Below are 57,671 nucleotides of genomic sequence, written 5' to 3'. Positions count from 1 at the left end.
ATGTTAGCAATAGTCATATATGTTTTACCCTGAAGTAAACCACCAGAGCCATATTTCTTGCTAACATCATATCTAGATCGACCATCATTAGCATACATAACACCATGACCTGTGGTGAATACTTCATCGATATATTTTTTAACAATCCAAGGTGGATCCATCCACCAACCTGGCATTTGATAAATTACTGTATCAGCCCAAAGCCACTTTTGAATTTCCTCATCTATATCATAACCATAATCAATAACAGTAACTTTAATATCATGACCAAGGCTCTTAAGATGACTCTCCACAATATCATTTAAATATTGATTAAAGCACCTTTTGAGTGCTAAATTCTTTTTTACCATTAATTAATAATATTTTTTTCATATGTTTTGCCAGTAATAATTAAATAATAGCCAAGTTAATCAATTGGCCTCCTTGACAGACTACACCGGTATTATGAATACTAATTACAACACCGCCATAAGGTAAAACTAAGTCTTTCTTTTGCATAGTAGATGTCTGAATATATTGACCAATTACATCTCCAGCTTTGAAAATATCGCCAGGCTTAATAAACCACTCATACAAACCACCCTCTATTGCTTTTAAGTGCTTATAGTTAGCTCCATAGACATGATATCTAATACCAGTATTTAATAAATTAGTATTAAAAGGTGAATCAATAATATCTTTATATTTCAGATAATTAAGGATACCTTGAGTCTGCATTTTAGCATTTGTGAAATTTATATACTCTTCAGAGCCTAATTCAAGTGTGTAACCTTCTTTTAGTACTTTTTCATCTCTACCTTGTTTTCTGAACTCTTGAGACAAGTACCACCATGGACAAAATATAGCCTAATCAAGAGCCCCACCAGCTTTATCATTATCAATAATTAGCATATCTTTATAGCCAAATTTTCTGCTGTTTGTCTAGCAAAATCTGCAGTATATAAATATGTAGTCGCATCTGTATCTGTATGTAAATCAAGGACACAATCTGTCTTTTGAGCTTCTCTTTGGACTAGAAGATTTAATCTTTTTGCTCTAGATAGCTCCCATTCATTAGATAGCTCTTTATCTAACTCTTGCTGTAAAAGCTTTTCAAAAGCTTGCTTATATTCTGCTGTAGTAGAGTTGATATGTTCTTTGACAAATGTAAAATAATCAATAGATGGATAGAAGTAATATCTATTAAAATTATCTCCTGTTGCAGAATCAAATCTACCTTGATGCCCTGCTCCTATAAATACATCTTTACCGATAGGGTTACATTGAGGGATTAGATAAACATCACCTTTTGGTTGATACTTTTTGAAATACTCCAAAAGTTCTATCATTACAGCATTTCCCTGTAATTCTGAAGCGTGCATACTTGCTTGCATATATACGCTTGACGCTGATGAGTCAGAACCTTTGATAGCTATTTTCTCTATATGAATATCTTCACCTGTTGATGATTGACTTACTTTGATTTTTTGTTTGGAAATATAGTTAGACATAATGCTAATTCAATTTTTTATGATTACATAATTATAGCAACATAATACTTCTAACTATAAGAATATTTACTATTACACCACTAGTTCTAAAATGCTAAAATGTTTTAATAAATCTTAAAACTTAGTAATAATCTAATGATAAAAGTAATGACATTCAATGCTAATGGTATACGCGCAGCGGCTCATAAAGGATTTTGGGAATGGTTTAAAATGCAGGATGTAGATTTTTTGTGCATCCAAGAAACAAAAGCACAATTTCATCAATTAGAAAAAGATGAACAGCATTTCCCAAATGGTTATTACTATGATTTTAAAGATGCTGTAAAAAAAGGCTACAGTGGTACAGCTATTTATGCTAAGAAAAAACCAATAAAAGTTATCAAAGAGCTTGGCTTAGATTGGGCTGATGATGAAGGTAGGTATATCCAATTTGATTATGAAAAATTTAGTATTGCTAGTTTGTACCTACCAAGTGGCTCTAGTGGAGATGTTCGCCAAGAGTATAAAATGCAGTTTCTTGAAAAGTATAAAGAAATATTAAAAGAACAAGCGGAATCTGGTAGAGATTTTATAGTTTGTGGTGATTTTAATATTGTGCATAAAGAAATAGATATCAAAAACTGGAAATCTAATTATGGTAAGACATCTGGAGTACTACCAGAGGAACAAGCTTGGTTAGATCATATTTTTGATGATCTAGGTTGGGTTGATACTTTCCGAGTAATCAATCATGAACCGTTACAATACACTTGGTGGTCAAATCGTGGACAAGCGCGTGCAAACAATGTCGGCTGGAGGATTGATTATCATATTTCAACACCAGCTCTAAAAGATAAGGTTGTGCCAGAGTCTGATTATGTCTACAAAGAAAACTGGTTTTCTGACCATGCGCCACTAACTATTAGTTATGATTTTGAGGTTTAAAATATGAATATGTCAGCAATTTTATTACCAATACTTTTAGCTCTTCTAGAATATTGGTATTTGTGGGTTATTGCTCTATTTATTTTATTTATAAAAACTCCTTTTTTTAAAGGATGGATTGGTGAAAAAATCTTAGCAATGTTAGTAAAAAATATTGTCAAAGATAAAAAAGGTATATTGTTAAATAATTTGTTATTACCTACAGATAAAGATACTACCAAGTAGATCATATACTGCTTTTTCCATCAGGGATATTTGTAATTGAAACTAAAAATATGAAAGGATGGATATTTGGAGATTCTAAAAGTAATAACTGGACATAACAAATATACAAACATAAATCAAAGTTTAAAAATCCAATCCATCAAAACTATAAGCATGTTAAAACTATTAGTACTATGCTAGAGCTAGAAGATGAAACCCTAATTTATAATATTGTAGTTTTTGTTGGTAGTGCAACCTTTAAAACAAATATGCCAGAAAATGTATTTAAAATATTTCGATTAAGAAATTATTTAAAGCAGCAAAATCTTGATAAGCTTAGTTATTCTCAGGTATACCAGGAGTAGACAAAACAACTTTAGCTAAAAAATTAACTCAGGCTCTGACTAATATAACCTACTTATAGAGTAGATACTGTTGAGTATTATCTCAAAAAAGCATATTCACAAGAGCTAACTAAACAAGGTTATGAGCTAGTTTATTATCAAGCTAAGGAAAATCTTGAGCTTGGTAAAAATGTAATTATAGATTGTTGTAACCCTATCTTGGAGTCTTGAGAATTGTGGAACTCATTATCACAGATAAATAATACAAAAGTTATAAATATAGAAATTATCTGTAGTGACAAGCAAATCCATAAAAATAGAATAGAAACTAGATATAAATCAAACCCAAATAAATACCCTACTTGGTAGAATGTCTTAGATAGAGATTACGAATATTGGAAAGATGAGATTGTTAGAATTGATACCGCAAAAACTGATATTATAGAATCGTTTAATATACTTATAAATCAACTCAAGGAATACTAATGAAGCATAAATTATTTTATAGGTTGTTTATTTTAGTTGATTTTCTATTTATCACATTAAATAGCTTTGCAGATAATTTTAAACAATATAATGTCTATTTAATCTCAGATACTACAGCTGATAAATATGTTAAAGAATTTGATGATTCTTTAGCTAAAACAAATGTACTAGAGAAATACAAAACTACTCCTTTTATCAAAAATCATCCTGTACATTTGACATTGTATTTAACAAGTTTTCAAAGCAAATATATTAAAGATATTGAGAGTCAATTAGCTGACCTTGCTAAGAACACAAAATCATTTTATATAAAAACCACTGGTTTTAGTGCTGGTAAAAGTGGCTTTGTAATGCTTGATATCAAAAATTCTCAATCATTACAGCAATTATCAAATTCTGTAATAAGTAACTTAGCAAAATATAGAGATAAAGACTATCCTGCCCCAAGTTGGGTTAAATTCTATCCAAGCAAGTTAGCATCTTTTGAAAAATATGGTTCACCAAATGCTTTTGCTGAATTTAATCCTCATATAAGTATATTGGCTGCTAATTTACAAACAGATCAAGAAAGAGATAACTTTGACAAAGATTTTAATGAGATTATCAAAAATACGAAATTAGAACCAATTAGCTTTAAGATTAAAGCAATCGGTTTTGGTGAAGTTGATGAAAATGGACAAGTAACTAAAACTCTACATATTTACAAACTAAATAAGTAAAATTATAATCATAAAATAAATAGTAAGGAAATAGAATGAGTAATAATCATTTTGATGTAATAAGTTTAGGTGGTGGTTCTAGTGGTATAGCATCTGCTGTACAGGCTGCTAAGTTTGGTAAAAAAGTTGCTATTATTGAAAAATGTGAGCTTGGTGGTACATGTGTAAATAGAGGTTGTGTACCTAAAAAAGCTATGTGGTATGGAGCTAATCTAGCTGAATCACTAAAGCATGATGTCGCAGGATATGGTTTTGAGGTTGAAGTTAAAGGTTTCAACTGGGCAAAGCTTAAAGAAAAAAGAGCCACATACATAGGTAATATTCATAGTTTCTATGACAGACTATTAGATAAATGGAATATTACTCATTTTAATAATTGGGGTAAATTTAAAGATAATAAGACTATAATCCTAGATGATGGTGCTGAGCTGGCAGCAGATCATATCTTTATTTCTCCGGGTGCGTACCCTATTGTACCAAAAAATATCGAAGGTGCTGAACTAGGTATCACGTCTGATGAGTTTTTCGAATTAGAAGAAACTCCAAAAAAAGCTGTAATCGTCGGTGGTGGCTATATAGGTGTTGAGATTGCTGGAGTGCTAAATGCTCACGGTACAGATACAACTGTTATGGTACGTAGAGATAAACCGTTAATGGAGTTTGATAATTGTATTAGTGATGCTCTGGTTGAATGTATGCAAATGACAAATCTAAATATCATGAATCATACAAACATCATTAAAGTTGAAAAAGTTGGTAGTACTCTCAAAATCACTACTGATATAGGTAAGGTTTTAGAAGATGTTGATACTCTAATATGGGCAACTGGTCGTGCGCCAAACACTCACAATCTAGGTATAGAAAACACCGATATAAAAATTACTGATAAAGGCATAATTCCTGCTAATGAGTGGTCTGAAACAAATGTTAAAGGAGTTTACTCTTTAGGTGATGCTTCAGGCGTGCCACAACTTACACCTGTAGCTATCAAAACAGGTAGATATCTGGCTCGTAGACTATTTAATAGTGAAACTAATCTAAAAGCTAATTTAGAATATATCCCAACTGTGATCTTCTCGCATCCGGCTATTGGTACTGTAGGATTGACTGAAAAAGAAGCTAGAAACAAGTATGGTGATGATAATGTGAAAGTATACAAATCTCGCTTTACAGCTCTATATTGCGCTATCTCTGGTCATAAAATGCCAACAGTTTTGAAGCTAGTTGTAACAGGTGATAATGAAAGAGTTGTTGGATGTCATATGATTGGTATAAATGTTGATGAGATGTTACAAGGATTTGCAGTAGCTATCAATATGGGTGCTACTAAACGCGACTTTGATGATACTATAGCTATCCATCCTACTAGCTCAGAAGAGCTTGTAACTATGTAAGGAAATCTTATGATACTGACTACAGCTGATACTCTTGGTAAAAGAGAAATTATAGAATACAAAGGTCTAGTTACAGGGATAATTGTGCGGACTCCAACTATAACTCAAGGAATACTAGGAAGACTAAAAAATATAATAGGTGGAAAAAATACCTCTTATACTAATGTCTGTAAAGAAGCTCGATTACATACTGAACAAGAAATGATAAATCAAGCTCAAGAGTTAGGTGCTAATGCTATAGTAGCTATTCGATATGATTCAAGTAGTTTAGGTGAACTACTAGTGGTACAGAGGTCTTTTGCTATGGCACTGGTGTTGTTATCAGATAATATATTAAACCTATATTAATTCATATTGAATAAAAATATAATCCTTCCTACTATTTATTATTGTTTTTACAGCTTAAATATTCTATGATGAATTTTTGACCTTTTTCAAAGGTTATTTATATTGTTCAAAATAGGAGAATAATTGTGACTATTAATTATGTGAGTCATTCGAAAAAAAGTAATCTTAGCCCTTTCGGGGTTCTATGGACATTAGAGTTATGGGAAAGATTTGGTTATTATGGTCTACAGGCAATATTAGCTATATACTTCGCTAAGAAGTTAGGCTTCAGTGAATCTGAAGCAATGTTGATCTTTGGTTCTTTTTCAGCATTATTATATGGTGGTCCATTAATTGGTGGATGGATTGGAGATAATTATTTAGGTGCTAAGCGTACAATATTTATTGGTGCAGGATTTTTATTTTTATCGTATTTATCTCTTAGTTTTAGTACACTTATAGCTGATTTATTAGGTAGTACAGAAAAAACTATAGTAATGTATTCATTAGCAGGTGTTGCTATTGGGGGCGGGTTATTTAAAGCTAATCCTACTTCTTTGATTTCAAAATTATTTGAAAAAGGTGATCCAGCTCTAGATGGTGCTATGACTTTATACTATATGGCGGTTAATATTGGCTCATTTGTATCTATGCTTATAACACCTGTTTTAGCAGCTAAATATGGCTATCTTCATGCTTTCTTATGCTCAGCATTTGGGATATTTCTTGGTTTGATTAGTTATACTGTTTTCTATCCAAAAATTCAAAGAATTGCTACAGAAGCTGGTAAGCAAAAGATGTCTTGGATGAAAGTTTTTGTAGTCATTATAGGAGCTTGTATAGCAATATTTATTACAGGCAATATTCTAGAAGATACTACTTTGTGTACTAGTATAGTGGTTGTAATCGTGATACTAGCACTAATATACTTCTTTATGCAAATGCTCAAACAGTCTAAGCATGAAAGAAAAAGAATGTTAGTAGCTTTAATATTGATTGTTCAAGGAATTATTTTCTTCGTACTATATCAACAAATGCCTACTTCGCTTAATTTCTTTGCCGTTAATAATGTTAATCCTCACTTCTTAGGTATGACTGTTCATGGTGAACAATGGCAGGTACTTAATCCATTAGTGATTGTATTAATATCACCTTTATTATCTGTAATATATAAGAAAATACCTGGTACTCATGTAACAAAATTCTGTTTTGGTATGACTCTTTGTGCTTTAGCATTCTTGGTATTATATTTCCCTCAATTTACAGCTACTGATGGCGTTGTATCCGGATGGTGGTTAGTTGCTAGTTATTTCTTCCAATCAACTGGTGAACTTCTAATTTCAGCGTTGGGGTTATCTATGGTTGCCGAGTTATTCCCTCGTAAGATGAGTGGATTTGCTCTTGGAATGTGGGCATTGACTACAATGGTAGCTGGTCCAATTGGTGGTTATGTAGGTGCCTTGACTGCTCCTGCAGAGGGTATTGTATTTACAAAAGTAGAAGGTTTAGCCGTTTATGGACACGTATTCTTAACTATAGGAATATTTGTAGCAGTAATCGCAGCTATTATGTGGATTGCTCGTGGCTGGTTAAACTCTATTATTGAAAGTACAAGAGTACATTTCGTATCTGAGAATACTCATGGGATGCATGAAGAAACTGCAGTATTACCTACAAAATAATTAATCTTGAGCCTTTGGCTTTCTTACACTTTTACTCTGATGAATTTTTTTGTTTTATTTTTTTACAAAATCTTTATTATGATTTGAGCTTTTCTTTTGATTAGTATTTTTATTATTTTTATTTGCTCTCTTTGCAGCTATTATTTTAACTTCATCAATTTTTTTAGCCTTAGTTTTGCGTGACATACTTGTAATAGGAACATTATGAGTAGCCTCAAAACCTTCTAACTCTTATCTTGGTAAAAGATGCTCAATTAAATGTTCTATATTTGATAGTGATTCAACTTCATCTGCACTTACTAAAGAAATAGCTAAACCATCTTGCCCTGCTCTACCAGTTCTGCCTATTCTATGGACATAATCTTCAGCTACATTTGGCAAATCAAGATTGATCGCACATGGCAGTTGCGCGATATCAGTTGCAACTAAAACATTTATATCTTTGGATTTAAAATCTGCTAATGCCTTTGTTCTAGCTGTTTGACTTTTATTACCATGTATTGCACTACTTGTTATACCAGCATTATTTAGTTTTGCTGATATCTTATTAGCGCCATGCTTTGTACGTGAAAAAACTAAAACTTGATGTAGATCTTGATCTTTTATTAGTGAAATTAAAGCATTAATCTTAGTTGATTTATCTAGTATATAAATTTTCTGAGTAATCTTTTTGACTGTTGTATTTACAATATCTGCTGATACTGACTGAGGATTATAAAGAAACTCATTTGCAAGATTTTTTATCTTTGGTGAGAATGTAGCAGAGAACATTAGTATTTGTAACTTTTTTGGTAAAAGCTTATGGATTCTTTTTAAATCATTAATAAAACCCATATCTAACATTCTGTCTGCTTCATCTAAAACAAATATATTTAAACTGTCAAATTTAAGAGCATTTTGATTATATAAATCAAGCAATCTACCCGGAGTAACTATTAAAATCTCAACGCCTTTACGTAACTTCATCATTTGAGGATTGATACTAACACCACCAAAAACCACTGCTGAGCGGATATATGTATTTGCTAATTTGTTCTTGTATTTGTATTGCTAACTCACTTGTAGGAGTTAGAATTAAAGTTTTGATTCGATTTGCTTAAGCTTTTGGTTGATCAAGAAGTCTTTGGATAATTGGTAATGTGAAGCCTGATGTCTTGCCTGTTCCTGTTTGTGCAGATGCCATGATATCATTACCTTTTAGAACTAATGGTATTGCTTTGGCTTGAATTAGAGTTGGTTTTGTATAGTCTTTCTTTTCTAAAGCGCTACATATTAAAGGATTTAAACCTAAATCTGAGAATTGCATGAATTTTTTATTTCTGATATTTTTTAGCTTAGCTATATTAAACTAATAGCCTCTATTTACTCTATAAAGATGTGTTATTAAATAATATAATACTTAAAGCCCATTTAATTAAATCTAAAGCTAATAAAATATGAATGATAAATACTATTCTAAGCTAGGAAAAGATGTACAACAACATCTCATAAAATTAGGTCTAGAACAAGCTAGAAATTTTGAGCTTGATAACGATGCCAAAATAGCCAAGATATTAAAAGCATATCGCGAGATATTAGATACTCTAGGTTTACAGACACATGAATTTGAAAAAACACCCTATAGAATAGCTAGAATGTTTACTCAAGAAATATTCAATGGCTTAGATTATGCTAATTTTCCAGCTTGTGCATTATATGAGAATGAATTTAGATATGAAGGAGTACTTACACAAAAAAACATAACTATAATGTCATTTTGTGAGCATCATTTTATGCCATTTGAAGGTGTTGCTGAAGTTTCATTTATTCCTAAAAATAATAATATTATAGGTTTATGTCGTATCAATAGTATTTGCAACTTCTTTGCAAGACGTCCACAAATACAAGAAAGAATGACTGCTCAAATATTTGAAACCCTAAAATTTATCCTCTCAACAGATAATGTTAGTGTAAAAATAAAAGCAAAACACACATGTGTATCATTTAGAGGCACAAATAATCAAAACTCTGAAACATATACTGAAATGCTTGGAGGTGTCTTTGCTAAAAAAGAATGATTCTAGAATGAGTCGTTTATTAGACATTGGGTTTTTATTTTTTATTATCCTAATAATTGTTTGTGTATTCTCGAAAAGCTATCTTAGATATTTTGTTATCATCATAGCAATTATCTACTATATTGTGGGTAATGGCATTATTGGTAATATCTTGGCTAAACCTCTTAGATTAGAATCTACAAATATTAAACAATGTGCAAATACTAAAGCTATAATCTTATTAGAAGCTGGTTTTAATCATGCGTTTGATAAATTAGAACCAAGCATTAGTGCTTATGATCGTATTCTCAAAACTGCTGAAGTCTATAACCAATATCCTCAAGATATCATAATAAGTGGAGGTTACACTTCAGATTATAAGTTATCAGAGGCTGAAGTTTATGCTGATATTATCTATAAGTTAGGAATTCCAAAATCAAAAATAAGATTAAAAAAAACAATCTAAAAATACCTACGAAAATGCTCGATTCACCAAACAAATCTTAAACGATAAGAATGCTAAATATTGTTTAATTACAGGAGGTATTCACTATCAAAGAGCTAAATTAATTTTTGATAGCTTCAATATAAATACAATAAACATTGCTTCATCTAAAGTAACTCCTGAAATAAGTTTTCTCCCTAATGTATATAATTTTTATATAACGCAAACAATAATTCATGAGTATTTAGGAATTGTTAAATTTTACTTATCCGTTAAATAAAGTAATATTCTAATTTCATTAAAACATCAACCCAAGATTGAAGAAAGATTTTAAAACTATATAATGATACAAATGTAGTAATTAAATATTGTGGAATGAGATGTTCAAAGAAATAATACTAAAAGTAGCAGTTATATTTAGTCTTACTATTGGTATGCTTTTTTTGCTTTTAGATACTTCTGATGTATATGCTGTAAGCAATCCATCTATTCTCGAAATAGTTTCGTTTGAAACCTCTAAAGATACTTCTACTCAACAAGTACTAAATTTATCTAGTAAAGTAACTCAAGACTTAAAAAACTACGAAGGATTCATAAAGAGAACACTAACACAAAATACTAAAGATCCAAATCAATGGGTTGATATCATCGAATGGAAATCTATGGATGATGCCCATACAGCTATGAATCAAGCCCTTAAAAATAAAGATGTAGAAGCATTTCTTAAGTTAATGAAGAATGGCTCTAGAATTTATCAAACAAATCAGAATATTTAAGTATTCAATCTCAAACATCTTAAGATCTAAAAAGTTAATTACTTTTCTAGACGGGAGGATAATTAGAATGATTAAACATCTAAAATATCTAATAATAATTATTATATCTATTAGCAGTTATGGATATAGCCAAACAATTAATATTGCTGCTGCGCAGATGCTAATCAAACAACAGTCTTTTGATGAGTTTGCAAATGATATGAATAGACTAACTAAGCAAGCTAAAGATCAAGGTGCTGAAATCGTAGTCTTTCCTGAAGATAACTCGGTAAACTTAATTGATAATCTACCATGGAATAAGCAAAGCATAATTAAACTTAGCAAGTATTATAGTCAAACTAGAAACTTAATAGCTAATCTATCTAAAAAGTACCAGATAATTGTTATAGGTGGAACTATTGCTAAAAATGATAATGGTAAAATCTCTAATACTATTTTGGTAGGTCTACCTAATGGTCAATTAACAGAAAATGACAAAATTTATCTAACTCCAGAAGAAAGAAATGTTGGCTATAATAAGTTTGGTAAAAATATATTAGTACTAGATTATAAAGGAGCTAAGATTGCTGTAGTAATATGCTATACAAGTGAATTTCCGAATGTCTCTGAACAACTTTCAAAAGTTAAGCCAGATATTATAATCGCACCATCTTACACAAATGATTTGTACGGTTTAAATAGAGTTCATACTGCAATGAAAATGCTATCTATCCAAAATTTTGCATATGGTATGGTAGTAGGTATGGCTTCAGGCTTAGATAAACAAAATACCCAAGGATTTGATGGTGTAAGTCAAATAATTTTTACATCTCCTCAGAATAAAGCTTTTAAAATTAATCATCTAAATATTGGTAACTTTAATAAAGAAGATGTAGTTATCGAAAAACTAGATATTACAAAATTACACCAAGCTCGTAAAAATTATGATGCATTTCCTAATGCGGATATTAAACATAATCCGACACTATCGACTAAATTAGTATCTATTACTCAATAAAAAGATTTAAATAGAATAACTTAAGTTTTAGGCTATAATTTCTATACAGATTTAAATTTAAAAATTAGCTATGAAGTATACTAAACTTGATAAAACTGATATTGATGTTAGTAGGATATGTCTCGGTACTATGACTTGGGGACGTCAAAATACTCAAGATGAAGGCTTTGAGCAGATGGATTATGCTCTTGCACAAAGTATTAATTTTTGGGATACAGCAGAAATGTATGCAATCCCACCTACTGCTAAGACTTATGGCAAAACTGAAGAAATAATCGGTAACTGGTTTAAAACAAGGTAGAAACGTAGTGATGTAATATTAGCGACTAAGTTTTCACCTATGACATGGGCTATAAATGAGGAAAATCCTCAGATAAATCGTGAAAATATTATTTCCGCTGTTGATAATAGCCTTAGAAGACTAAAGACAGACTATATCTATTTATATCAATTTCACTGGACTGTAAATAGAGCAAACTATCATTTTGCAGATTGGTGGTCATTTGAACCAGCTCAGGGTGCGACAGCTAAACAACAAATACAAGATAATATTCTTGAAACACTCAAAGCATGTGACGAGCTTATTAAAGCTGGGAAAATTAGACATATTGGATTATCAAATGATTCGGCTTGAGGTATAAATCAGTTTATTAACTTAGCTGAAAAATATAATCTGCCAAGAATAGTTAGTTTACAAAATGAGTACAACTTACTTAGAAGAAGAGATGAAACTGATGTCATGGAAACGTGTGCTATTGAAGATGTATCTTATCTAGCATGTTCACCACTACAAATGGGTATTTTAAGTGGTAAGTATTTAGATGGTAACATTCCAGCTGGAAGTAGAATGTCTGATGAGGTTATGGGATCACCTGAGCAGAAAGCTCAATTTGCAACTAGACAAAATGCTACTGTTGACTTAGCTGTTAAAGAATATCTAGAAATTACTAAGAAACATAATTTAGATGTTTGTCAAATAGTTATAGCTTTCACAGTTAGAAAAGAATATATGAGCTCTAGTATAATTGGGGCAACTACTATGCAACAACTAAAGAACTAATATTGACGCTATAAATCTTGAGTTGTCAGCTGAAGTATTGGCAGATATCGAAAAAGTTAGAAGAAAATATCCAATACCGTTCTAATATAGGTTCAAAACATTGTCCAAAAAAATCTTTCTAATTTTAATATGGTTAAGTGCGGTAGCATTTTATATGTATACTCCCATGACAAATACTTCACTTTCGGCATTTTCTATACCATTGATAAATCAATATGGATTTTCTAGTATTGACATTGCTTTTGCTATATCAATATATAGTATCGCAATGCTAATCATGAAGATACCTGTTGGAATTATAGTCGATAGATATGGTATTGATATCCATGTAATGATTGCAACGACAGTAGTTCTAGTTGGAACTATAATTTTTGCGTTTCCTACTAACTCAGCGATTCTACTGACTTCACGATTTATTATAGGTGTTGGTACAGCTTTTGCTATGATAAGTACTTATAGATTGACAAGCATTATTCTTAGTAAGCGTCTATTTGCAATTGCAACAGGTTTTATTTATTTCTTTGGCTCGTTAGCAGTTTCTATTTCAGGTGCGCCACTAAACTATGCTGTTAAGCAATACAACTATAATTACATAGTTTTAACATTAGCAAGTATTATGCTTGTTATATTAATTCTCTACTCCATTAGCAGATTTAAATATGGTAGGATTCCTAGAAGCGATGATATCAAATCATTTAGTGATTATTTTGCTGGTATTAAAGATATTTTCAAAGATAGACAAATAATCTTTACGATACTTTATGCTAGTCTTTTTACCTGTGTATTTTTTAATACTATTGGCTATTGGGGAAATACTATCTTATTAAATACTAAGCTAGCTAGCCGACAAGCTGGTTTAATAGGTAATAGCATTGCATCACTTGCTTCTGGTATTGCTTCAGTCGTTGTGGTCTAATTATTGCTACTCAATTTCTCAAAAGAAGTCATATCTTTATTTTTACATCACTAGCTAGTATTTCAGTAATTATTATCTTTTATACCAATATCAGTAATATTTATATACTTAGTTTAGCTGCGTTGTTTTTTGGTATTGGTTTTGGCTTTACAGGTATAGTTTTTGATACTGCAAATAAACGTAAGCAAAATTATCTTGTTAGTATATTATCACTACTTTTTTTGGTTAAATATGTCTTAAATAGTATTATTAATCCATTAGCTCCTACATTCAAAAAGCTTTAGTAGATTATAGTTTTGCTACTTTTTTAAGTTATAAAATAGCTTATGGTTTATTCTTAGGATTATTGATTATTGCTAATATTTTAAGCTTTTATATAAAACCTCAAAAAATATAATCAAAGAGCTAAAAAATTCTTTAAAGTTAATAAACCGTATTCAGTCAAATATGCTTCTGGATGATATTGAACACCAAAAATATTTGCATTTTGATGAGCAAAAGCCATAATTTCATCATTCTTGGTTGAGGCTAAATTAATCAAAGGTCCTTTAATATCATTAACAATTAAAGAATGATAACGTGTTACAGCAAATTTTACTGGATGATCTTTGTATAATAAAGATGATTGAAGTTGTTTAATCTCAGAGAGTTTACCATGGTATATTTGTTTAGCTTTTATAATTTTTGCACCATAATATTGAGCAATAAGCTGATGACCTAAACATATTCCCAATAAAGGCAAACTATTTTGCTGACAATACTCAATGATTGGATAGATATTTTTAAGCTCATCTGGATGACCTGGTCCCGGGCCAATAATAATATGTGAGTATTGCTCAACATTATCAATTTGCTCATCAGTTTTTATTATTGATACTTGATAGCCAAGATAAGTTATATAATCAACAATTGTATTACTAAAAGAATCATAATGATCAATATATAAAACCACCTTAAATCTCCAAATACGCTGGTACCAAGCCTCTGACACTATTGATAAGATATATTTTATCAGCGGTTTTTAGATTATCTAAATTTAGGCTTTTAGATTGTAGTTTACCTTGAGAAATTAAAGCTTTTCTTGCGACACCGGCTAAGACACCATCTTCTAATTTTGGTGTATAAAGTTTATCATTTTTCTCAATAACTATATTATGAAATCTAGTTTCTGTAATATTATCTTTTTCATTTAGAAAGATAAGCTCATAATTTTTATCTTGAATATATTTGTGATGCATTTGAGTATAAAAGCCTCGTGTTGAACTATGTGTAGTTTTGTGCTGAAATAATTTATTCGCTGAATTTATTTTCTCAGGGCAAATTTTTAGCTTAATAGCATGTTGGTTTGTAGTATTAATTTCAGTATGCTCGATATTTATAGACTTATCATAATGATATTCTAGACGGATTTTATATTCTTTATCATCAGTTAATTGCTCTACATAGTCATATAGTTGATCTCTAATCTTGCAAATATCAATATCAAAAAATAACTGTCTAGCAGAGTCCTCAAGCCTATCTAAATGTAGCTCTAAATCTCTAAATTGAGTACAGCAATAAAGGCTCTCAATTAAGCAAAAATCTGGTTGATAAGTTTGGCGTATAAAGTTTATCTTGGTATTCATTTCTTGCCATTCTGACTCTACATCTGAATATACCGTGATACCACCACCCACGCCAATTTGTAAACTATCATGATGTCGTTGAATCGTGCGAATAGCAACATTAAAGCACATATCATTATTTGGCATAATATAGCCAATGCTTCCGGTATAAACTCCCCTTTTACCTTTCTCTATTTGTTTGATTAGTTCCATAGTTCGTTTTTTAGGAGCTCCTGTAATCGAACCACAAGGAAATAAGCCATCTAGAATCTTTCTAAAAGATATTTGTTTATCTACTTTTGCTGAGATTTGTGAAGTCATTTGCAATAGATTTTTGTATTTCTCTATTGAGAAAAGCTTATCTACTTTTACAGTATGAGTATTTGTAATAGCAGATAAATCATTACGCAAAAGATCAACAATTATTAAGTTCTCTGCCCTATTCTTATCACATGATGATAATTCTTGATATATCTTTTGATCTTCTAAGTCATTACCAGTCAGCTTTGCTGTACCTTTCATTGGTTTGACAAGTAAATTATCAGCTTCTTTTTTAAAGAAAAGCTCAGGCGAAATTGATATTATATCTGGGTTTAAAAATGGTAAATATGCAGCATATTTAACTAATTGTTGTTGTTTGAGCCTGCTATATAACTCATAGCTAGTGAGCTTTGTATTAGCTAAGATATTTTTAGTTAAATTAATCTGATAGCTCTCACCATTGATAAGTGCTTGTTGAACTTCATCAAAGCTTTTTTGATAATCTGCAAAATTAAGACTATCTATCATTAGATCTATATTTTTATCTGAAATTATATTCTTGGGGATTTCATTTGAATAATTACTAAAAGCGACAAAATGAAGTAACTTAGTATCATCAGAATCGCATAAATCATAAAGATTATTATTAAGATAATAACTGGCTTCATAACTTAAATATCCAACCAGATATAAACCTTGGTGTTGCAGTTCTTCCAATTGCCCCAAAGCTAACTCAAGTGATTCTTTATCGTTAGCTATAACTTCCGCAACCGGATTGTAAAAATAGTAGCTTTGGTTATTTGTTAGAGTATCTTCAAGAATTGCAAATTGTGGTAATTGGGTATTCTCATGATTAATCATTTCTTTTAGTTTTTTTCTATCAGTTTTGCCAGTTGTAGTGGTTGGAATTTCGTCAATATAAATAATTCCATCTAATTTTTTGTATTCAGCTATGTAATTGCACAGCTTATTATTTATAAATTCTAAAGAGTACTGCTGCGATACCACCAAATATGCCCAAACAGTTTCTCCCCATATTTTATCTTTTTTAGAAGTAACTATACAATTATCAATATTTGGTATTTTTAAAATTACAGTTTCTAACTCAATTGGAGATATATTGGAACCACCTTTTATAATTATATCCTTATAACGCCCATAAAAACTAAGCTCATAACTTTGAGCATCGAAACTACCTATATCTCCCGTTTCTAACCACTCAGTTTGAATATTTAGAGGTAACATATTATTTTTGATGAAGATTTTACCATAGTCACTATTTTTGAATTTAACTATTTTTACTTGAGTATCTGCAAAGATTTTAACTTTATTAACCGTATTAGCAGATACATTTTGACCATATCCAAAAATCTCTGTCATACCTAAACCATTTAGTAATGGTATACCAAACTTATTTTCAACTTGATCTGCTAAACTTTCGCTAACTATATCACCAGCTACACCTAGATAGCGTAGATTATGATTGTTGTTGATATTTTGCTCTAACAAAAAATGATACATCGTTGGTAACAATGCTAAAGCAGTTACATTATTTTGGTTAATAATCTCTGCTATTAATCTTGCATCAAATTCACGGATAATCGTTATATTTAAATCCATAGCTAATGCTGGTAAGATTTGATAAGAAAAAGCAAAAGCGTGATTTATTGATAATGCTACTAATAAGTGATCATTTTGTTTAAAGCCTAAATCATTAATTCTATCATTAGCATAATTGATTATTTGATTAATATCGTGAAGATGCTTTTGATAAAATCCTGTTGTTCCAGAGCTTACATGCGCTGTTAGAGATTTAGCATAAATTGTATAGTCTTGTGTATATTCAAGACTTTCAAAAAATGATGTCGGATTTTCTATATATAATTTATTTACTTCAAGGCTAGATATTTTATCCGTGATAAATAGACTATCATCTTCAATTATTACTGCTAGCTCATTATCAACTAATCTTGGATTGATCGGTACAAAAATATCTATATCTACTATCCAACTAGCTATATACAAGCTTACAGATAATGGCGAGTTTTTTAGATTTGAGTATATTTTTCTATAACCAAAAGATTCTAAGAATCTAGCTAAACTATATGACTTTTGTAAAATCTTGTAATGACTATATCTTGTGTCATCAAAATATATATAAGCATTTCTATCGTATTTTTCTATATTTGCTAAAAAATCTCTAAGTTGGTACATATTTGCGGACAATAAATTATCTAAGCATTTGCTAATATGATATATTAAATAACAAAATTTACTATAATTTATCTAACAAAATGAAACAATCTCTGTTTTTATATGATATGGAAATATATGTAAGTCTTGGTTGCTCTGAGGAGGAAAGATCTCACAAACAAATGATAACTCTAGACTTAGAACTTGAATTTAGTCAAAACTATAACGCAAGTAATTCTGATAATCTTAAAGAAACTATTTGTTATTATACTCTGAGAAATAATATTCAACGCTTTTGTGATAACATTAGCTGTAATCTTATAGAGTACTTAGCTAAGCAAATTTATCTATTTATCGGAGAAAAATATAGGGATATAACAATCAAATACTTGAAACTTAATAAAAAGCCACCAGTTTCACAGATAGGTTCTGCTTCTTTTATTATTAGGAATTAATATGCAATATATTATAGGAATTGGAACAAATATTGGTTTCACTATAGATAATATTCATCTTGCGTTAGATGCTCTAGCATCACATCAGAATATAAGAATTATTAGAAAAGCTAGCTTATATAGTAGTAAAGCATTACTTAAAGAAAATGCTCTTAAAGAATGGGATATCACATTTTTGAATACGGCTGTTAAAATTAGTACTCATCTTAAACCTCAAGATTTATTGATATTTTTAAAAGATATAGAAGAAAAAATTGGTAGAGATCTTGATGCTCCGGTTTGGTCTCCCAGACTTATTGATTTAGATATTCTTGCTGCTGAAGATCTGATTTTAGAAACAGATAAACTTACGATTCCACATAAGGAACTACTCAATCGCAACTTTGCTCTAGCACCATTATTAGAATTATCTAAAGGTTGGAATCACCCAATCCGAATAGAAAAGGATCTAAATATTAAACTTAAGGAATTAGAACCAATCGAGAAGCTTAATCAAACACTATCAAATACAATGCGTATGGGTATAGTTAACTTGTCAGATCAGTCTTTTTCAGACGGAGATTTTGATGATACTCAGCGTAAATCAAATTTTATTGAGCTAATAAATAATGGTGCTGAAATTATTGACATTGGTGCTGAATCGACTAAGCCTAATGCTACTGCTACTAGTGTTGATGAAGAGTTTAATAAATTAGATGAGTTCTTAGAATATCTTAAAGAACAACTTAATGATTTGAATTATAGACCTCTTGTAAGTATTGATACACGTAGATTTGAAGTCATAAGCGAAGTGCTAGAGAAACATAATGATATCATCTGGATGATAAATGATGTTGAATGTAATGATATTGAGAAAAAAGCCCAACTTATAGCTAAATATAAAAAGAAATATGTAATAACTCATAATTTAGGCATCACTGATAGAAACCAATATTTAGATAAAGAAGATGCTATAAATAGCGTGTGTGAGTTTATTGAAAACAAAAAACAAATTCTCCTAAACCATGGTGTAGAGCAACAAAATATATATTTTGATGTAGGCTTTGGTTTTGGTAAAAAAGCGGATACTGCAAAATATTTATTAGAAAATATTGTTAATATAAAGCAAAAACTAAATCTAAAAGCACTAGTTGGACATTCACGTAAACCATCGGTATTAGGTGTTCCTAAAGATAGTCACATCATTACTTTAGACAGTGCTACAAGAGAACTTTCGAGAAAATTGGAAAAACTCAATATTGATATTGTAAGAGTACATAAAATTTAGTAAGGAAAAATTATGCCATACCATCCAGCATTAGAGTCACTATTAGATACTCCTGAAATAAGAAGAATAAAGAAATTAGATTTAAGAGATCAGCGTAAGATATTTGTAGATCTTTCATTAGCACAAATTAAACGTCTACCTCGCCCTGATATTATCGAAGAAGATATTAAGTTACAAAACAATACTATATTAAGACACTATAAACCTAAAAAAGCATCTGATAAAGCTGTACTTTTTATTCATGGTGGTGGTTGGTGTTTGAGCTCTATAGATACTTATGATCATGTATGTAGATATTTATGTGACCAAGGAAATTTAAATATTTTCTCGTTAGAGTATGGCTTGGGTCCTGAACACAAGCATCCTGCAGCTGTTAATCATGCACTATATGCTTATGACTGGCTTTATGAAAATATTACTAAGTTTAATTTATCTACTGAAAATATCTTTGTAATGGGTGATAGTGCTGGTGGAAATCTTGTAACTATTATATGTCACGAGCGCCAAGAAAATATGCCAAAAGCACAAATTTTAATTTATCCTGCTGTTGATATGTATACTAAATATGATAGCAATACTAAATTTGATGAATATAAATATCACTTAACTACCGAATGGTGTGAGCTTTTTCTAAAAGGATATATAGGCGAAAATGTCATGTCAAAGCCTAAAAAACTTAGACAACCTACAATCTCCCCACTATTTTATAAAGATACAAAACAACCTGATACATTAATTGTAGCAGCTGCTCATGATATCCTTATAGATGGAATTTATGCTTATGAAGAAAAACTAAAACAACAAGGTACTTATGTCGAAACTCACTATGATGACGAGATGTATCATGGTTTTATAGGAGGACTCGGTGTAGTTCCATTTGAAAATCCTAAAATAGCTTTAGACAAAGTAATTGAGTTTATAAATAAACGATAGATATTGGTTAGATATATGACTCCAATTTTTAAAACTGATAAAAAACCTGGCGAAAAATCAGAAAAACTTATTAAAAAATTCAATGATTTGCCTGCTTTTGTTGCAACTGGTGGAGAGATAGTTTTTGTCTCGAATGACTTTTTGGAAGTACATCTAAGATTTAATTTAACAGATAATACCAAAAACTATTATGGTACTGGTTTTGGTGGGGCTATATACTCATCGCTAGATCCAATTTATCCATTACAGTTATGTAATATTCTTGATGATGATTATGTAGTTTGGGATTTATCAGCAAATATTGATTATCTTAGACCAATTACGCATCATGTTTATGCAAGATTTCTACTCTCACAAGAAATTATCAATAAAATAAAACAAGATGTTATAACTAAAAATAAATCTGTAATTAGCTTACCAGTCTGCTATGAAGATACTGATAATAACATCTATGCTGAAGCAACCAAAACTATATATATTGCAGATAGCGAGTATTTTAATAATCGTAAAAAGTAACTTAGCCAAATGCATTTAATATAGACTGTCTTGTTGCACTCTTTAACGACTCAATTTCTTGTTGTGTACTATTTAGTGGTGGTAGCCAGTAGATAGTATTTCCTAATGGTCTTAATAATGCTCCTAATTTTATAGCTTCTCGATAGACATCTAAGCCAGCTCTTTTTTTATTAATATTTAAATCTGCTGCTATAACAGCTCCAATACCTCTGATATTTTTTATAATGGGTAATTGCTCTTGTAGCTCAAGAAAAGATTCACCAAATTGTTTTTCAAGATCCTTAACATTATTAAGTATATGGTCTTCTTCAAATATATCCAATACTGCATTTGCTACTACAGCACCTAAAACATTGCCACTGTGAGTATGTGAATGTAAAAAAGCTTTAGTTAACTCATCATCATAAAACATTTCGTAATATTGATTTTTTGTCAAAACAATACTAAAAGGTATAATCCTAGAGGTTAATCCTTTTGATACACACAAAAAAATCAGGCTTAATATCAAGATATTCATAAGCAAAAAATTTACCCAGTCGCCCTACTCCGGTCATTATCTCATGAAAAATAATATAAATATTATTTGCTAAGCCAACATAGTTACAATTATTATAAGTTTTATCAACTAAAGCCAATGAAAACTCTTTATCTTTTAGATAGTTAAGTGATTCAAATCCATTTTAAAATATGTAAAACCTTTATTAATGAAAACTGCTAAATCTTCTTTAATAGCTTTGATAATTTGTATAGTTAAGTTAGTTCGATTTGCATGGCGTTGCGATTGTAGTTTTATTGATGTCCAATTTTTGGAGATTTGTTCATTATATTGCATATTAACATTTATACCAAAACCAATAAATAGCTTTGCTCTACCATTAATTTCAGCACTAACATTTATAATAATACCTGCTATCTTTTTATCATCTACATAGATATCATTAGGCCATTTTAATTTAGCATCTAAGTTAATATTTTTTAGAACTCTTGCAATACTGATTCCTACAACTAAGGATAATCCATTAAGTTTCGATATGTCTAGCTCAACTATTTCAAGCATAGTACAGTATATATTTTTACCAAATGGTGAAATCCATTTACGCTTAAATCGTCCAAATCCATCTGTTTGAAATTCTGAGATAAAAATTGCATTCTCACTATATTTAGCTTGATTTTCTATTGCATATTTTGATGTTGAATCTATAGAATAAAAATAATTTATATTATTAAAAACTTTAGCTAGTTCATCAACTTTTATTAGATCTAATTTTTCTTGGAGTCGATATCCAACTCTTGAGTTAGAAGAAACTGTTATTTGATAGTTGTCTTTAAGTGCTTTGATATTTTTAGAAATAGCCGCCCTTGATATACCTAACTTTTGAGCAATATCTTCACCACTTACATATTTTTCATCATCTAAAAAGGTTAATATTTGTTGTTGAGTTTTGTTCATTTAACCTTGCTCTTTTAACAAAATCATAAATTACTGCTTCTATCCAAATAAACAGCTGCAGCACCAAAAACCTGAAAATCACCTTCGGTTTCTGACCATTCTATTTTAATTTTTTAGCCGACTGAGTAAAGGCAAATGTTTTAATCTCATCCCACATTACTTTTTCAAAAAACTCTCTAGCTAACATTATTGATCCTACAATTATTATCACCTCTGGATCTAAAGTATACATAATAGACTTTATTGCAACTCCAAGATGTTTACCGAATTGCTTATAGATGTCTATAGCATCACTATCATTATTTCTTGCACGTTTAAGGATCTCTATACCTTCAATACCTATCTTTTTTATAAAGAATTGGCCACTACAATAATCCTCCATGATTCCATCTAAATATGGCAACATACCAAATTCTCCTGCTCCGCAATTGGAGTCTTTTAGTAAAGAGCCTTTATTGATAATACCACCACCAATACCCGTACCTATTGTAATACCAACGAAATTTTCATGTTCTTTGCCCTTACCATATAGTCTTTGACCTATAGCAAAATAATTAGCATCATTATCTATAAAAACTGGTACTTTAAACTTTACCTCTAGTATTTCTTTTAGATGAATCTCTTGCCATGATTTGATATTTTGCACATCATATACAATTCCCTTTTCTCGATCTGCAACACTAGGAATCCCAACGCCTATGCCCTCTACTTCAGAAGTGAAAACTTTTGCTATGGTATTTATGACAACATCAATAACAGATTGAGCATTATGTTCTGCATCTGGCGAGATTTTGCTCAAGTAAGAATCTAATAAGTTTTCTCCACATACTCTACCTGCATTCACTTTAGTGCCGCCGATATCAACACCAACCACAGTTCTATTCTTAATTTGAATTTCTTTACTCATATCACTTCAACTTATTTTTTAAATAATTCTATTAGTTTTATAGTTTTATTATCAATTAATGGCTTAGCTGTTATAGCTACATATAAAATATATATTATAGTTAGATATACTATACAAAACACATTCCTATTCTTAAGCCTAAGATATCTCCAATATTACCAACTACTAATGTCACTATAGCACCACCGATTATCCCCGTACAGAATATCCCAGAGACTGTCCCATGATGTGATTTTAAAGAGTTCATTCCTAATGAGAAAACTCCTCCATACATTATCGATGTCAAGAAACCACAAGCAGGGAAGAATATCAAAGCCATAGTAGCTGATCCAAACAATGCTAGAGACAATGATATTAGTTGTAAGATTAGAAATACTTTCAAAATATTTTTGACATTATATAGCTTCAATAAAACTATCCTAAAAATACCGCCAATACATTACATGATCCAGAATAATGCTACTGTGGTATTACCTACAGTTTCGGTATTAAAGCCATGACAGTCATTTAAGAATTTAGAAATCCAGACACTAATTCCTTGCTCTTGACCAACATAAGCAAAGATCGCTAAGAAATATATTATTACGACTTTATCCTTTAAAAGATGCAACACAGTAGCAAAACCTTCTAATTTTTCATCATCTTTTAATTCAACTTTTGGAAACTTAATTGAAGCAATAAATATCACTAATAAAAACATTACAATGGCATTAAACCAATAGATAGCAACCTAACTAAAGCTTGTCCCTGTTGCTTATTTAAAAATAGTAAAAAATAATTACTATCTCCAGAATATGGAAGATTTATAACTAGATACGATAGTACAAATGGACTAACAAATGATGCTCCTCCAAAAAATACTTGCTGTAATACAGAGAAAAATTAGTAATTCTCCTCACCACCAGCAACTCTTAATAGAGGCCAAAAAGCAACTTGTAATATCGCAGCAGTTGTACCAACTGTAAATAAACTTACGATATAAGTAAGATAGCTAACTTTTAGACAGAATAAAACTGAACCCAAAAAGCCCAATAAAAAAGCAAGTAAGATCATCTTCTTAGATCCATATTTCTCTAGCGCATAGCCTGCAGGAATTGAAATAATGTAAGCTATAAAAAAATGCAAACGGTAAAACTCCAGCTTGCGAAAGTGTCAAATGTAGATCATTAGTTGTATCTGGGATTATAGGCCTAAAATATTAGTCACAAATGATACAGCAAAAAATCCAATAATCACCACAGATACTATTAAGTAATTTTTTTTCATAAAATTTGCCTCAAAAAATTTCTAAGTATAAACCTATAGCCTTAAATTACCACTTAATAAAAGCATAAGATAATCAAAAGCTTACTTTATCAAATATAATACATAATTCAACGTTATACTATTAAATAGATATTTTTATAGAGTATTTTTAATTCAAAAAAATAGTAAATATGCTTTTAATCAAGCATCTTTGAGTTATTACTATTACTAAAAAAATATTAAAGCTTATAATGTTAACTAGAACAAAACAATTCTGGAGATCTAAATGAAAATAGAAGATGTTAAAAAATGTTTTTTCGATGCCACTAGTATCGCCTACAGCAAATAGAATAGCTTATAAATTCACGAATAGAGAATATTTCATAATCGACTATATAGCAGATACAGAAGTCCTAAAAAAATATGTACCTGAGCCTCTTAAAGCAACTGGCCTAGTAAAATTTGAATTTATGAAAATGCATGATGCGAATGGTTTTGGTAGCTTTAATGAAGCTGGTCAACTTATCGAAGTTGAATTTGAGGGTAAGAAAGGCTTATATTCCCATATTATGCTATTGGATAATTTACCGTAAATCGCTACAGGACGTGAAATATGGGGCTTTCCAAAAAAATATGCTCACCCTACTCTTACAGTAGATTCTGATACGTTACTAGGTACAGTAAAATATAACAGTGTTGATGTAGCTTTTGGAAGAATGGGATATAAATATCAAGAAATTGATAAAGATGCTATCAAAAAAGCACTAGAAGAAACTCCTAACTTCTTACTTAAAACCATACCGCATGTTAATGGTAAAGATGTTAGTATTTGTGAACTTGTTAAATACCATGTTAAAGATGTAACTGTAAAAGGTGCATGGACTGGACCTGTAGATTTACAAGTATTTAATCATGTTCAAGCAGCTCTTCATCATTTACCAGTCTTAGAAATTCTTAAAGGTTCTCACTTTATTGCTGATGTTACATTAGGTTTTGGTGAAGTAGTTTTTGATTATCTTAAGTAGTACTTTCCTAGATTCTTTTTAAAATTGTTCTTATATTTTTTGATAGTATGATTATTGTAGCTACTATAACTATACCTATAACAGTATAAATTAGTCTAGATAAACTTATCTCATACCCAGATAAATGTACTAGTTTTAAGAGCATTGCAATAAATATTGTCAAAAAGAATACATAGCTTCCATAATGCTTAATGATACAGCATATAGTAAAAAATGTTGTTATAAACAAAATCATCCAAATAATGTAAGCATTTGATAAATAAATAGCTAAAGGTATGGCAAATAATGACCCTATTATAAGTACCTATCAAACGATGCTTAATAGCTGTAGATGATCTAATTACATCCGGTTTAAATATTAATAAAACTGTCATAGGTATCCAGTACCCTATTTCAATGTCAAAGTAAATTGATATAAAATTACCTATAATTAAACTAAGTGATAAACTAATTGCATAAATAGTAGAATCTATATCTGGTAGTATTCTTATACTTCTATAATTATCATCAAGAGCATCTTTTATACTTATTTTTTTAGAATAACTACCAAAACTATTATAAATGCTAATGCTCCTATTAGTGTAGATAATCCAATGAGTATTGAATCAGTAATGTCAGCATTAAATCCAGTTCCTATAATATACATATCAGCAATAAAGAGTATGCCATTAGCAAAAACCAAATCTGATTTTGCGGTGTAGCCAATTAAAAAAGAAAATCATAATAGTATAAGTGAACTTGTAATTAAATCATGTGAGTAATAACTACCTAAAGATATTGCTATACTCATACAAAATATAAATAATACTCCCGCATATAGCCTAAATTTAAAACAAATGCATTAACTGGTCAGAAAATTTTGGTAAGTCATGGTTGGGGAGTATAAACAAAGCTAATACTTCTATGATATATTTACTTTCATATTAATTTTATTCTAAAACTGTAGATGCCTACAAACTCAAATATAAGACAAAAACTAGGTCAACTAATTATGTTGGATTTTCGCTATTGGGTTGAAGATTCAAATAATCAACGTATACCTTTTACAAAAACTAATGATATCGTCAATAAGATCTTTAAAGATTATAATCTAGGCGGTTTTATCCTTTTTAGAGATAATATTCAAGATAATGAGCAAGTTATCTCTCTATTAAGAGATCTTCAAGCTAATACCAATACACCAATATTTTTCGCTATAGATCAAGAAGGTGGTAGAGTTAATCGCTTACAACAAGGTACTAGTGGCTGCGGTAATATGGCACTAGCTGCGACAGATAATCCTAGTAATGCTTATACTATGGCTAAAATAATTGGTGATGAATTATATTCTTTAGGTATCAATATTAATTTTGCTCCAGCTGTAGATGTCAACTCTAACAAAAACAATCCTATTATTGGTGTAAGGTCTTACTCAGATAATCCCAATGTAGTTACTGACTATGCCAAAAATGCTATAAATGGTTATCATGATGCTAAAATCATAGACTGTATTAAGCACTTTCCTGGTCATGGTGATACTGCAACAGATAGTCATTTAGGTAATGTAATCTTAGATAAAACTTTAGAAGAATTAGATACTACAGAATTGTTACCTTTTAGAAAGCATGCTAGAGATTGTAGTATGATAATGACAGCTCATATTAGTGTTCCAGCCCTAGATGATACTCAGTATCAATCAGTTTCAACAAGCGAGAATATTTATGTATCAACTACTCTTTCTTACAAGATAATAACTAAATTACTAAAACAGCAAATGAAATTTGATGGTCTAGTAGTGTCAGATGCTATGGACATGCATGCTATTGCTAAACACTTTGGAACTATTGAAGCTTCTAAATTAGCTATCTTAGCTGGTATAGATATTTTATTAATGCCTGTTCGAGTATGGTCAGAAAATGATCTTTATAAATTAGAAGAGCTTTTTTGTGAACTAGAAAAAGAATATAATCAAAATCCTAATTTTGCTAATGCGGTTAATAATGCTTACACGAGTATTATTGATTTCAAAGCAAAACATAAACTCGATGAAAGTTTAATATTCAAGTTCTCACAAGATGAGCAATTAAAATATGCTAATCAAATAGTTAATTGTAGTAAACATCAAAAGATATCTTTAGATATAGCCAAGCAAAGTACAACTGTAGTCAAAAATTCAGGAATTATTCCATGCGATCTCAATAAGCTAAAAAATATCTTGATTGTAGATAGTGATAACCAACGTATGGCAGATTTTCATAATGAGTTACAAAAGATAGTATCAAAAAATAACTCTACTACTATTATAAACTCTGAAAATATTAATAATCAAAATATAAAAACAGGTATCAAAAATGCTGATATAATTTTGCTAATTTCGGCAAACCTGCGTGAATACAATAAGGCTTATAGTTATGTAACTTCTATAAAGCCAGAGCAAACTATAAATATCGCAGCACTTACTCCTTATGATATTAACTATATCGATAATATTATTAATTATGTTTGTATTTATAGTGCAACTTCTATGGATCAGACAAACTATACAAAGACTTCACTAAAGATTAATATTCAAGCAGCATTAGAAAATATTTTTAGTGGTAATATTCCAACAGGAAAATTACCTGTTCAGATTTAATATCTTAAACTGTTTTTGAGCCAAAGAATTCATAGTGAATATTTTTTTCTCTAACACCATTTTTTAATAACTTTTCATGTATAGAAAGCATAAAATCTTTAGGCCCACAAAAGAAGTATTGAGTATCATTTTTATCTTCACTGAGGTGTTGTTGCACAGTATCTATACAAACTAGCCCTTGCTTTGCGTCAGACCCAGAATTATCTTCATAAAAGAAAATAGTTTTAAGTCTTGGGTTTTCACTTGATAGTTTTTCTAACAGTTTAGCAAAAGGATGTTCATTTTTATTTTTTTTACCACAGACAAAAAGTATCTGTCTTTGATTTTGTGTTTTTAGCTCTGATAAAAGCATACTCATTAAAGGCGCAATACCTATTCCTGCTGAAATTAAAACTATCGGCTTATCAAGATTTTTATTTATATCCAAGAAAAATTCACCACAAGGAGGCGCTATTTCTATTTTATCACCCACTTTTATCTCTTGCGATAGGTATTGAGATACATAACCTTGCCCCTCCCTTTTAACAGTTATTCTTATATAATCTTCACCAATAGCTGAAGAAATACTATAATTTCTCATAGTAGTAGTTCCATTACATGGAATTCTAACTGTAATATATTGCCCTGATTTAAAATCATATCTTTTAAAAAGATTATTTTTTAAATAAAAAGAATATGTATTTATACTCTCTTTTTCTTTTTTGGTTACCTCAAACTCTTTAAAATTATCCCAACCATAATGCTCTAAATTCTCTTTATATATACTCTTTTCACGATTAATCAAAATTTCAGCTAATAAATTATAGGCTTCTGTCCAAGCTATAACTATGTCATCATTATCATTTAAGTCTAGGACTTCTTTGATCGATTCGATTAAGTTAGACCCTACTATTGGATAATGCTCTGCTTTGATTTGTAATGATGCATGTTTTTGAGCTATTAGCTCTACTGCATCACATAAAACTTCAAGATTCTCAATATTTTTTGCATAAGCCAAAATTGCTGCAGCTAAAGCTTCTGGTTGAGATGAGTTTTTTTGTCTTGAGGTATTAAAAAACTTTTTAACTTCAGGATTATGTCTAAACATTCTATCATAGAAATGTCTAGTTAAAGCAACTCCATTTTCTTCTAAAACAGAGATTGTTGCTTTTATTGTATCTATATTCTTTTGGTTTAACATAAGCTATCTCCATATACTCAAATTATAATATGCATTATATATACATATTATAATTTATGCAAATTTATCCTATACTTTGAAAATATCTTTACTAAAATATTTTGTATGAATTTAACTTCTTTTACTGATTACTCTCTTAGAATATTAATAATTTTAGGATCAAATCCTAAACAAAAATATAAAACTAAAGATCTCGTAGAAATATTAGACATTAAACTTAATCATGCTACTAAAATCATTAATAAATTATCCAATCTGAACTATATAGAATCATATAAAGGTAGATTTGGTGGTGTATCAATTTCGCAAGCTACATACAATATTAAATTATCAACTATTGTTAAAGAACTAGAACCGATGAACATTGTAGAATGCTTTGACAAAGATAAAGCAACCTGTCCATTAATACAAAACTGTAAACTCAAATTTATACTAAATCAAGCAAGCAATGATTTTATAGCACGATTGAGTGACTATAGATTTATTGATATATGCAATATTGTACCTTAAATCAAAATAGTGAATAAATCTTTAGACTATATTTTTATATCTTCACTAGCAACTATCGTCGCATTATCTTGACTAGAGATTACATAGAACTTACTTGGATTAAGTTGTTTTTTATAGTTATCAAAAGCTAGAGGGCTATGCTCTTTAGGTTTATCTTTTACTACAAGAATGTTTAGCTGATTTGAGTTATTCCAATACTTAACAAATTTATCAAATTTCATTAAATATTTATCCACATTTGATTTAGGGAACTCTCTAACATCATCTAACTCACCTTCATCATTTATAATAATTACATTACGTTTAGTGTAGAAAATAATGTCATAAAAGCGATCACTCTCAAAAACTTGAGCATTTGGATATTTCTGATATATTTTAGATACTTCTTGAGCTGTCTTATATTTAGAGCTTGTATCAAAATAATCTCCTAGTACATAACCCAAATTTGCAACAGTCATCATCATAATACAAGTATAAGCAACTAATTTATTTACTGAAAAAGTGTTTAATTCTTTGATTAATTTGATTGTGATTACAGTGGCTATTATTGCAATTGCTAATAATATTAAGAAATATTTATAGCCAAAAATCCAATACTGAGGAAGGCATAAAAGAGCTATAGCTACAATAGAAAGCAGAGCAAAAATAAAGATAATAAATTTAAAATTTATCTCATCCCACTTATCAAATTTTTGTAAATCTATGCTTTTAAAGTAAATAGCTACAAGTATTGATAATGGTAGGATTAATGGTGCTAAATAGCCAAATAAGAAAGACTTAGAGATTCCAAAAAATATAAATATAAATGTCGCCCAAATAAATAAAAACCACTTATCTGAACTTTGCTTACGATTTTCGAAGGCTTTTTTTGAAAAGAAGCTTTTAAGTACTTTAGGCAAAAATAGAGTCCAAGGGAAAAAAGCCCCCATAATTGCTAACAAATAAATAATTTTAGAAACTTCTCTATTTTGCTCATCTGTTGAGAATCTAAGTATTTGTTGCACTACTATATAATAATAAGCAAAATTAGGATGGTACTGTTCAACTGCAAATATCCATGGTAACGAAATGACTGCTACAATTACTAAACCAAGATAAAGCCTAATATCAAGTAGCCTTTTATACTGTCTCATGATAACAGAATATAAACCTACTATAGCCATAGGAAAAACTATTCCCATTAGTCCCTTAGTCATAACAGCTAATCCAGCAAATATAAATGCTAAAATAAGCCAATATGTACTTTTCTTGTAGTCATGATCATATTTAAGGCTTACCCAATAACTAAGCATAGTCATATTTAAAAATACTGCTATAGCCAAGTCCATGTTCAGATATCTACCAACAAATAGAAATAAAACTGTACTTAGACTTACTCCTACTGATAATAATGCTGTTTGACGGCAATCTAATACTTTGCGTACTGCGATATATGTAAAAATTAAACATATGCCTAGTAATACAGGATTTACAAGTCTTGCTCCCCATGTATTATCGCCAAATATGCTCATAAATATACAAGTAATCCAATATACTAGCGGAGGCTTATGAAAAAATATTATTCCATCTATATATGGAACTATAAAGTTATGATTTGCAAGCATCTCTCTTGCTACTTCAGAATATCTAGTTTCATCAGGAGCATAAAAATTAGCTACGCCATACATACAAAAAGCTACAACCATTGTAGCTAAAATTAGCAAAATATCTTTAAATTTGTTATTCATTGGGATTAATTAACTTTGATTTTCTTGGAAGAACTTTTTAGTAAGACAAATAGTTTTTTCGATATCTTCATCACTATGAGCAATTGATATAAAACCTGCTTCATAAGCAGATGGTGCTAAATATACGCCATTATCAAGCATATATGCAAAATATTGATTAAACATTTTAAGATTAGTTTTACCTAAATCTGTAAATGTATCAACAGCAACCTTTTCACTACAGAAAAATAGTCCAAACATTCCACCTAAATATTTCGCATGGAAATTAAAATCATAAACTCTAGCAGCCTCATTTAATCCATCAACTAATTGTTTAGCTTTAGCTTCTAATTTAATAAAAAATTCCTCTTGTGAAACTTTTTCTAATGTTTTGATACCAGCTACCATAGCAATTGGATTCCCTGATAAAGTACCTGCTTGATATACCGATCCAGCTGGAGATACTTTTTGCATAATTTCTTTGCGACCTCCAAAAGCACCTACTGGCATACCACCACCAATCACTTTACCTAATGTTGTCAAATCAGGCTTAACATCATAAATACTTTGAGCACCACCTAATGCAACTCTAAAACCAGTCATCACTTCATCAAAGATAAGTAAGCTATTATTTTCATCACAAACTGATCTAAGCTTAGCTAAGAAATCATTTTGTGGGAAAATCATATTCATATTACCTGCAATAGGCTCAACTATTATACAAGCGATTTCATCTTTGTACTTTTCAAAGAGATATTTTATAGACTCTATATCATTGAAGCTAGCAACTAGAGTATCTTTGACAACATCTTCTGGTACACCCGGAGAATTTGGCTGTCCTAATGATAGTGCTCCAGATCCAGCAGCCACAAGAAACTCATCTGCATGTCCATGATAGCAACCTTCAAATTTGATAATTTTATTTCTACCTGTATATGCTCTTGCTAATCTAATAGCACTCATTGTCGCTTCAGTACCGGAATTTACGAATCTAACTTGTTTAATATTTGGCATAAGTTCAATTATTTTTTTAGCTAGTTCAACTTCTTGCTTGCATGGAGCTCCATAACTTAGACCATTTTTAAACTGACATTGTATAGCTTCAAGAACATCATCATCACCATGACCTAAAATCATTGGTCCCCATGATCCGATATAATCTATATATTTGTTCCAATCAACATCATATAAATAAGCACCTTTCGCTGATTTTATGAATCTTGGAAATTCTTGCCCAACACTTTTAAACGCTCTAACTGGAGAGTTGACTCCACCAGGTATATATTGTAAGGCCTCTTCGAATAAACTTTGTGAGTTAATTTTATTCTCCATGTTCTTGTTCCTGTCTCATTTTATTTATTTTTTTCTCGACTTCTTGCATTAGTAAGCTTGCAGCATTAACTTTGGTAGCTTTATAGATCTCTTGAATACCTGTTGGACTAGTAATGTTAACTTCAGTTAGTTTATCTCCTATCACATCTAAACCAGCAAACATTACCCCTTCTTTTTTTAGTTTTTTAGCAACTTTTTTAGCTATTTTATAGTCTTGCTCCTGAAGTTCTCTTACTTCAGCTCTAGCTCCAGCTGCCAAGTTACCACGATTATCACTATCACTAGGAATCCTAGCTAAAAGATACTTAATAGGCTCTCCATTGACTATCAGAATTCTCTTATCACTATCTTTTATTGCTTCTTGATAATCTTGTACCATTATATATCTGGTTTCATGATGAGTTAGCGTTTCAAGGATGACGTTCTTGTTTTTGTCGCCATCTTTAATCCTAAAGATAGAGCTGCCACCCATTCCATCAAGAGGTTTAACAATAATATCTTTATGCTCTGCGTAAAACTGATTAATCTGTTTATAGCTTCTAGTTATCAAAGTATTTGGTGCAAATTTAGGATAATTTGAAATAGCTACTTTCTCATTAAAATCTCTAAGTGCTTGTGGATTATTTACGATTAATACTCCATATTTTTTCGCCAAATCAAGCATATATGTCACATATATATATTCCATATTAAATGGCGGGTCTTTACGCATAAAAATACAATCAAGATCTAACAGCGATAAATCATGATGTTGAGATAATATTTCATACCAAGATTCCTTTGCTTTATGGATTTTTATCTTAAGCGCATCACCTTTAGGATTACCATTAATTATAGATAAATCATTCAAATAAAAAGTATAAATTTCCCAGCCTTTATCTTGAGCTGCTTGTAGCATCATATATGTGCTATCTTTTGAAATATTAAAAGAGTTTAAGTTATCTATTATAAATCCTACTTTCATTATTTATCCTATTTTATACCCTATATATTTATCTAAATCTTTACCATTTAAAATATCTGCAATATTTAACATTTTCTTGCTGGGAAATTGTAATTGCTTAAATCTAATTATCTTGTCATTTGTAGCAATATCAAAACCATTTTTAGTTATATCTATAATTGCTGTAACTTCATCATTTGCTGACTTTTCTAGTATCTCGAAATCACCTACTTTGACTTGCTCACCTTCTAACATAAAAAATGCTGATGGCCATGGAGTAAATGCTCTAATATGAAAACTAATTTCTTTGACAGATTTTGTAAAATCTATAAGACCTTCTTGCTTAGTGATCTTATGTGAGTAACTAGGCTCGCCTTGCTGAGGTTGCGGTTTGATCGTATCAATATTTTCTAAAGTTTCTAATAATGGTTTTATTGATAGCTTAGCAAACTTATCATGTAGTGATTGGGATGTATCTGTATCTTTTATCTCGACTTCTAGAGTATTTAATATATCTCCAGTATCAAGTCCAGCATCCATTCGCATTATACAGATTCCAGTTTTAGAGTCTCCTGCTTGGATTGCTCTCTGGATAGGTGCTGCGCCACGCCATTTAGGAAGTAGTGAAACATGAATATTTAAACAACCATATTTAGGAATATCCAAAAACTCCTGAGGCACTATAATTCCGTAAGCTATCACAACTATGACATCTGGTTTTAGTTCTCTAACTTGCTCAAGCACTTGAGGGTCTTTCGTAAAAGACAATGGTTGAAGAACAGGTGTGTTGTTGGCTATAGCCACTTCTTTGACAGGTGAAAATTGTATTTTCTTACCACGCCCTTTTGCTCTATCTGGCTGAGTAAGTACCGCTTGAATATTGTGCTGTGATTGATATAAGTCTTTTAGAACTTGTGCTGAAATATCAGGAGTTCCAGCAAAAACTATATTTAACTTTTTCATTGTTACTAATCTCTAAAAGCATATGCACGTAATTGAACACTACTTAATTCAGTAATTTGACCCTCTGGGAATAGACAAACGTATTTTATCTCATGTGCACCATTTTGAGCAGCTAATTTTACAGCTTCTCTAATATTCTCATTACATAATTTCTGAAAATATCTCTCTTGATCTACACCTATTACTACTCTTATTTCACCTATGCTATCTTGTGTATCTGTTTGATAACGTAGATTAAATATTCTGACTTGTTTTGGATCTGTAGCTGGCAATTTTGCACTATATTTAGGTAAATATATACCTTTTGGTTCGGGGATATTCTTAGAAACAAAAAAATATATACCAGATATAAAAACTATAAACAATATACCAACATACATCAAATTTTGACTGAATCGACTCATTAAAAATTAAATATTGCTCTAAACTAGCTAGATTTTAACACATCTAATCTATATTGGATAAATATTAAGTTGTTCAGATAAATATTACAAACAAATTGAAAATCATAACCAAAACCATTATTATAGTTAAAAATTTAAATATATATTTATCTCAATATGTCATCTATCACAAGTTTTTTAAAAGTAATTTCTGATAAAAATAGATTAATTATTTTATATGTATTAAACAAAAATACTCTTTGCGTATGTGATATCCAAAAACTTATCTCATTAACTCAAGGAGCTTTATCAATACAACTAAAAAATCTTGTAACTACTGGATTGCTGGAATCTTTTAAGCAAGGCAAATGGGTGTTTTATAAACTAGATAAAAATATTCCTAAATATCAGTTAAATATTTTAAATGAGCTTTTCAAACAAGTAGATAAAGACGAAGAAGTTCAACAAATAATATCTAAACTAGAAATTTCTGAAATTTGTAAAATTTAAGGAGTAATAATGAAATTAAAGTTTCTCGATAGGTTTCTGACCTTATGGATTTTTTTAGCTATGATTGTAGGTATTACCATTGGATATACTCTACCAGAAGCTAAAAATTTTATATCAAAATTTGATATTGGATCAGGTAATTGGTTAATAGGACTAGGCTTAATTGTGATGATGTATCCACCACTAGCAAAAGTTAAATACTCAACAATGCTAGAAATATTTAAAGATACTAAAGTTCTGCTTTTATCTTTAATTCAAAACTGGCTGATTGGTCCTATTCTGATGTTTATCTTAGTAGTTATTTTTTTCCATAACCAACCTAGCTTTATGATAGGACTAATTTTAATAGGGTTAGCAAGATGTATTGCTATGGTAATTGTATAGAATGATTTGGCCAAAGGATCTAGAGAATATTGCGCTGGACTAGTTGCGTTTAATTCTATTTTTCAAATAATATTTTATGCTGCTTACGCATATATATTCATTACTGTTATTCCAAAACTACTAGGATTTGATACGAACATCAATATAGACCTATCAATGTTAGATATAGCAAAAAGTGTCGGAATATATTTAGGAATACCTTTTGTAGCTGGAATATTAACTAGAATTATCCTAATCTCTAAAAAAGGTGAACAATGGTATATAGATAAATTCACTCCAGCGATATCACCTCCGACCTTAGTTGCTCTACTATTTACTATAGTCCTAATGTTTACTACAAAAGGAGATGAAATAATTAACTTGCCACTTCAGGTAATCAAGGTTGCTATTCCGCTTTTGATATATTTTTTGATAATGTTTAGCATATCATTTTTTATGTCATATAAAGCTAAAGCGACTTACGAACAAGCTGTGTCTTTGAGTTTTACAGCAGCCTCAAACAATTTTGAGTTAGCTATAGCAGTTGCAATCTCAGTATTTGGCATAAACTCTACTGAATCTTTTGTCGGTGTAATTGGTCCACTAGTTGAGATGCCTGTTTTGATTGGGTTAGTAAATGTGGCTTTGTGGTTGAATAAAAAATATTTTAATTGAGTAATGGGAAAATTTAAATGATTGTAATATATCACAATGATGAATGTGGAACATCTAGAAATGTACTTAATATTATTAAAGCCGCTGGATATAATCCCATTGTAATAGAATATCTAAAAGAAGGATGGACAAAAGCACAACTATTAGGACTTTTTGCCGCTGCAAATTTAACTCCAAAAGAGGCTCTTAGAAAAACTAAGTCTCCAGCTAAAGAGTTGGAATTATTAGATGATAATGTAAGTGATGACATAATTATTGAAGCAATGATCAATAATACTATACTAGTTAATAGACCTTTTGTTTGTTGCCCTAAAGGTGTTAAACTTTGCAGACCTAGTGAAGTAGTTCTTAGCATGTTAGATAAGTTGCCAGCAATGCCTTTCTACAAAGAAGATGGACAACTTGTAATCGATGCTGATGGTAGATATGTTCATAATAAACATATTTTAATTTATTAACTTCTAGCTTATTATTTAAATACTCTTTTGACACAGTTTATATTTATGTCATATATTTTTTTAACTATAGCTATAATCACTGAAGTCCTTGGTACAGTTTCGTTACCATTATGCAATGGTTTTACAAGGCTTGTTCTCTCGCTATTTATCTTGGTATTTTATGGACTTTCGTTTTACTTTTTATCATTGTCATTAAAATATATGAATATTGCTTTTGTGTATTCTGTATGGTCAGCATTTGGTACTATTCTAATAGGAATTATAGGATATCTATTTTTTAAGCAAAAGTTGGATTTACCATTTGTCTTAGGGACATTGTTTATACTTATTGGAACTATTATTATTCATGCATACTCAAAGACTATTATGCATTAAGTTTATAATTTTTATTTCTTGTATTTAATTTCCCAACAATTATGGATATTTTTGTTAGATAAAAAATCTCTTGATAAACAAATTTTATCAATATTCTCACAATTAAACTTAGCGATTATTTGTTGTGACATTTTGAAGCGACGATAATTGTTAGAGAAATATAATACTCCATCCTTTTTGAGAGAGTCCATAGCTAAATTTATTAGCAATTCATGATCTCTTTGGATATCAAGGATATCATCTATACGCTTTGAGTTTGAAAATGTTGGTGGATCTAAAAATATCACATCAAACTTCTCGCTGTTGGATTTTAACCATCTAGTACAATCTGCCTGAATAAAATTGTGCTTTTTAATATCTAAGCTATTTAATTCAAAATTATTTTTACCCCACTCAAGATAAGTGTTAGACATATCCACACTTGTAGTTTTTGCACCTTTTAAGGCAGCATGAACACTAGCTGTACAGGTATAACTAAATAAATTTAATAAAGTCTTATTTTTTGAAGTTTTTGCCACAAGTTGTCTAATCTTACGATGGTCTAAAAAAATACCAGTATCTAAATAGTCATCGAAATTTACATAAAATTTTGCATCAAATTCATTAATAACATGAAAGTTATTTTTGTCATTATTTTTTTGATACTGTTCTTTGCCTTTTTGACGCTGCCGGACTCTTGTATGAATATTTTCATATTGAATATCGAGAGTTTTATGTATCTGATATATAGCTTGATAGAATCTTTGTTTAGCCATATTTTGATCTATAGTAGCATCGGCACGATATTCTTGTAAAAACACATGCTCGCCATATATATCTACAGCTACAGCAAAAGTTGGAATATCAGCATCATACAAACGATAACACTCTACTCCTGACTGTTTTAACCATGGCTTTAGGTTTTTAAGATTCTTCTTTAACTTGTTAGAAAAATCTATATGCTCATCTGACTTGTCTGCACTTGCTTCAGCTAAACGAATATTTTTCTCAAGCTGGCTCTCATGTTTAAATCTTGCATGCTCATTTATATCAAACTGATACAATACAGTCTCAATCGCACCATTATAGAATTTATTCTTCTTAGTAGTGCGTAGCTGCATTTCTTTAATTGATTCATCAAAACTTGTCAAAATTGCGACCTTCCAACCATAAAAATCTTGAGATAATCTATCACCGAAGCCATTAAATATATCTAAAAGTTCATCAAGCTGATCATCATATAAACGTTCACCATAAGGAGGGTTTGTAACTATCAATCCATCACTTTCAAACTCATTTTCAAGATCATGGATATCTTGTCGTTTGATATTAACAACGTCTTCAACACCTGCTTGATAAATATTTCTATCTGCTTTATCCAAAACATTGTTATCAATATCATAGCCTTGAATAATTGCATTTGTTGGCTTTTGAGCTTTTTTTGCGATTTCTAATAATTTACTCCATAAGTCTTCATCATAAAGCTTTGAATTAAATAGTTTAAATTCTTTATTTAACAACACAGGAGCTATATTTTTTGCCATAAGAGCCGCTTCAATAAGAATAGTCCCTGAACCACACATTGGATCAATCAATATAGGTTGATCTTTCTTAAGCTCATCTAACCAGCCAGCTTTGATAAGTATCGCTGCTGCTAAAGATTCTTTTAGAGGTGCTTGACCTTGAAACTGTCTATAACTACGCTTATGTAAGCTTTCTATATTTAAACATAAAAACACATTCACATACTGCTTATGTAAATGTAATTTTATTATATTATCGGGATTATCAGTATCAATATTTGGTCGCTCTTTTGTTTCTCTTCTAAACTGATCAACTATAGCATCTTTTGTCTTTTGCGAAACAAACATAGTATTATTAAAATCATAATGCTTGCCTGAGAGTATGATTTTAAAAGAAGTATTAACATCAAAATAATCTAACCAATTTATCGAAGATATAAAATCATATAAAGCCTGCTGATCTGTAACTTTTTGAGTAGCTATTTTTAGCATAACTTGGCTTGCTAGATGAGAATAAATACAAACTTTGTAGGCATCTTCAAAAGATCCCTCAAACTCAACTCCAGCAAGTTTTTCAGATGATGATATGCTTAACGTATCTAGCTCATCTTTTAATAAAAGCTCGATACCCTTTGCACAGCTAGCGAAAAATGTAAAATTTTGCATAAGAAATTATAAATTATAAAATATGTGTTAAATAATATATTAATTCCAATAAATAACAATTAATAAGCGAAAATCTATTGATTTTATAAGATATAAAATTATAATATCTATTCTAAATACTCGTATAGCTCAGTTGGTTAGAGTACTACCTTGACATGGTAGAGGTCACTGGTTCGAATCCAGTTGCGAGTACCATAGAAATCTCTTCAAACTCTTTAAACTCAATAATCTTACTTAATTTAAATTAACCAGTCGTACAAATGAAACATAAATCATATTAATATAATCAAGTTTCTAGCAAAAAATTATATCATAATTACTAAAATTAACTGGTATTACTGACAATGTTTTCAAATGCTTATATATCAACACTTTAAGTCTTTGGTATCATATTATCTTTTCTGGTATAAATAATACTTCTTAAAATAAAGATGTTTTAAAGTAAATAAATATAGTAATACTTATATTTTTAGATATTTTAGATGCTAAAATCTCTCTTACATCTAGTGCACTAACATCTGGACATTCTTTAAAGTTTTTCTATTTCAAAGCTCTAGGTTAACTCTACAGCATATTGAATCTTACTTAGATTAATAATCATTAAGCAGTTTTATATAAATTTATCCAAAATTTAGTCGTACGGATACTTATATTAAAAAATTGCTCTGCTCTTTATTTGAATCCAGCTTTGTATTTGACTATTACCATATATCTAAAATCTTATTTTCTTACAAGGATTGCCATACAATTGCAAGTTGTTATTGAATTAACCATATTTGCTATTTCTTATATATTTGAATCTTGTCTATAAATAGACTTATAGTTCTTCTTTAAACTTTCTTGAATGTCTTTGAGATATTTTTTTTATCGTCTATTTATGATATACAGATTTTGGATGATATGAACACAAAATTAAATACAGGAAGAAGTTAACTTTTTACTCAATTGGCTTTTAAAATTATTGATTTATAAAAATAATGAATGTTTACTTAAAAATTGATAATAAATATTGATGAACAGTTTATAACCTAAACATAAAAAATCTAAAGCTACTCGGAACAAATATTACACGATTTTATAAGTTTTAATCAAAATCAAAAAAAGTGCTAGACAGCATAAAACTAAAGGAATAACTGTTATCAATAAAACCGAAATATTACTAATACTTATTATAACCCCTCCAAAAATATAGCCTATGTATTGAATCTGTCCTATTCCCCCAAATACTCGACCTTGTTCACTATCAGGCACTTTTAAAGAAAAAAGTGCATAAAAATTCGTATTCAATATTGATGAAAAGACATATATTACCATAAATGCAATCCATAAAATTATTCCTTTATTAACAAATAATGTTAATATGAAAAACATTATTATAGTGATTACCAATGAAAATAAGATTCTAGAAAATATAGATTTTAAAATTCTACTAATTTTTATCTGAAGATATAGTATAGAAAACATACTAGCCATAGCCATTGTCATAAAAAAGTAACTTACTCTTATTGAATCATAGTGAAGACTTTGATTTAAAGTGACCGCTATGGATTGCGTATATACTCCCTGCATACACCAAAATATAAGAAAAATATAAACTATAAATGATATATCTTTTTTATAAAAGATATAAAACAAACTTTCAAAGACTTTTTTTATTGATAAGTTGCATCTCTTTATTTTTGGCTTTTCTATATTATCATCTTTCAAAAATTTTCTTAACATTAGTAGATTAATTATACTAAATATTATAAGCATAATAAAAGGTATTATCATCGATATCTGTGTATTAAATATAGATATGCAGTAGCCTCCAAGAATAGGTCCTATTATTGATCCTAATATAAAAGCTAATATAGGATACCTAAATATTAAACTTTTATCTTTATTATTATTTACTTTGACAATTATTGAATTAATTACTGCATAATTACCTACAGCAAAACCACATATAACTCTAGATATAATAAAAAATATCAAATTTTGAGAATACAAAGAGACAATAGCAATAATAAAACCAAATAACTCTAACTTTAATCCTAAAATTAATGTATTTTTCTGCCCTTTTTTATCTGCCATAGCCCCAATAATAGGCATACCAAATAATGTTCCCAAAGGATATACTACTAAAGCTAACCCATATAACATTGAATGTGAATAATTAGACCAACCTACTAACAATCCATATAATGGCTCATAAAATATATTAGGAAATATAGGTAATAATATACCGACTCCTAATGCATCTATAAAACATAGCACTATTAAAGATATAAAAGCTTTATTTCTCACTTGTCTACTCTTACTAAAGTATTTCTTAGACTCTCAATATAGTCTAAATCTCTCTGAAAAATATTTTGATCTTCATTGATTAATATAAAAAATGCTAAATATGGACCAGTATCATCTTTAGCTACGTTTAAAGTATCACCTTTTTTCACAAATATTTGATATTTATATAAACTTTGGCATCTAGTTTTAATATCTTCTAAATCTAGTACTTGCTCAATAATACCATTTACATATGATGGAAATAAAACTAAGCTACATTTAGCTTTTGTATAAAACATATCTTGTGTAAGAGTATTTTTCTCTAAAACTTTTAATATAGCTCCAGCCTGGGATATGCTAGTGACATTGTTCCATACATCATCATCAAAATCTCCACCCATAACTCTCGCGCCTAGCTCTACTAATCTAAACTCTTTCTCATCGTAAAATATTTCTATATGAGAGGCGCCATTTTCAACATTAAGTGCTTCTAGAATACGGCTTATGTATGGTATAAATTTTTTATAGTAAATATCTAAGCTTTCTAAGGAGACCATCTCTGGTATAACTCCTCCATTTTCAATATATGTCTTTCTATAACTCCATATATCTGTTATAAAATGCTCTCGATTAGTTGTAAATGTATTAACTATAAATTCTTTACTATTTATCTTTTCTTGTAAAATTAGCCTAGTAATAGATTGAGCCATACTATTGTTAGAATTAAAAAGCTTTCTTGCTTTTTGTATTACCTGTTCTTTATTATGACATTCAAAAACATTAATTGATCCACCATCATCAACTGGTTTTAAAATACTAGGATAATTATTAAAAGATTCTAATTTATCAAGATAATTATGTTTTTCAAAAACTATTTCAGCAATCGTATCTAAACCATACTTCTTTAATGTAAGCTGCATCAAGGATTTATCCCTTCTAAGAATAGTCGTTTTAGGATCATTGCTTGGTAAATTTAAAATGCTTGCTAGCTTTTCAGCAACATAAACGCCTTCTTCAGCACCCGGAATAATAGCTTTAATGTTATAATTGCTAAGAATATTTAAAAGACTTTTCCAATTTTCATTAGCAAAATCAATATAATCTTCAAACTCTAAATAGTCTGGATGTGCCTTGTAGGTTCCTTTCCCCTCTTTACTTAATACATGAATAAGATTAAAACCATTCTTTTTCAAAAGCTTTGCTAGATATTTTCCTCCAGAAAAAGCATCAATAATAACTACAATTTTATTATTCATTATTTAAATATTACCCTACATATTGAAACAAGATTTTAATTGCTGGCATTTCAGTATTTATTTTATATGAATCAATGAAATAAATATTTTTTTCTTTAAGCTTAGATATTAATTTATGCTCTTGATAAACTCTTATTTTTAAAACCTCGACTTCATCGTCTTTCATTAAATATTTATTAATATTTTTTGAAAAAATAAAAGTATATTTAAAAGTTGTTGACATTGAGTCATCATTGTACTCTTCTAAATTAAAGTTTCCATCTGAAATTTTCAAATTTAATGTCTGGTAAAATGGTTTGAATACTATTTCAGAGATTTTTATAGCAGATAAATATCTTTTACGTAAGTTTTTAATATCTAGAAAATTAGCTTGTGTTGCAATATATATATAAAAATAATCATCTTTATTTAAGAGCATCATAATTTTTTCATTATCTGACCATGAAAAATTTCCAAATGTCCCACCATTTATTACAATTAACTTTATTTTTCCGGCAAAATTTTTTTCTATAAAAATCTTTAAATCATATATACTATTAAGAACATCACATAATAAGAAATTTTTTTGAATATTAATATCAATTAAATTTGATTTCGCTGCTTCTAACATTCTTTCAGATGAGTCTACTCCAAGATATGTAATATCATAGTTTTTTGATTTTAATAACGTTGTATCCTCTAGACCAGATCTACAGCCAATACTAACAAATAAGTATTCTTGATTTTTATTATCTGAAAATATTTTCTTAATAATATTTATTTCATCTGAAAGATCTGAATCGCTGTGCTCATTTTTTCTATGAGTGTTATAATTCTCAACAGATTTATCAATATAAAATAAACTATGATTAAAAATATGTTTTTTATGTAGTAACTCAATATATCTATTATAGATAATACTTTGCTTCTCTATCTCATTAATTAAACTCATCTCTTTTATCTTCATCCATTTCATTCATCAACAATTTAATAATTTCTTTAGATATTTTATCAATATATTTATTTTCTTTTAAAATATTTCCATGATGTGAGTTTGATTTAATAATATTTATTTCATCAACACATTTTAGATATCCATTGAACTCATCCTCTGAATATGGATGTTCTTGAGAGCGTTGTATACACTTAAAGAGCAATATATCTGATCTTGAATTGGTTATTAAAATTTCTTGACAAAACTTTAGAGAATAGAACATAAATTGTACATATTGATCATATGTAAAACCTGCCGCCATAAACTTCTTCGTTATATCATTATCTTCATTATCTGTTCCTATTGCCTGTAACATATTAGACTCATCAAAATTAATTTTTTCTTTATAATAATTGATTGAATCAAAAAGAATGACTGTATCAGATATATTTTCATACTTTTTTTTAAGCGTATCATATATATTTACAGCAATATTGCCACCCATTGACCACCCACATAGCCAAATCTTCTTATAGGACGAATTTTCTTGAATAATATGGTTTGTCATATCTAAATAGAACTTTAGTATGACATCGGTTGAAGCAGTAATATTATTAAAATAGTTTATAAAATAGTTATTAACACCTATAACTTTAGCATGGCTATATAGTTTCTGTGCTAACTCATAATATGCCTCTGATCCTGTAGGTAAAGGCGGATAAAATATTATTAAGTTTTCCGAAGAAGTACTATCATTAAGCTCACAATAATCAATAGTAGGCTTGACTGAAAGCTCTATTACTGCATTAGCCTGTTTCTTTATTGTTCTGTTGGAATAAACAAAATTAGTTGGAAGTTTTCTCTGGAATACATTACTTAATTTAACAGCTAGCATAATAGCTTGTAATGAATTACCTCCTGTTGTAAAGAAATCTTCATTAGTGCCTATTTTATTGACTTTAAGTAACTCTTTCCAAACTCTATATATTTGTTTTTCATACTCTGTTTTAGGTTCAATATAATCATGATTACTTTTTAAACTTTCAATCTTAGGCAATGCTCTAAAGTCTATCTTTCCATTTATTGTTAATGGTATTTGCCTAAGCTTAACAATATGTTTCGGATTCATGTAATGAGGAAGTGTATTATCTAAGTGCTTGTTAATATGAGATATTATTGTGTCATTTGTAGAATTGTCTTTTTTATTTTTTTCAATATGTAACGACTCTTTTTGCTGATCTGTAACATAGCCTAAAACAATAGCTGTATTAAAATGTCTTTGACCAAAAACTTTTGCCAAATCTTCACCAATATCAAACACTCCAAATAAACAGCTACCAATATTATCAGATAATAAACTCTCTGTTATACATTGGGTCCATTCTCCAATTTCGATATATTTATTTCCACATGGAAGTATGATAATAGATGCCTCAGATACTATGAACTCGTTTCCAGCTGTTTGATCAAAATCAGTCATTTTAATTTGTTTGAGTTTTTTAATCTCACATTCTTCATAAAGATAGCAGTCGATTAAATTCTGTTTTCTATCTTTTTGTAAAACAATAATTCTACTTGGTACTTTAACTTCTCTTATACTTAACTTATCAATTTGATATCTGAAAGTATAAATATTCATCTCTTCATCATCAAAACTCTCAAAGGCCTCTTCATCATCTAGTTTTTCAATAGATATTCTTTCGCTCAAAAGATATGCCATATATCCAGTTTCCAGTTCTGCATATGCAAGACTTCTATCAAAGTAATACTTTTCCATAGCGGGCTTATAGTAGTTAAATATAAAATAAATACCTCTAGATTTCTCAGCATTAGATTTTTTTAGAAGAATTAACGAATGATGTTCAGGATGGTAATAATAGTACCCTGAAAGTAATTCACCATATTCTTTCGATATATAAATGTATGTTCGTACTGGATATAACCCACCTGCAGATGGATACCTATACTTATTTAATCCCATTGTATATTCATTATTATATGCTTTCAAAACATTTAATACTTCACTTAATTCAATAATAGTATCTGAACTAATACATCTAGCATTAGAGTATTTATAGCTTTTAGTAATGAACTGTTTAATAATATCAAAACTAAGATCTTGATTAGAAAAGTTTCTATAGCTTTTCCTTAAAAAAGCATGTTGTTGATATGATTGATCATTGTTTTGCAATAATTTCAATGATTTATTACTATTTATATTTACTCTAATACCTTTTTTAGCTAATTTAAATTCCGATGAATCATAAATATATGGCTCAATATAAGCTACAATTTCTTTGTTTGTCTTAGAATGTTCTATAATTCCAACAACACTGTTTTTAACTGACTTTATGGAATTTATTTGTGATTGAATTTCATCCAACTCGACTCTAAAGCCATTAATTTTTACCTGATTATCAATTCTTCCAATAATTTCAATATTTCCATCATGATGCATGACACCTAAATCACCAGTGCGATAGATATAATTATTATTATCGTCAATCACAAAATGTTTTTTAGTTTTCTCATCATCTCCAATATAACCTTTTGCAACTCCAACACCTGTAATGCAAATTTCACCATGTATTCCTATAGGAGAGTGTTGTAACTCTTCATCAAATATCCACATACCCTGATTATACATTGCCTTACCATAAGGTATACTTCTCCACAATTCATCAACCTTATCGATTTCATATAATATTGACCATATTGACCCCTCAGTTGCGCCTCCGAGACTAATTATTTTAGATTTGGGGAATACTTTATTTATATTTTGAGGTAGAGTTAACGGGATAAAATCACCACTTAATAAAACTAGTCTAACCTGACTGTTTATATCTTTAAGCTGAGCTGTGTGTGTGAAAATATTCATAATAGCTGGAACACTGTTGTATATTGTAACACGATATTCTTTTATGATATTTAGCAATTCAGTAGGATTATCCGTAATATCATCAGATGGAATAACAACAGCAGCTCCAGATGCTAATGCCCCAAAAATATCATACACAGATAAGTCAAAACTTATATTAGATAGAGCTAAAGTTCTATCACTCTCATTAATATTAAATCGCTTATTAATATCTTTTATTGTATTCATTGCTCCGTAATGGCTTATTTTTACTCCTTTAGGTTTACCAGTAGAACCTGATGTAAAAATAATATATGCAAGTTGATGAATATTAACTCTTGGCAAATCCTCAGAAGTACTACATGTATGTATAATATCTTCAAAAACCAATGTCTCAACGTTATCTAATGAGACAGAATTTTTCTCTAAATTTTCATATCCATTTTTGTCAGTTAGGATAAATTTAGCTTTAGATATTTCTATAATGTCTTCTAGACGAGTTAATGGCCATTTTATATTTATAGGAATATATACTCCAGAAGAGGCCATAATACCCAATAAACAAGAAACTAATCTATTGCTCCTGCTTAAGTATACTATGACATTATCTTCGGGCTCTATATTGCTATTTATAAGTGCTTTCGCTACACTTACAGCTTGGTCTGAAATTTGCTGATATGTATAGTAGTTTTCTCCCTCTATTAGCGCAATATTACTTGGAAATTTTCTTGCGCTTCCGAAAAAAGCACCATGCAGCGTTTGATTCTCTTTTGGTAAAACACTTTTATCAAAAGTTTCATTCGCAGCTTTCATTATATCTATATCTTTTTGTGGTGTTTTAAGTAAAATTTCATTTTTTGACCAATTTTTATCAAATAGTTGAAAGATTGCATCATGATAAATATTTATCATATTATCGATCATATTATGATCAAATAGTTCTGAAACAAAATCCCACTCTATAACGAGTTCTTCATTTTTTTCATAAATTTTATTATCTAACCAAACTTGGGATGTTTGTGTTATTGCATATGTTCTACCTTTATAACATTTTGATAAAAATTTATCATCATGGTGTTTCATCCCTAATAAACTTGTCAAAACAACCGGTGCTATTAAACTATCCATACCTAATGAGTAAAACCTATTAAGATCTGCTTGTATAGATAGTCCTGAATATAAAATGTGGGATAAATCATCCCATAAAATATCTTGAGCCTTTTTAAATTTATATAAAATAGTCGATTTTTGTTTTTTATATTCAAACAATTCTAAAGTTGTAAAATCCCCAAGAACATCATCAATATCATTATGAATAGGTTCTCTATTGAACAAAGTTAAATTTATTAAAAAATGTTTATTTATACTGTATTTGGCTAAAACATCTCCATAAAGAGTTAGAAAAGGTACTGTGGGAGATATTTTATTTATACGAATCTTATCTTTTATAACACTCCAGATTTCTTTAGTTATAGTTTTAGTTCTTCTAGCAAATGTATTGTCATTTACTTTACTTGGAAGAATCTCTGTTTTTAGCTCTGGACCTAATGGTAATTCTGGTATTCTATCTTGCCAGTATTTTTTATCATTTTTATATCTTTTAGATTTTTTAAGCTTATCAAAAGCATATATATAATCTCTAAATGTAATTCCAATTGGTTTAAGTTTACTCTCAAGATTATTATAAAGAATTGTTAGTTCTTGCATAAAAAATCTCATGCTATGAGCATCCATTATTAAAGCATCAAAACTAAAATGTAGAATATAACTTTGTGATAATCGAGTTACTCTATACTCAAATAAAGGATAGGTATTTACATTAAATATCTGATTTTCCATAAAATGACGCCATTCTAAAAGCTTTGTTTGCTGATCAGATATGCTTAAGTTACTTAAGTCTTGATATTTAATTTTATAGTCAGGTACTTCTTTTAAAAAGCATTGTGATCCCTTCTCTAAAGAAAAAACACATCGTAAAGCATGATGTTTTGCTATCAAAATATTCAAAGCCTGATTAAGTTTATTAATATCTAAATAATCAAAACTATCTTCTCTATATACATGTGTAGAAACACCTCCTAATTCAAAAATATCAGATCTACCAACTAGATATGCTTGTTGCACATCTGTTAAAGGGAAGTCATTATAGAGGTTATCCTCATCATGTGAAGCTAGTTCGAGAAACTCCTTACCTTTTTTTATTTGTACATCAATTATTTTTGAGAATTCAGATAATGTACTATTTTTAAAAATTTCTTTAATTGGTATTGTGCAAGCAAGCTCTCTTTTTATATGAGCATTCATCATAATCGCTTTTATTGAATCTCCACCGAGATCAAAAAAATCATCATTACAACTAATTTCAGTTTTGATTGATAATATTTTTTGCCATATATTTGCTAATGATTTTTCTGTGGATGTATGAGGTTTAATATACTCTTTAGTTGATACTTCTATATTGATATTACTTAAGTCTTTTTTATTAATTTTGCCATTAACATTCAATGGCATTTCTTCTAGAAAAAGAATTTTCTCTGGAATCATATATTTAGGAATTCTTTTTGCTAAATTTTCCTTAATATCACTTACTGTTTGATCAATATTACTGGTATAAAATGCTACGAGATATTTCGCACCTGTCTTATCTGTTTTTACAAGCACAGCAGCTTGCTTAATTCCAGCTATTGAGATTAAACAAGCTTCTATTTCATTAATTTCTATACGATAGCCTCTAATTTTGACTTGGTCATCTGATCTTCCTATATAAATTAATTCACCATCTGACTGCCATCTAGCTATATCGCCTGTTTTATATAGTTTTTGGTTAATCTTATTAGTTGCAAATGGGTTATAAATAAATTTTTGACTATTTTCATCAGGTAAATTTAGATACCCATGAGCAAGTTGTGCACCAGATATACAAAGTTCTCCGTTTGCACCAATAGGTTGCAGTTCATGATATTTTGATAATAAATAAACCCAAGTATTGCCTAGAGGCCTACCTATAGGTATATTTTCATGCAATTGTTTAACTTCATATCTTGTCGTACATCCAGTATATTCAGTCGGTCCATAGCCATTTATTAGTCTATAAGGTCTATTCGTATATTTCTTTAACTTTTCCCCTGCTGTCCATAATAACCTTAGTGATTTGTTATCAATTAAGGACATAAAGTTTTCACATAATTGAGTGGGTAATAATGCTACTGTGATATTATTTTTCTCAAAATAATCATTTAAATCATATAATGAAAACCTTACTTCTTCCGGCACAATGTGACTTGTAGCACCTTTTAATATTGGTAATAATAATGACCACATTGAAACATCAAAGCCAAAACTTGAGTAAAAAGCAACCTTATCGTTTTCATTTATCCCATTAATGGTATTTTCGTAGTTAGCAAAATTCACTAGTGCTTGATGCTTTTGAATAACTCCCTTAGGATTACCTGTTGTACCTGATGTATAAAATAAAACAAATGGAGCTTCATCATTTACTTTAACGTTATCAAATTTTTCGTACTGTACAGCTAACTCATCAATACAAATTATATTTAAATCGATACTATTTTGAGTTACAAATTGCTTAGCGCTATCTACAGTAGAAATAATAGTTTTAGCACAACAGTCTTTTAGTATGTATTTAATTCTATCGATAGGATAATCTAAATCTATAGGCACATATGCCATACCATTCTTTAGAATAGCTAAAATAGAGGCCGTCATATAGACACTTCTTTCCATATAAATAGGAATAAAATTATCTTTATTTGTAAGCTGTTTAAGCTTATAAGCAATTATATCTGATAAAATATCTAACTCTCTATATGTCAAAGATTGAAGACTATCTACAACTGCTAAATTATTGGGAGATTTATTGACTTGAATATAAAAAAGATCAATAAAGTTAGTATTTTTAATTAACTCAAATGGTGTATATGATAACTTATTTAAAATAAGATCTTTCTCTATACTTGATATACAATTAATTTCTTTTATTTTTTTATTCTCATAACATTTAGATATATCATCCAGTATGGCTATAAAATTATTTAGCATTCTTTTTATAAGCTCATCACTAAATAGATTAATGTCATACTCAAAGTTAATAAACCAACCATCAGAATTAATATCTAAATAACATAGAATATCAAATTTAGATGTCTGATTATGAATATCTTTTATAGAGAGTAATTCTAAACTTGAGCTTTTACTTAGTCGAAATTGTGTTGCTCCTTCCCAAAAGGTAAACATTACATCTATTAGAGGATTTCTTCCTCCTTGTTGTTTTAAATTTAGTTTATTAATAATACTCTCAAATGGATATGGATTATCTAAGCTTTCTAATATAGTCTTATGAAGCTCTATTGCAAAATTAATGAATTGTTTATTGCCCTCTGGTCGTATTCTTACCGGAAGAGTTTCAACAAACATTCCTATCATATCTTGAGTCTCTTCTATTGATCTTCCTATACTCGGTATCCCAACAACAAAATCTTCTTGCATTGAATATTTTCTTATTAGCAGTGAAAATGCTGACATCAGTAATGAAAAGTTTGTTATACCTATATTGATAGCTATATTTGATAACTTAGATTGAATTTCTTCAGAAATCCTTGCACTTAATAAATTTCCTTTGTAATTTTTTTCTACTGGGCGAGTCTGCTCCGCAGGCAATTCAAGTATAGGAGCATCTTTGAGATTATTTAACCAATAATTTAAGTTATCGTGATTCTTCTTAAGAAACTTATCTTCAAAATATGCATAATCATTATATTCAAAACTTATATTTGGCAATTTATTATCAAAATAAAAATCCCAAATTTGTTTTAGAAATATTTGATGAGATTGACCATCAAAAATACTATGATGGATATTATAAGCGAATACAAACTCTTCTGGATTTATCTCAAATAAAGCAAAAATATATAATGGTCCTTGCTCTAATTCAAATTTTTTATTTATGGATTGTATTTGGCTATTTATTTGATCCTTTGATATTTTTAATTTTAAAAAGTTTAATTCATGAAATTCTGGAGTTATTAGTTCAAGCCTATCACTATCTAACTGAAAATAACTCCTTAATATATTGTTAGATTCTACTACTGTACTTAATACTTTTTCAAACCTTGCTACATCAAGACATCCTTTTATTTTAAATGCAGAAATAATATTATACGCCTTACCGGAAGAATCTATCTCAGATGAAAAAAATATTCTTTTTTGTGCATGTGTCGCAGAAAATTTCTGTTTTTGCGTAGCTTTTGTAAAATTTATGTTGCTAGATTCAGTAGTTTTTTCAAATATCCTCTTAACTAATTTTTTTATAGAATTATGTTGATAGATTTCCTTTATGGAAAGCTTTACTAAAAACCGCTTTTGGATATCAAACACTAGCTTTGTTAATGATAGCGAATTAAAGCCAATTTTTAAAAAGCTATCTTCAATATTATAAATATTAGTATCAAGAATTTTTTCACAAATTTTTAATAGACTATACTCTTGTTTTGTTAATTCATTAATGTCTAATTCTTGAAATGAAGATTTACTATTTAGAATTAATTTTAATCGTTCAGATAATGATATTCTATCTAGCTTACCATTTTTATTCTTAGGTAAACTACCCTCAATGAATATTTCCTTTGGCAACATATATTCAGGTAATTTTTTCTCTAAAAACTTTTCTAAACTATCTTTTATATTTTGATCAGATAGTTGCAGCACTATAAATAGAAAAAGCTTATCATCATAAAATACAACTGCACTTTCTTTAGTATAGTTGCTTTGTGCAACAATACTCTCTATCTCGCCTAACTCAATTCTGATACCATTGATTTTTACCTGATTATCAATTCTATCTATGATTAATAAATCACCATCTAGAGTTATTTTACCCAAGTCACCCGTAAAATAATAAACATCTTCAGGATTGTTTGGATCTAAAACCCTAAAATTCTTGTTATCATAATTTAAATAGCCAAAGCTCCTAAATGGAGTTTTAATTACAACTTCACCTACTTCATTCAAAGAACATTTTTTAGAATCATTAAAAATATAAACCTTTGTATCAGGGATTGGTTGTCCTACATCTATTATTTCTTGAGTAAAATTTTGATTATTTGAAATTTTCTTATAAAACTTGGCTAATGTTGTTTCACTAGGTCCATAGAAATTTATTATGTACGAGTGGTATCTCCATTTTATCTTTAATTTTTTTAATAAGGAATTTGTTAGTTTCTCGCCCGCACTAAATATATATTTTAAATTTTTTAATTCTTCTACTTGTGTAGTATCTAACCAAAAATTTAATACTGATGGAACAATATTAAACATAGTTATTTTATTTTCACTTATCCAGTTAACACTATTTTGAGACTCAAAAACATCAAAAGGCGATAACAATAAAGTTGCTCCTCCTAACAACGGAGTAAAAACAGATCGATAAATAACATCAAAAGTTATAGATGTAAATTGCCCACACCTATATGTTTCATCAATATTAAACTCTTGTTTTTGCCAGTTTATAAAATGTGAAAAACCTTGATGAGAGGATAGTATACCTTTAGGCTCTCCAGTTGATCCAGATGTAAATGTTATATAAGCAGGGATTTTATGCCAATTTTGTGGTTCATCTATGGTGATAATATTGGTACTATCTATAGTATCAATCTCGTCAAATGTAAGTTGCTTATAGTTAAAATTATTATTAATAGTATTAGAAATAATAAGTGAAGGATTTGTTGAAACTAGAATTTGTCTTTTTCTCTCATCATTTAATTCACTATCCAATAAAACCAAGGTATAACCTTTGAGCCATATTGCTATTGATGAAGCTATCACCTTAGCATCTAATTGGCTATGTAAAATAATAGTAGATTTTTCTGATAAACTATATTTTTCTATTAGAAGATAGGATTTATTTATTAGGTCTAATAGTTCCTTATTAGAATAACTATTATCTTTATCTACTACTGCAGCATATTCTCTTTTAGAGTTTAGTTTATTATAAATCTGTAATGGTAGAAAAGGAGTTTTTTTATTTAAAAAGCTTTCTCTATCTTGTATAAATATATCCGCTGAATTAGCTGATAAAGATATCTCTTTTAGCTTCATATCTAAGTTATAATTAGATACAACATAATTGAATTTATCTTTTAGGTCTTTTATTTCATCTGTAGATAAAACTATATTTGATAAAAAAAGTTTACTATCCTTAAACTCAAAACAAATATCTTTATAATTAAATGATTCACTTAATATAATTGGTTCATTGTAGTCTACAATAAAATTATCTGTTTTTAAAAAGTAATCTAAATAATTCGTAAATATTTTTTCATCATCATATTTGAATAATATTTTATGTGAATTTACTTCTATTACAGATCTTAAGTGTTTAGTTCTATATATAATAATTGCTAATATAATTTTACTTACTAAGCTATTCATATACATCCTTATTAAACTCGAGTTAATATTTTTATAATTACTTTAAAATGACATTAGTGCTTTTTGCTAAATTAAAAGTTTCTAAATACTTTTCTTTAGAGTTATCGAATATAATATATTCACAAACCCAATCTAACATAGAGTTCGTTTTATATTGATAGTTGTTTAACTTAGAATTAACTACATAATAATCAAAGTTATTATATTCAATCTCCGGAGAAATTATACTTGTTATAACTCCTGATTTCTGTACTAGGAAGTGTAGCCCCATCACATACTTATTAATAATCGCATTCTCAAAATAATAAGGTATCATATAATTCACTTCTATATGATGATTAAATATATTAATTCCAAAAGCCTTATCATACATTCTAGATATCCATGCACCTGCTGGTCTAACTCCTATTTCTACAAAGTAGAATTTATTATTTTTTTCTAAAAGTTCAACATGTATCATTCCATCAGGAATATCATAGCTATTAACTATAAGTTTAATAATTTTTAATAAATGCTGTTTTGTTTCTTTATTACAAATAATTTCGCTACCAATAAACTTTGATTTTTTTGTTGCCTTATCCATAGGCTCGAAATATTTGGCAGAATTTAAATATAATATTTTGTTGGATTGTACCAATGCATCACAATGAATCAGATTACCTTCAATATATTCTTCGCATATAATTGAGTCGTTAGTATTATCTAAATATGATTTCAACTCTAAAATAGAAACACATTTACGAACTCCAATACTACCAGCTAAATTTAAAGGCTTACATATAATCGGAAAGCTAATATTAGGTAGGTTTTGCTGTTTATTAAGCTTGTAAAAGAATGGGATTTTAAGTATTTCATTAGACATACATTTATTTTCTAATTCAATTTTCATAAGATATTTATCGCGAAATATATTTATATGATCAGGCTTAAATCCTACTAGATTATATTCTTTATTTAACTTAGCAACATCATCTAAAAACATTTCTTCATCAGAAATTATCCTTATTGAATCCCCCTCTTCTAATAGCTCCTCTATTATTAATTTAATTTCATCAAGTGAAAAAAATTTAACCTGTTCATTATAACTGACTAAATTTACAATTTTACTAATCTCTTGTATGTGAGGAGGAAGATATTTCCTAAATCCAATTTCATCAGATACAATAATTAAACATTTTCTTGAATTAACTTTTGGAAGTTGTAATTTATTAAAATCATATAAATGTACCCGTGTTGGACTAATAATAGCTAAAATAGTCTCTCGCTGTATTGTTTGCTTCATAATGCTCTAAGATCTCCTATTTTTAAAAACTTATTAAATAATCAGCTATTTCTTTTACGTATGGTTGTTCTAATGTTTGATCATGATCACATTCAACATAAAGAACATTTTCCGTTCTTAAATTAATTTTTAAACCACAATTATCTGTATCACAAATTAAATTTACTAGACTAGTATAATACTCATCTTCTACATTATAGGTAGAATACTTATTACATTTAATTAGTTTTAAGCTATTTTTAAAAGCTTCCGAATCTAAATTTGAAGGCTTATATAAAGCATGTCCAGGATATACTTTTTTTAATTTTTCATACTGCTCATTAGACTTAAAATCTAACCAATTAAAAAATATTGGGTCAACTAAAAATATATTCTCAGGACATTGATTATCAAAATATTTCATTAGATTATACATTTCATATGCAACCGTAGCACCAAAAGATAATCCATATATTGAATAATTAGATAAGTTAACTTTATATTTGTTTAAAAAATATATATAAAGCTTTGCTAACTCTTGTATAGAGTCAGGAGATAGAGTATTTCTTGAGTATTTTTGATAATTATTTAAAATAACGATATTGTATTTTTCCGTTAAGTATGGACAAATAGTATTAATATAAGCTTCTGCTCCGCTGCTTCCTGGGTGTATCATGACTAATGTAGGTTTATGAACTTTTGAACCATTTAAGAATATTACAGGTTCATAGTCAATATCGTAATAATAGTCACTACATGTCAGAATATTATTTTGATTATCAACAATACTCATACAATATTCTGATATTTTAGAAAGATGCTTTATGAATAATTCTTTAATACTATTATTTTCTAATTTAGAGGTTACGCGACACTTTAATTTTCTAGATATTATCATACAATCCAAATTTAAAAATGATTTTGATTGATTATCTATGATTGTTTGTCCTACACTTTCATCAACAAAAGACCATCCATTCTGATGATTATCAAATTGACCAAGGTAATTAAAGCTTACTTTTGGTAACTCATCTATAAATTTTATTTGTTTAGAATATGACTTGATTATACCAAAACCCACACCTTTATTTGGAACAAGTCTAAACCTATCTTTAATGATTGTTATAGTATCTCCAATTGAATTTCCAATATTTAATAAAAATGGGAACATTGATGTAAACCATCCAACAGTACGACTTAGGTCTACTCTTTCATCAATTACTTCTCTACCATGTCCTTCAAGAGTTACTCCATTTATGTCATGGTTTGTCAAATCTCGAAGCATATATGCTATTGTTGACAATAATAAGTCAACTATCTCTGTGTTATAAGCCTTATTAGCTTGGTATAGCAAACAACTAGTTTCTTTTTCACTGAACTCAAATTCTATAGTTTTTATTGTCTTATCAAAACTTAATAGATTATATGATTCATTTACATTGTTTAATTGCATTAACCAATAGTATTCTTCAAATGGTATAACTTGTTTTGCATATTCTTTACAAATATCTACCCACTGCCTATAACTCGTTGGTTTTTTAGGCGGATTATTTTCTAGATAAAAATCTCTCAAATCATCTATGATTATTCTCCAAGATACAGAGTCAATAATAAGATGGTGAAAAGCAAAAAATATACGAGCACTATTATCTTCATATCCATATAAATACCTCATACTCCATAGAGGACCCTCATAGATATTAAAACCACTCTGCCATTTAGTTAATATTTCTGATATTTCTGAAGGTGATAAACCTTCTACATTCAATGACATTAACTTATGGTTTTTACCTTGTGCTTGATATATTTGTCTTTGCTTATTTTTTGAAAAAAG

The 57,671-nt window shown here is 29.2% G+C and carries 31 protein-coding genes, 1 tRNA gene and 17 pseudogenes (2 of these 49 running past the window's edge); 26 read left to right on the top strand and 23 right to left on the bottom strand.

From position 1 onward, the window contains the following. A pseudogene (locus tag FNO12_RS04715) lies at positions 1-372 on the bottom strand (NAD(P)H-dependent oxidoreductase); it reaches 206 nt to the left of the window's first position. Between the two features lie 18 nt (positions 373-390). Beyond that, a pseudogene (locus tag FNO12_RS04710) lies at positions 391-1,490 on the bottom strand (hypothetical protein). A 135-nt stretch (positions 1,491-1,625) separates the two neighbouring features. Here FNO12_RS04710 and FNO12_RS04705 point away from each other — a divergent pair. The 8 genes and pseudogenes from FNO12_RS04705 to FNO12_RS04675 all read left to right on the top strand — a co-directional run bounded on the left by FNO12_RS04705 (position 1,626) and on the right by FNO12_RS04675 (position 7,570). Further along, complete coding sequence (locus FNO12_RS04705; protein WP_014715438.1) at positions 1,626-2,414, top strand: exodeoxyribonuclease III; 789 nt, start codon at positions 1,626-1,628, stop codon at positions 2,412-2,414. A gap of 9 nt (positions 2,415-2,423) precedes the next feature. Next, the gene (locus tag FNO12_RS10500; protein WP_234385407.1) at positions 2,424-2,639 is read left to right on the top strand and encodes a hypothetical protein; all 216 of its coding nucleotides are present in this window, start codon (positions 2,424-2,426) and stop codon (positions 2,637-2,639) included. A 50-nt stretch (positions 2,640-2,689) separates the two neighbouring features. After that, a pseudogene (locus tag FNO12_RS11750) lies at positions 2,690-2,983 on the top strand (nuclease-related domain-containing protein). Next, positions 2,971-3,448 (top strand): annotated as a pseudogene (locus FNO12_RS04695) (P-loop nucleotide/nucleoside kinase family protein). Before FNO12_RS11750 ends, FNO12_RS04695 begins: the two co-directional pseudogenes overlap by 13 nt. Beyond that, positions 3,448-4,167, top strand: coding sequence for a 2'-5' RNA ligase family protein (locus FNO12_RS04690; RefSeq protein ID WP_014715434.1), 720 nt, complete (start codon positions 3,448-3,450; stop codon positions 4,165-4,167). Before FNO12_RS04695 ends, FNO12_RS04690 begins: the two are co-directional and overlap by 1 nt. A 35-nt stretch (positions 4,168-4,202) precedes the next feature. Beyond that, positions 4,203-5,561, top strand: coding sequence for a glutathione-disulfide reductase (gene gorA / locus FNO12_RS04685; protein WP_014715433.1), 1,359 nt, complete (start codon positions 4,203-4,205; stop codon positions 5,559-5,561). A gap of 9 nt (positions 5,562-5,570) precedes the next feature. Beyond that, positions 5,571-5,890: pseudogene (locus tag FNO12_RS04680) on the top strand (YbjQ family protein). A 144-nt stretch (positions 5,891-6,034) separates the two neighbouring features. Next, a complete protein-coding gene (locus FNO12_RS04675) occupies positions 6,035-7,570 on the top strand; it encodes an oligopeptide:H+ symporter (RefSeq protein WP_014715431.1) in 1,536 nt (511 codons plus the stop codon). A gap of 54 nt (positions 7,571-7,624) precedes the next feature. Here FNO12_RS04675 and FNO12_RS04670 read toward each other — a convergent pair. After that, a pseudogene (locus tag FNO12_RS04670) lies at positions 7,625-8,876 on the bottom strand (DEAD/DEAH box helicase). 130 nt (positions 8,877-9,006) lie between these two features. On the opposite strand from FNO12_RS04670, the gene folE reads away from it, so the two are divergent. The 6 genes and pseudogenes from folE (at position 9,007) to FNO12_RS04640 (ending at position 14,197) form a co-directional block, all read left to right on the top strand. After that, a complete protein-coding gene (gene folE, locus FNO12_RS04665) occupies positions 9,007-9,627 on the top strand; it encodes a GTP cyclohydrolase I FolE (protein ID WP_014715430.1) in 621 nt (206 codons plus the stop codon). Between the two features lie 7 nt (positions 9,628-9,634). Next, a pseudogene (locus FNO12_RS11515) lies at positions 9,635-10,331 on the top strand (YdcF family protein). 100 nt (positions 10,332-10,431) lie between these two features. Next, a pseudogene (locus FNO12_RS04655) lies at positions 10,432-10,850 on the top strand (antibiotic biosynthesis monooxygenase family protein). Positions 10,851-10,894: 44 nt separating this feature from the next. Continuing rightward, positions 10,895-11,824 carry a nitrilase-related carbon-nitrogen hydrolase gene (locus FNO12_RS04650; protein WP_014715427.1) on the top strand — a complete coding sequence of 310 codons (930 nt, stop codon included), beginning with the start codon at positions 10,895-10,897 and terminating at the stop codon, positions 11,822-11,824. Between the two features lie 70 nt (positions 11,825-11,894). Beyond that, positions 11,895-12,969 (top strand): annotated as a pseudogene (locus FNO12_RS04645) (aldo/keto reductase). A gap of 69 nt (positions 12,970-13,038) precedes the next feature. Further along, positions 13,039-14,197: pseudogene (locus FNO12_RS04640) on the top strand (MFS transporter). On the opposite strand, the gene FNO12_RS04635 reads toward FNO12_RS04640, so the two are convergent. Together FNO12_RS04635 and pabB are read right to left on the bottom strand one after the other, a co-directional pair. Beyond that, positions 14,198-14,752 (bottom strand): anthranilate synthase component II, encoded by a 555-nt coding sequence (locus FNO12_RS04635; RefSeq protein WP_014715425.1) that lies wholly within the window; start codon positions 14,750-14,752, stop codon positions 14,198-14,200. 1 nt (position 14,753) lies between these two features. Continuing rightward, positions 14,754-17,891 carry an aminodeoxychorismate synthase component I gene (gene pabB / locus FNO12_RS11510; protein WP_306807236.1) on the bottom strand — a complete coding sequence of 1,046 codons (3,138 nt, stop codon included), beginning with the start codon at positions 17,889-17,891 and terminating at the stop codon, positions 14,754-14,756. Positions 17,892-17,959: 68 nt separating this feature from the next. On the opposite strand from pabB, the gene FNO12_RS04625 reads away from it, so the two are divergent. The 4 genes from FNO12_RS04625 to FNO12_RS04610 are packed head-to-tail and all read left to right on the top strand — an operon-like array spanning position 17,960 to position 21,029. Continuing rightward, entirely contained in the window at positions 17,960-18,313 is a 354-nt protein-coding gene (locus FNO12_RS04625) for a dihydroneopterin aldolase (RefSeq protein WP_014715423.1), read from the top strand. 1 nt (position 18,314) lies between these two features. Then, positions 18,315-19,580: a dihydropteroate synthase gene (gene folP / locus FNO12_RS04620; RefSeq protein ID WP_014715422.1), complete on the top strand. Its 1,266-nt coding sequence runs from the start codon at positions 18,315-18,317 to the stop codon at positions 19,578-19,580. Positions 19,581-19,592: 12 nt separating this feature from the next. Next, entirely contained in the window at positions 19,593-20,513 is a 921-nt protein-coding gene (bioJ, locus tag FNO12_RS04615; RefSeq protein WP_014715421.1) for a pimeloyl-ACP methyl ester esterase BioJ, read from the top strand. A 15-nt stretch (positions 20,514-20,528) separates the two neighbouring features. After that, positions 20,529-21,029 carry a PaaI family thioesterase gene (locus FNO12_RS04610; RefSeq protein ID WP_014715420.1) on the top strand — a complete coding sequence of 167 codons (501 nt, stop codon included), beginning with the start codon at positions 20,529-20,531 and terminating at the stop codon, positions 21,027-21,029. Position 21,030: 1 nt separating this feature from the next. Here the strand turns inward: FNO12_RS04610 and FNO12_RS09810 are convergent. The 4 pseudogenes from FNO12_RS09810 to FNO12_RS04595 all read right to left on the bottom strand — a co-directional run. After that, a pseudogene (locus FNO12_RS09810) lies at positions 21,031-21,613 on the bottom strand (aminotransferase class III-fold pyridoxal phosphate-dependent enzyme); the annotation flags it as partial. Then, positions 21,608-22,479, bottom strand: a pseudogene (locus tag FNO12_RS04605) (biotin--[acetyl-CoA-carboxylase] ligase); the annotation flags it as partial. The pseudogenes FNO12_RS04605 and FNO12_RS09810, both read right to left, overlap by 6 nt. A gap of 23 nt (positions 22,480-22,502) precedes the next feature. Next, positions 22,503-23,386: pseudogene (locus tag FNO12_RS04600) on the bottom strand (ROK family protein). 1 nt (position 23,387) lies between these two features. After that, positions 23,388-24,652: pseudogene (locus FNO12_RS04595) on the bottom strand (sugar MFS transporter). A gap of 278 nt (positions 24,653-24,930) precedes the next feature. Between FNO12_RS04595 and FNO12_RS04590 the strand changes: the two are divergent. Beyond that, positions 24,931-25,656, top strand: a pseudogene (locus tag FNO12_RS04590) (acetoacetate decarboxylase). 7 nt (positions 25,657-25,663) lie between these two features. Here FNO12_RS04590 and FNO12_RS10475 read toward each other — a convergent pair. Further along, a complete protein-coding gene (locus FNO12_RS10475) occupies positions 25,664-25,897 on the bottom strand; it encodes an FUSC family protein (RefSeq protein ID WP_231138801.1) in 234 nt (77 codons plus the stop codon). Between the two features lie 705 nt (positions 25,898-26,602). Between FNO12_RS10475 and FNO12_RS04580 the strand changes: the two genes are divergently transcribed. Continuing rightward, positions 26,603-28,270 (top strand): glycoside hydrolase family 3 protein, encoded by a 1,668-nt coding sequence (locus FNO12_RS04580; protein WP_014715417.1) that lies wholly within the window; start codon positions 26,603-26,605, stop codon positions 28,268-28,270. A gap of 4 nt (positions 28,271-28,274) precedes the next feature. Here the strand turns inward: FNO12_RS04580 and hmpA are convergent, their stop codons facing one another. Beyond that, a complete protein-coding gene (hmpA, locus tag FNO12_RS04575; RefSeq protein ID WP_014715416.1) occupies positions 28,275-29,450 on the bottom strand; it encodes an NO-inducible flavohemoprotein in 1,176 nt (391 codons plus the stop codon). Between the two features lie 105 nt (positions 29,451-29,555). Between hmpA and FNO12_RS04570 the strand changes: the two genes are divergently transcribed. After that, entirely contained in the window at positions 29,556-29,960 is a 405-nt protein-coding gene (locus FNO12_RS04570; protein WP_014715415.1) for an Rrf2 family transcriptional regulator, read from the top strand. A 26-nt stretch (positions 29,961-29,986) separates the two neighbouring features. On the opposite strand, the gene FNO12_RS04565 is transcribed toward FNO12_RS04570, so the two are convergent. From FNO12_RS04565 to fvfA, 5 genes are read right to left on the bottom strand one after another with little or no spacing between them, the layout of a single operon-like run. Beyond that, positions 29,987-31,687 (bottom strand): phospholipid carrier-dependent glycosyltransferase, encoded by a 1,701-nt coding sequence (locus FNO12_RS04565; protein ID WP_014715414.1) that lies wholly within the window; start codon positions 31,685-31,687, stop codon positions 29,987-29,989. A 9-nt stretch (positions 31,688-31,696) separates the two neighbouring features. Beyond that, entirely contained in the window at positions 31,697-32,998 is a 1,302-nt protein-coding gene (hemL, locus tag FNO12_RS04560; protein ID WP_014715413.1) for a glutamate-1-semialdehyde 2,1-aminomutase, read from the bottom strand. Next, positions 32,988-33,962, bottom strand: coding sequence for a glutathione synthase (gene gshB, locus FNO12_RS04555; protein ID WP_014715412.1), 975 nt, complete (start codon positions 33,960-33,962; stop codon positions 32,988-32,990). Before gshB ends, hemL begins: the two co-directional genes overlap by 11 nt. A gap of 3 nt (positions 33,963-33,965) precedes the next feature. Continuing rightward, on the bottom strand, positions 33,966-34,904 hold the full coding sequence (gene fmt, locus FNO12_RS04550; protein ID WP_014715411.1) for a methionyl-tRNA formyltransferase: 939 nt from the start codon (positions 34,902-34,904) through the stop codon (positions 33,966-33,968). A 5-nt stretch (positions 34,905-34,909) separates the two neighbouring features. Continuing rightward, entirely contained in the window at positions 34,910-35,308 is a 399-nt protein-coding gene (gene fvfA, locus FNO12_RS04545; protein ID WP_014715410.1) for a Francisella virulence factor A, read from the bottom strand. A gap of 156 nt (positions 35,309-35,464) precedes the next feature. Between fvfA and FNO12_RS04540 the strand changes: the two genes are divergently transcribed. The 4 genes and pseudogenes from FNO12_RS04540 (at position 35,465) to FNO12_RS04525 (ending at position 37,668) form a co-directional block, all read left to right on the top strand. After that, a complete protein-coding gene (locus tag FNO12_RS04540; protein ID WP_014715409.1) occupies positions 35,465-35,797 on the top strand; it encodes an ArsR/SmtB family transcription factor in 333 nt (110 codons plus the stop codon). 9 nt (positions 35,798-35,806) lie between these two features. Then, a pseudogene (gene arsB, locus FNO12_RS04535) lies at positions 35,807-36,835 on the top strand (ACR3 family arsenite efflux transporter). A gap of 17 nt (positions 36,836-36,852) precedes the next feature. Further along, positions 36,853-37,293: an arsenate reductase family protein gene (locus tag FNO12_RS04530; protein WP_014715408.1), complete on the top strand. Its 441-nt coding sequence runs from the start codon at positions 36,853-36,855 to the stop codon at positions 37,291-37,293. A gap of 45 nt (positions 37,294-37,338) precedes the next feature. Next, positions 37,339-37,668, top strand: a complete 330-nt coding sequence (locus FNO12_RS04525; RefSeq protein WP_030005593.1) for a DMT family transporter — start codon at positions 37,339-37,341, stop codon at positions 37,666-37,668. Positions 37,669-37,679: 11 nt separating this feature from the next. On the opposite strand, the gene rlmKL is transcribed toward FNO12_RS04525, so the two are convergent. Further along, positions 37,680-39,836, bottom strand: coding sequence for a bifunctional 23S rRNA (guanine(2069)-N(7))-methyltransferase RlmK/23S rRNA (guanine(2445)-N(2))-methyltransferase RlmL (rlmKL, locus tag FNO12_RS04520; protein WP_014715406.1), 2,157 nt, complete (start codon positions 39,834-39,836; stop codon positions 37,680-37,682). 118 nt (positions 39,837-39,954) lie between these two features. Here rlmKL and FNO12_RS04515 point away from each other — a divergent pair. Further along, positions 39,955-40,031 (top strand) — tRNA-Val (locus FNO12_RS04515). Positions 40,032-40,901: 870 nt separating this feature from the next. Here the strand turns inward: FNO12_RS04515 and FNO12_RS04510 are convergent. The 6 genes and pseudogenes from FNO12_RS04510 to FNO12_RS04485 form a co-directional block, all read right to left on the bottom strand. Beyond that, on the bottom strand, positions 40,902-42,125 hold the full coding sequence (locus tag FNO12_RS04510; protein ID WP_014715405.1) for an MFS transporter: 1,224 nt from the start codon (positions 42,123-42,125) through the stop codon (positions 40,902-40,904). Then, positions 42,122-43,360: an ATP-grasp domain-containing protein gene (locus tag FNO12_RS04505; RefSeq protein WP_014715404.1), complete on the bottom strand. Its 1,239-nt coding sequence runs from the start codon at positions 43,358-43,360 to the stop codon at positions 42,122-42,124. Before FNO12_RS04505 ends, FNO12_RS04510 begins: the two co-directional genes overlap by 4 nt. Before the next feature lie 10 nt (positions 43,361-43,370). Then, complete coding sequence (locus FNO12_RS04500) at positions 43,371-44,291, bottom strand: class I SAM-dependent methyltransferase (RefSeq protein ID WP_148663982.1); 921 nt, start codon at positions 44,289-44,291, stop codon at positions 43,371-43,373. Next, positions 44,278-54,576, bottom strand: a complete 10,299-nt coding sequence (locus FNO12_RS04495) for a non-ribosomal peptide synthetase (protein ID WP_014715401.1) — start codon at positions 54,574-54,576, stop codon at positions 44,278-44,280. Before FNO12_RS04495 ends, FNO12_RS04500 begins: the two co-directional genes overlap by 14 nt. Before the next feature lie 37 nt (positions 54,577-54,613). Beyond that, positions 54,614-55,858, bottom strand: coding sequence for an ATP-grasp domain-containing protein (locus FNO12_RS04490; protein ID WP_014715400.1), 1,245 nt, complete (start codon positions 55,856-55,858; stop codon positions 54,614-54,616). An 844-nt stretch (positions 55,859-56,702) separates the two neighbouring features. Beyond that, positions 56,703-57,671 (bottom strand): annotated as a pseudogene (locus FNO12_RS04485) (amino acid adenylation domain-containing protein); its annotated part runs 7,770 nt beyond the window's last position; the annotation flags it as partial.

It is taken from the genome of Francisella orientalis FNO12, from assembly GCF_001042525.2.
In the GTDB taxonomy this organism is placed as follows: Bacteria; Pseudomonadota; Gammaproteobacteria; order Francisellales; family Francisellaceae; genus Francisella; species Francisella orientalis.
Note: the sequence above shows the minus strand (reverse complement) of the source record. Positions and strands in the feature narration are given on the sequence as shown.

Bases quoted from the DNA above. Each gene is read 5' to 3' on its own strand.
- FNO12_RS10500 (WP_234385407.1), top strand. From the start codon at position 2,424: ATGTCAGCAATTTTATTACCAATACTTTTAGCTCTTCTAGAATATTGG.
- FNO12_RS04540 (WP_014715409.1), top strand. From the start codon at position 35,465: ATGTCATCTATCACAAGTTTTTTAAAAGTAATTTCTGATAAAAATAGA.
- hemL (WP_014715413.1), bottom strand. From the start codon at position 32,998: ATGGAGAATAAAATTAACTCACAAAGTTTATTCGAAGAGGCCTTACAA.
- FNO12_RS04690 (WP_014715434.1), top strand. From the start codon at position 3,448: ATGAAGCATAAATTATTTTATAGGTTGTTTATTTTAGTTGATTTTCTA.
- FNO12_RS04580 (WP_014715417.1), top strand. From the start codon at position 26,603: ATGCCTACAAACTCAAATATAAGACAAAAACTAGGTCAACTAATTATG.
- FNO12_RS04525 (WP_030005593.1), top strand. From the start codon at position 37,339: ATGTCATATATTTTTTTAACTATAGCTATAATCACTGAAGTCCTTGGT.
- hmpA (WP_014715416.1), bottom strand. From the start codon at position 29,450: ATGTTAAACCAAAAGAATATAGATACAATAAAAGCAACAATCTCTGTT.
- FNO12_RS04705 (WP_014715438.1), top strand. From the start codon at position 1,626: ATGATAAAAGTAATGACATTCAATGCTAATGGTATACGCGCAGCGGCT.
- FNO12_RS04490 (WP_014715400.1), bottom strand. From the start codon at position 55,858: ATGAAGCAAACAATACAGCGAGAGACTATTTTAGCTATTATTAGTCCA.
- gorA (WP_014715433.1), top strand. From the start codon at position 4,203: ATGAGTAATAATCATTTTGATGTAATAAGTTTAGGTGGTGGTTCTAGT.
- fvfA (WP_014715410.1), bottom strand. From the start codon at position 35,308: ATGAGTCGATTCAGTCAAAATTTGATGTATGTTGGTATATTGTTTATA.
- bioJ (WP_014715421.1), top strand. From the start codon at position 19,593: ATGCCATACCATCCAGCATTAGAGTCACTATTAGATACTCCTGAAATA.
- FNO12_RS04565 (WP_014715414.1), bottom strand. From the start codon at position 31,687: ATGAATAACAAATTTAAAGATATTTTGCTAATTTTAGCTACAATGGTT.
- folE (WP_014715430.1), top strand. From the start codon at position 9,007: ATGAATGATAAATACTATTCTAAGCTAGGAAAAGATGTACAACAACAT.
- folP (WP_014715422.1), top strand. From the start codon at position 18,315: ATGCAATATATTATAGGAATTGGAACAAATATTGGTTTCACTATAGAT.
- FNO12_RS04625 (WP_014715423.1), top strand. From the start codon at position 17,960: ATGAAACAATCTCTGTTTTTATATGATATGGAAATATATGTAAGTCTT.
- FNO12_RS04495 (WP_014715401.1), bottom strand. From the start codon at position 54,576: ATGAATAGCTTAGTAAGTAAAATTATATTAGCAATTATTATATATAGA.
- FNO12_RS04530 (WP_014715408.1), top strand. From the start codon at position 36,853: ATGATTGTAATATATCACAATGATGAATGTGGAACATCTAGAAATGTA.
- rlmKL (WP_014715406.1), bottom strand. From the start codon at position 39,836: ATGCAAAATTTTACATTTTTCGCTAGCTGTGCAAAGGGTATCGAGCTT.
- FNO12_RS04570 (WP_014715415.1), top strand. From the start codon at position 29,556: ATGAATTTAACTTCTTTTACTGATTACTCTCTTAGAATATTAATAATT.
- FNO12_RS04500 (WP_148663982.1), bottom strand. From the start codon at position 44,291: ATGAGTTTAATTAATGAGATAGAGAAGCAAAGTATTATCTATAATAGA.
- gshB (WP_014715412.1), bottom strand. From the start codon at position 33,962: ATGAAAGTAGGATTTATAATAGATAACTTAAACTCTTTTAATATTTCA.
- FNO12_RS04505 (WP_014715404.1), bottom strand. From the start codon at position 43,360: ATGAATAATAAAATTGTAGTTATTATTGATGCTTTTTCTGGAGGAAAA.
- FNO12_RS04610 (WP_014715420.1), top strand. From the start codon at position 20,529: ATGACTCCAATTTTTAAAACTGATAAAAAACCTGGCGAAAAATCAGAA.
- fmt (WP_014715411.1), bottom strand. From the start codon at position 34,904: ATGAAAAAGTTAAATATAGTTTTTGCTGGAACTCCTGATATTTCAGCA.
- FNO12_RS04650 (WP_014715427.1), top strand. From the start codon at position 10,895: ATGATTAAACATCTAAAATATCTAATAATAATTATTATATCTATTAGC.